Consider the following 52,294-nt stretch of genomic DNA (forward strand, 5'->3'; position numbering starts at 1 on the left):
AGACCGCCTCGGTCCGCGGGCTGCGCGAACTGCTCAAGGACCCGATGGTGCGCACGATCCGCCCGGCCGGTGTCGCGTTCGACCTGGACCGGCCCGCGCCGTAGGCGGCGTCGCCGCTACGCCGAGCGGGTGGCGTAGTAGCGGCGGGACTTGTCGCGGCTGCCGCAGGTCGTCATGCTGCACCAGCGGCGCCGCCGGTTCCTGCTCGTGTCCAGGAACAGCCACACGCACGACGGGCAGGCGCCGAGCCGGTCCAGCGGCCCGTGCGTGAGGAGCTCGACCGCCGACGCGGCCACCTCCCACATCAGCACGCGCACCGTACGAGGACCCTCCCAGCGCAGCCGGTACGCCCCGCCGCCCGCCTGCCCGCCCGCCTGCCCGCCCGCCTGCCCGTACGTCCCGCCGGCCGGTTCCAGGCGGGCTCGGGCGGCTCCTTCTGCGTGGACGGCCAGCACCGCGTCGAGGTCCGCCCGCGGCGGGGACCCGTCGCGGGCGAGCGCCTCGAAGATCCGGAACACCGCCTCCCGCAGCTCCCGCGCCTCGGCCAGCCCCGCCGCGTCCTCGACGGGCAGGCCGGCGGCGCGCGCCCAGGTCAGCGCCTGCTCGGGCGTCGCCAGCCAGTCGCGCGCCGCGACGGGGCGGGCGTTGACGGTGTTGGCGAAGTCCAGGCAGAGCGCGTTGCCGACCAGTTCCACCTCGGTCATGCCTCCACTATCTCACCAATCAACCGTTATTGACAGGTGAGACCACGCGGTCTTACCGTTCAACGGTCTTTGAAAGGTGTGACGGATGCGTCTGCTCCCCACGTCGCTGGGCCGGTCGTTCAACGGGCTGTGGTTCGGCACCGGGTCCTCCAATCTCGCCGACGGCATGGCCCTGTTCGTTCTCCCCCTGCTGGCGCTCGCCATCGGCGCCTCGCCCGGCCAGGTCGCCGCCGTGACGACCGCGCTCACCCTGGCCTGGCCGCTCTTCGGCCTGCACGCGGGCTGGATCGTCGACCGCGTCGAGCGGCGCGCCCTGCTCACCGGCGTCAGCCTGGCCCGCGCGGCGGTGCTGGCTGGCCTGACCGCCGCCCACCTGACGGGCACCCTGTCGATCCCGCTGATCCTGCTCGCCGCCGTCCTGCTGGGCGTCGCCGAGACCCTCGTCGACACGGCGCTGACCTCGACCATCCCCCGCGTCGTCGCCCCCGCGGCCCGCAACCGCGCCAACGCCCGCATCGAGGCCACGATCAACATCACCAACCAGCTCGCCGGCCCGCCCCTGGCCGGCCTCCTGGCCGGCACCACGCTCGCCCTGGCCACGGGCGCCGGCGCCGTCCTCTACGTCCTGGCGGTCGCGGGCATCCTCGTGATGGCCCTCTCCCCCGCCGAGCCGCGCGCGGCCGAACCCCGGCGGGGCGGCCTGGTCGCCGGGCTGCGCCACCTGTGGCGGCAGCCGGTGGTGCGCACCCTCACCCTCTACACCGCCGCGATGAACCTCGTCTGGGCCGCCGCCACGGCCCTGCTCGTCGTGTACGCGGTCGCCCCGGGACCGCTCGGCCTCAGCACCGCCCAGTACGGCCTGCTGCTCACCGCCATGGCGGTCGGCGGCCTGGTCGCGTCCATGGTCGTGGAGCCGCTGCGACGCCGGTTCGGCGTGACCACCCTGCTCGTCGCCGACGCCGCCGGCACCGTGCTGCTGGTCCTGCCGGTCGCCGTCGGCGCCCCCGCCTGGGCGGTCGCCGCGGGCGCGGTGGTGGCGGGCGCGGGGGCGAGCGTCTGGCGCATCCTCGTGGCCACCATCCGCCAGAACCTCTCCCCGCCCGAGCTGCTGGGCCGCGTGTACGCGGCCTCACGCGTCATCAGCTGGGGCGTGCTGCCCCCGGGGGCGGCCGTGGCCGGGGTGATCGCGGAGGTGTGGGGGGTGCGCGCGGCGTTCGCCGTCGCCACGGCGCTCGCCCTGGCGGTGATGGCGGCCTTCCTCCGGTACGCGTTCCGTACCGACCTGTCGTCCGCCGCCGAGAGCTCCACCACCGAGACCGGCGGCGCCCTCACCTCGTGACGGACCGCCGGCCTCCCGGCCGGGCGTAACCGTCGTAGAGTCAGGGCGATATGGGGATCGAAGGGTCGTTCTGGCGGGCGATCGCGGTCTACCGCGTCGCCTCCCTGGGCTACGCCGCGCTGCTGCTGGCGACCTCCGGCGGCTACGAGCGGCCCGTCGCGGGGTGGCTCGTCCTCGGCGTGATGGCGGTCTGGACGGCGGTCACCACCGTCGCGTACTCCGTGAGGAGGAGCCGCGCGCTCCTGGTCGTGGACGTTCTCGTCACCCTCGGCTGCCTGCTGGCCTCCGTCCACGTCCAGGGCTCCGAGGCCGGCCGGGCGGGTCTGATGCCGGTGACGGCCACCTGGGTCGGCGGGCCCGTGCTCGCCTGGGCCGTCCACGGCGGACGGCGGGCCGGGACGGTCACGGCCGTCCTCCTGTCGCTCGCCGACCTGTGGATCCGCGGCCTCGACGAGTCCCTGTCCCTTCCCGTCAACGGCGCCGTCCTGCTGATCCTCGCCGGCGCCGTCGTCGGCCATGTCGCCCGGCTGACCAAGCAGGCGGAGGAACGGCTGCAACGGGCCGTGGAGATCGAGGCGGCCAACCGGGAGCGCGAGCGGCTCGCGCGCGGCATCCACGACTCGGTCCTGCAGGTCCTGGCGCTGATGCAGCGCCGGGGGCAGGAGATCGGCGGGGAGGCCGCCGAACTGGGCCGGCTCGCCGGAGAGCAGGAGGCCGCGGTACGGGAGCTGATCCGCAGCGGTCCTGCCACGGCGGAGCAGGACGGTGCCGGCCTCGTCGATCTGGGGGCCCGGTTACGCCGGTTCACCACGCCGGCCGTCACCGTCTCGGCGCCCGCGACCCCGCTGCCGCTCCCCGCGGGCCAGGCCCGGGAGGTGGTCGCGGCCGTGGGCGCGGCGCTCGACAACGTCCGGCGGCACTGCGGCGAGGACGCGCGGGCCTGGGTCCTGGCCGAGCACGACGGCGACCTGATCACCATCACCGTGCGCGACGAGGGCCCCGGCATCCCCGCCGGACGCCTCCAGGAGGCCGAGGCGCAGGGCAGGCTCGGCATCGCCCAGTCCATCAAGGGCCGGATCGCCGGCCTGGGCGGCACCGTCACCCTCATCTCCGCGCCCGGCGAAGGGACCGAGATCGAACTCGTCGTCCCCGCCCACCCGTCTACAGTTGGCGCATGACCGGGGCGCTGCGGGTGATGGTGGTGGACGACCACCCGATGTGGCGCGACGCGGTCGCCCGCGACCTGGAGGACGCCGGGCACGAGGTGGTGGCGGCCACGGGCGAGGGCCGCCAGGCGCTCCGCGTCGCCGCCGCCGTACGCCCCGACATGGTCGTCCTCGACCTGAGGCTGCCCGACCTGCCGGGGGTGGAGGTGGCCAGAGGGCTCGCGGCGGCCGACCCTCCGCCCCGCGTCCTGGTGCTGTCGGCGAGCGGCGAGCACGAGGACGTGCTCGAAGCCGTGAAGGCCGGCGCCTCCGGCTACCTCGTCAAGTCGGCCGGCCGGGAGGAGTTCCTCGACGCCGTCAGGCGCACGGCCGAAGGCGAACCGGTCTTCACGCCGGGACTGGCGGGCCTGGTGCTGGGCGAGTACCGGCGTCTCGCCACCCAGCGGCCCGTCGACGACGGCCCGCGCCTCACCGACCGCGAGACCGAGGTGCTCCGCCTGGTCGCCAAGGGCCTGTCGTACCGGCAGATCGCCGAACGGCTCGTCCTCAGCCACCGCACCGTGCAGAACCACGTGCAGAACACCCTGAACAAGCTCCACCTCCACAACCGGGTGCAACTCGTCCGTTACGCGATCGAACGCGGACTCGACCAGGCGTAGACCGGCTCAGTTGCTGTCGACCTTGTACGGGTCGTGCTCGGCGAGCAGCTTGTCCAGCCGCGCCTGGTCGACCCGGCTCGACATGTTGGAGCTCTCCTGCCGGTCCCGCACGCACTTCGCCAGACCGAACGCGGACGTCACCGTGTAGAGCACCGCGACCGCCAGGAACGCGCGGACCCAGGGGTTGACCGGCAGGAAGATCAGGCCGATCGCCACGCTGCCGATCGCCACGGCGAACGAGATGACACATTGCGCGTAGTAGGCGGCCGTCATGGTGGGCTGGACTGGTTTGGTCATGCGCCAAGGGTCCGGCACGGGCAGGACGTCCGCCTGAGTACGCGTACCTAACTTCTCTGGGAGGTTCCCCCGTCGTGGACGTCAGGAGACGGTGATGGTCGCGCCGCCGCCGGACAGGCCGAAGATCTGGACGCAGTTGGCGGAGTGGTCGGCGATCAGCCAGGCGTGGTTGCCGAAGGAGTCCACCCGCCAGTTGTAGCCGGGCTGCAGCGTCGTGTACTGCTGCCGGTTTCCCGAGCCGTCCAGCCAATGGATCTGGACGGCATGCGGGCTCTCATTGATGACCAGCAACGACGAGGGCCACCCGCTCACGGAATGGAGACGGCCTTCCACGGAGCAGGCGTACGCGCTGGCGCCGACGTGGGTGAACGAATACCGGTAGGAACTCGGGTCGGGCGCCTCCGTTTCCTCCTCGGTCGGTTCGTCCGCGGCTTCTTCCGTCGGCTCTTCGGTCGGCTCCTCCGTGGGCTCTTCAGTCGTTTCTTCGGTGGGCTCGGGGGTGGCCTCCGGGGTGGGCTCCGGGGTGGGCTCCGGGCTGGGTTCGGTGGGGGACGCGCTGGTCGGGGCGGGCGACTCGACAGATATCAGGGTCCCCTTCCACAGCGGCACGACGGTGACAACAAGGGTTAAAACGCCGACAATTCCTGCTATTACCGTCCAAAAAGCTACAGAGCGGGGCCCCAGCCATCCGCGGGAATTCGGGGAGGAACTCGCCATGTCACCCTCCAGAACACAGAACACTCCGCTAATTCAAGGAATACATCCTCATAAGAGACGCGGTACATACGGTTCTGGCTGACACGGTGGACCATTCCGGCCACGGCCTTGCAGGGCGTGGCCGTCGCGTCAGGCGAGACTCCCGTCAGGCTTCGCGGCGGCGAGGCGTTCGCGTTCCTCCCGCACGATCTGCTCGGCCAACGCCTCACCGGAGACGTCGACGGCGTCGGGCGTCGACTCGGCGAGGTGGCTGCGCCTGGCGTAGGCGTCGAACAGCGCGGCCTTGGACTGCATGATCGCCAGCAGGCGCTCGTCCATGCTGTCGGGCGTCAGCAGGCGGTGCACCTGCACGCGCCGTACCTGCCCCATCCGGTAGGCGCGGGCCACGGCCTGGCTCTCCAGCGTCGGCTTCACCTGAGGCTCGCACAGGATCACGACGGAGGCCGCCTGGAGGTTGAGCCCGACCCCGCCCGCCTGGATCTGCGCGAGCAGCACCGCGTGGCCCCGGACCGCCGAGAACGCGTCGACCACTTCCTGACGGCGTCCCGGCGTCAGCCCGCCGTCGAGCGGCCCGTGAACCGGCGCGCCGAGCGCGCCGCCGACGGCGGCGAGCACCTCGCGGAAGTAGGAGTACACCACGACCTTGAGCCCGGCCCCGGCCGCCGCGTCGACCAGCTCGCGCAGCCGTTCCAGCTTGGCGGACTTCTCCGGCACCGCGTAGGCCGCGCGGCGCATCGCCATGAACGCCCCGGCCTCCACCGCTTCCCGGTAGGCGGCGGCGTCGGCGGCGCTGAACTCCTCCCACTCGTCCCTGTGGACCAGCTCGGGCAGCTCCGTGAGCACGTCCTGCTGGTTGCGGCGCAGGTAGACGGGCGCGACGGCCCGCCGGAACCCCTCCGCCCCGCCGGCCGGCTGGACCGGGCCGTCCAGCAACCCCGGCCGGAGACGGTCCACCAGGGCGCGGAACTCGTCGAGGCGGTTCTCCATCGGCGTGCCCGTCATGAACAGCACCGTCTCGACGTGCTCGCACCACCGGGCGACGGCCTTGGAGCGGCGGGCCCGAGGGTTCTTCACATAGTGCGCCTCGTCGACGACGAACGCCCCGACCTGCGGCACGGGGTCCAAGGCGTGCAGCCCGTCGTACGTGGTGACGGCGACCCCGCCCCGGGCGAGCCACGCTTCGCGGGCCAGCAGGCGGTCATCGCCGTGCAGCCTGTAGACCTGGAGCGAACTGCGGCCCTCGATCTCGCGCAGCCAGTTGACCAGCACGCTCGCCGGGCAGACCACCAGCGAATGCGTCGCGCCCCGCGCGTGCAGGTGCGCGAGCACGGCGATCGCCTGGATCGTCTTGCCCAGCCCCATGTCGTCACCGAGGATCACCCGGCGCTGGGCCAGCGCGAACCGCGCGCCGAACGCCTGATAGCCGCGGAGCGACACCCGCCGCAGGGTGTCGTCGAGCTCCTGCGCCCTGACCCGCCCGGCCAGGTCCTCCGGCAGGAAGCCCTCGGCCGCGGCCTGGTCCGACGGCGCCACGGCCGAGAGCTCCGCCAGCAGGTTGTAGTAGTCGGCGGCGCGGAGCTCGAAGTCGATCCACGCCAGGGCGCCGTCGGGCGGCGGGCGCAGCAGGTCCGTCGTGGCCTGGGCGATCAGCAACCTGGTCTCGGTCTCGTACCGGAGCAGACCGGCGAGCTGCGTGGCCGCCTCGGTCGCGCGGCCGAGGCGGCGGCTTCCGGACAGGAGCCTGCGCAGCCAGGAGCTGAGCGGGCGGGCCCGCGCGATCAGCACGCTCAGCCGCCGCACGACCTCCAGGGCCGTACGCCGGGCCCGGACCAGCTCGGGACCGACGGCGACCAGCCGGGACAGCGCGACGAGCAGCCGGGTGGTCTCCGCGTCCCGGTCGTCGACGTCGATGTGGACGGCGCCGGACTCCCGCACGGCTCGCGCGAGCCGCTCCGCCGCCTTCTGCGCCTGCCCCCGCGTCTGCTGCCCCACCCCGGGAACCTTCTGCAGCTCGTACGGGGTCGCCTCCAGCACGCTGAGCACCGTGGCGTAACCGGCGTCGCGCAGCGCCCCGAACCGCAGCCGGCCACTGGTGACGTCCTTCAGCCGGGAGACGGGCATGGCGCCGAGCTCCGCCCTGACCTGCCGCATGCGCAGCGGTTCGAGCGCGGCCCGGGCCTCGGCGACCGCCCGGTCGTACTCGGCGATCAGCTCCCGGGCGTCGCCCAGCAGCCGTCGCGCGCGTCGTAACAGGCCCCGGACATCCCCGGCGGACGGCGATCCCATGGAGTCGAAGGTATCCCCCGGACTCACGGACCGGGGAACGAGGCCGTCGATCCGCCCTGTCAGATCAAGAGGTGCCGCGACTCCTGCCGCTTGTACGGGTGCGGGCGGGGTAGCGAGACTAGATTTCGACGTATCGGATGGGGCCACGGAAGGGGATCCGATCATCGGCAACGACTCATTCTCTCCCTGGGAGGACCGGTCCAGGCCACCGCGCCGCCGCGTCACCGAGGCGGCGATCCTGAGCACGCGTGACCAGAGCCGGGCCGACCTCGCCCAGTGGACCTGCCCGCACGGTGAGCACGCCGGCAACGGCTGCGTCACCTGCTACTACGCCACCGCCGACGTCGACCAGGCCCTGCCGCTGTGGGATGTCGCGGCCTGGTTCACCACGGAGCGGCCGATCCCGATCAGGGCGTTGCAGGACGTCCACCGCCACGACCGGGCCCTGATGCTCACCCAGCCGTCGACGCCCCTCGTCTACCTTCTGAGCGCCCAGGTGAGAGCCGCCCTGGCCGTGGAGGCGGTGGCGGGCGTGGTCGGCTTCCTGGTGCAGAACCGGCACATCGTCGACGCGTTCACCGTGACGGAGATCCGCGCCGCCCACTCCTGATCGCCCGCGGCGGCTCCGGCGCGGAGCGGGTGGTCAGCCGGTGGTGACGATCGTGGCCATGAACGCCAGGTAGACCACCCCGGCGCCCATCCCCGCCACCTTCGCGGCCGTCGCCGTGAAAGGCGCCAGGAACGCCGCGAGACCGAGCAGCAGCCATGCCAGCGCGTGCCCCCAGCGCAGGATCAGGTAGGCCAGGCCGTCGACCTGACGCTGCGGCCACACCACCACCCACACCACGGCCAGAACCAGCGCGATCGCGCCCCACACCTGGACGGGGACACCGATGACCTTCATGGCGCGATCCTACGAGCCCGCGGTCCCGGCGCGTTCACCCACCTCCGTGAGCGGCGGATCGTCCTTCCGCGAACCTCCTCCGTCCCCGCGGCGTCGAACGCTCCGTGATGACCGCGACGCTCTCCTTACTCCTGGCCCTTTCCCCGGTGACCGTCACCGACATACCGAAGAACTTCCTGTTCACCGAAGCCGCCGCGCGCGAGAGGCTCGACCCCCATCTCGCGGAGGAGATGGGCTACACGATCAGCGACAGGCTCACCGAGCCGCTGACGGTGAACCCCTGTCTTCACCGCCGCGCCGCCGACCGCGGCAGGGTGGCGGCCCGCACGATCACCCACTGGTCCTCCGCCCCCAGCGCCTCCTCCGAACAGCTCGTCCTCTACAAGAGCCCTCGTGCCGCCCGCGCCGCGCTCACCCGGCTGCGGACCGAGGTCAAGCGGTGCGCGCGCAAGAGCTCCCCGTCCGAGCCCCGCCTCGTTGTCCGCTGGCGTACGAGCAAGGTCAAGGCGGGCGACGAGGCCGCGGGCATGGGCTACCGGACCTGGCAGGACGGCCATGCCAACGAGACGATCACCGGGGTCGTCGCGCGCCGGGGCAGCGCGCTGATGATCTACACGACCTCCGAGGGGGACTACGCTCCCGGCCGGCTCACCAAGCACGCCAGGAAGATGGCCGCCAAGGTGTGCGCGCTGCCCGGGGTCTGCTGACAGACCGGTCCATACGAGCCTGCCGACCATCGGCTGGGCCGCGCTCCGGAAGGGCTAGGTTGGCCCATGATGACCGGAGCCGAATTCCTCGAAACGACCCGCACTGCCTACGACGCGAGGGCGGCCGAGTACAGCGCGCTCTTCCGCGACTACCTGGCGGACAAGCCGCTGGACCGGGCCGTCATCGACACCTTCGCCGACCTGGTGAGGGCGGCGGACGCCGGGCCGATCGCCGACCTCGGCTGCGGGCCGGGACACTACACGGCGTACCTGCACGCGCGCGGACCGGCCTTCGGGATCGACCTGTCGCCGCGGATGATCGAACTGGCCCGCCTCGAACATCCGGGCATCGCCTTCGAGACCGGTTCCATGTCCGCTCTGGACCTCGCGGACGGCGGCGTCGGCGGCGTCTTCAGCCACCACTCGATCATCCACACCCCGCCGGAGCGGCTGCCCGAGGTGTTCGACGAGTTCGCCCGCGTGCTCGCGCCCGGCGGGCGGCTGCTGCTCTCCTTCTCCGCGACCGACGATCCCGCACAGCCGGCCGAGCCGTACGACCACGCCGTCACGCCGGCCTACCGATGGTCCACGGACCTGATCTCCGGCATGCTGCGCGAGCGCGGCGTCGTCGAGACGGCCCGGGTGGTGTTCCCCGGCGAGCAGGACGAGCGGCGCGGTTTTCCCCGGGTGTTCCTGCTGGCAGCCAAGGACGTGGCCGGTAAGGACGTGGCCGGCCAGGACGCCGGCCCGCCACGCCGCTGAGGCGCCGGGCGTCGCCTCAGGATGGGCTCCCACCGTGCTCGGCGGCCTCGTGCGTCTCGGTGATGAGCTCCATCAGGGCGGCGACGATCCCGGGGGCGGCGGCGATGGTGGCCTGGGAGTCCATGGTGTGGGAGCTCCCGTCGAGATCGACGACCACGGCTCCGGCCTCGCGGGCGATGACGACGCCGGCGGCGGTGTCCCAGGGGTTGTTGTTGAGCATGACCAGGGCGTCGGTCCTGCCGTCGGCGACCCAGGCCAGGTCGATGGCGGCGGAGCCGAACATGCGGACGCGCTGGACGCGGGCGGCCAGCGCCTGGGTGAGGGCGAGCCGGGGCCGGTTGCGTTCCCGCGCGCCCACGCCCACCGCGTAGTCGCCGACGGAGACGATGGCCTCGCCCAGGTCGGGGGTGTCACCGGCGTGGATCACCGTGCCGTCGGCGCGCGCGCCCGCGCCCTGCGCGGCGGTGTAGCGGGTGCCGAGGAACGGCAGGTCGATGACGCCGAGCGTGGGGACGTTCCCGTCGACGAGCCCGAGGGAGACGGCGCAGAGTGGAATGCGGTGCACGAAGTTCGCGGTGCCGTCGACGGGGTCGAGCACCCACGTGAGACCTCTGCCGGCGCCGGTGAGACCCTCCTCCTCCCCGAGAAAGGCGATCTCGGGTGTCTCACGGGCGAGGAAGTCGCGTACGGCCTGCTCGACCGCGTAGTCCACCTCGGTGACCATGTCGCGGTCACCCTTGGCGGTGACGACACCGGGCGCCTTCGTACGGATGAGGTCGGCGGCGACGCCGGCGGCGCGTTCGGCGATGGGCAGGAGGGCGCGGACGTCGGTGGTCATACGGGTTCGCTGAGCTCCCAGATCGAGGTGAACGCCTGGCCGAAGGCGGTCGGTGGCCTATTTAACAGGGTAGGCGAGCCCGTTCGGCGATCTGGAGCCAGGCTCCTCACTTGGCCTCGACCCCGACGAGTTTATCGTTTATCGTTGTAACGAGGATCGCCATCCCAGCGAGGAGGCCGGCCATGACCAAACCGCCAGGGAGCATCCGCGCCCTCGAATGGCTCGTATGGGCAGGGCTCGGTTTCGCGCTGGTCCTGCTTCTGATCAGCCTCTTCAGCGTATTCGGCGACTCCAGGGCCGACGCGCGCGCGGTCTTCGTCGACCCCTCTGCGACAGCGACCGCCGACGATCCGACACCCACGCGCACCGGCCCTCCGGGAACGGTCAGCCTCGCTGAGCCCGCTTTCGCCGCCACGCTCACCATCACGGAGCCCAGCCCGTGGCAGAGCTTCCTTCTGATCCTGCCCGAGTTGCTGCTCATGTCGCTGCTCTGTGCCGTCGCGGTGCCGCTTCTCCTGCTGATGCGCAGTTTCCGCCGGCATGATCCCTTCGCGCCGAAGAACGCCACCAGGCTCACCGTGATCGGCGTACTCCTGATGTGCGTCGCGGCGATCCCGGGGGTGGACGCCTGGGTCCTGCACACCCTGGTCGCCGGCACCCCGCTCCAGGGAGCGGGCTTGTCCGCCGCGGAAGACTACAGGTGGGCGCCGATCGTCAGTGTGGGCGTGCTGACCCTGGCCGAGTTCTTCCGCCAGGGCGGCAAGCTCCGCTCCGACGTCCAGGGCCTGGTCTGACCGAACCGCCGGTCTTCACAGGGAGTCACCGGATCAGATCGGTACTTATCCAGAAATAGCGCCATTTTTTTCCAGCGAATAGCGGACGATTTTGCTAGCGTGGCACGCTCCCAGAAAGATCAACTGGATGCGGGGGCATCGTGAGAAAGAGAGCCACCTGGTTCGCCGCCTTCCTGGCGATGATGACGGTCTTACCGGTCTCGGCGGCCGACGCGGACACCGAGGGGACGACGCCGCAGACCATCGCCTGGACGCCCTGCGAGGAGGAACCCGCCGCCGACTGCGGCACGCTGACCGTGCCCATCGACTGGTCGAAGCCGAACGGGGCCAAGGTCGACATCGCCGTCGCCCGGCGCAAGGCCACGGACCCGGCCGCGCGGATCGGCTCGCTGGTGATCAATCCCGGCGGTCCGGGCGGGTCCGGGGTGGAGGCCGTGTACGGCGCCCCCGGCTCCTACACCGAGGAACTGCGCCGGCACTTCGACATCGTCGGCTTCGACCCGCGAGGGGTGGGCCGCAGCAACCCGGTGATCTGCTCGGCGTCGGTGTACAACCGGATGCCGCACACCGTCATGAGAAGCCAGGCGGACTACGACGCCTGGAACACCTTCACCAAGCAACTGCACGCTGACTGCCGCGCCCGTACCGGCCCGCTGTACGACCACGTCGACTCCGCCGACGTCGCCCGCGACCTGGACGCGCTGCGCGCCGCCCTCGGTGAGGAGAAGCTCACCTACTACGGCATCTCGTACGGCACGCTGATCGGCCAGATGTACGCCGAACTGTTCCCCGGCCGTGTCCGGGCCCTGGGCCTCGACAGCAACATGGACCACAGCCTCGGCGTGGCGGGGTTCCTGTCCACCGAGGCGATCGCCATCGAGGACGCCTTCGACCAGTTCGTCGGCTGGTGCGAGCAGGAGCCCAGCTGCGTCCTGCACGGCCGCGACATCCGCGCGATCTGGAAGGACCTGCGGGAGAAGGCGCGGCGCGGCGAGCTGACATACCCCAGCACGGGCCAGCCGATGACCGAGGTGCAGGTCATCCACAACGCCGCCCTGGGCACCGAAGGACCCGCCTGGCACCTGCTCAGCGAGCTGATCAACTGGCTGGACGGCGGGCCGCCGCCGTCGTGGATCCCCCCGCTGCCCGGCCGGCAGCCCGTGCAGGGTGACGTCGCGCACCTGCCGACCACGGTGCTCTGCCAGGACTACGACCTCCGGGTGCGCAACTACGCGGAGTACGCCGCCCTCATGCGCGTCTCCAACACGCTCGCACCCGACACGCGGTATCACCCGTACCCGATCGAAGACCTGCCGATCTGCATGAACTACCCGACCACCAACCCGCCCCACGCGCTGCGGTACACGGGCGACGCCCCGCTACTGCTCGGCAACTCCCTGCACGACCCCGCCACCCCGTGGATCTGGTCCGCCAACGCGGCCCGCCAGCTCGGGCCCAAGGCGGTGCTGCTCACCTACGAGGGCTGGGGGCACCGCATCTACGGCAAGGACAAGTGCCAGACGGACATCTTCGACGAGTACCTGATCTCGCTGAAGGTGCCGCCGCACGGCACCCGATGCGCGGTGGGCACCCTCCAGGAGAGCGCGCCCAGGAAGCAGACGCCGTCGCAGAACTGGCCGGCCGACGCGAACCACTGGGCGACCTCACCCGTGTCCTGACCCGCCCGAACCCGCCCGAACCCGCCCGAACCCGCGCGGCCCCCGAGAAGCACCGGCCTCGGGGGCCGCTGGGGCCTGCCCGTGCACCGAAACGGGCGCCGCCGTACGTGACTCGGGAAAGGACACCCCGTTCGGTGCGACGGTCCGAGCCGTCCACGCGTCGGCGTCCGCCCGTGACGCCCAGACGACCCGGTCTCCCCCTGGACCTGCGGCCGCACTCACCAGGCCCGCACCGTGGAAGCCCACGGGAGGATGATCTGTTCTGTTCCGAGGCGGTCGTTCGATAATGAGGGCTGGGATGACCGCCCCTGATACGGAGTTGTCGTTATGGGCTATGTGGTGGTTTGGGGTCAACTGCTGGTGGTGGGGATCTTCCTGGTCTCCCTGGCCGGCAAGGTGCGCAGCCGTCAGGCGTTCCGGGAGTTCATCACGGCGACCGGCACGTTGCTGGCCGTGGACCCGGGGCGGGCACGATGGCTCGGTCTGCTCGCCGTGGTGGCGGAGGCGGCGATCGTGGTGCTGGTCGCCGTGCCGGTCACCGCGCCCGTGGGATTCGCCCTGGCGGCGGTCACGCTCGGTGGGTTCGGTTACGCGCTGGTGCGCGCCCTGAAGCGGGAGAAGGCGGCGCCCTGTCACTGTTTCGGCGCGTCGGAGACGCCCGTCGGGAGGCATCACGTCATCCGCAACCTGGTGCTGATCGTGGCGGCGCTGGCGGCGCTGGGAGCGACGTTCGCCGCGACGCCGGGCGGCGTCGAGGTCCCGGGGATGGTGATCGCCGCCGCGGCGGCGGCGGTCTGCGTGCTGGTCGTCGTACGCCTCGACGACATCGCCGAGCTCTTCCGCCCCGTCGCCGTCAAGCGTTGACGGGTCCGCCCGGCGACATGCCGCGGTGCACCACGCCGAGCAGGTGCTCCGCGGTGATGTACCCCCAGTGCCGGGAGTCGGCGCTCCGCGCCCGGTTGTCGCCCAGCACCACCAGACATCCATGAGGTACGCGGTCGTCGCCCGCGTCCACGACCGCCCGTACCTCCGCGGGCACCGGATCCCCTCCCACCGCGACCACCCGCTTGACCAGCCAGGGCCCCGAGCCTCCCGGCAGACCGGGTGGGGACGGTCTGCGTGCCACCATCACCTGCCCGGCGCGTACCTCCCGCAGCGGCACCCGGCGCACCAGCACCCTGTCCCCGTCCCGGAGGGCCGGCTCCATGCTGGGCCCCTCGACCGTGACCACGACCAGCCGCCGCCGTACCCAGAGCCAGAGCGCGACCAGCCCGCCGCCAACCGCCAGCACGACCGCGGTCATCCCGGTGCCGCCGCGGCCGACTCGTCGGCGTATCCCCGGGCCTGCAGGGAGAACAGCCGGGCGTAGCCACCCCGCCGTTCCATGAGCTCGGCGTGCGTCCCCGTCTCGGTCACCACGCCGCCCCCGAGCACGACGAGGCGATCGACGTCGCGCAGCGTCCCCAGGCGATGGGACACCAGCAGGCTGGTACGGTCCCCGCGGTACGCGCCGATGCTCGCGTGTATCCGCGCCTCGGCCTCGGCGTCCAGGCCCGAGCTCGGCTCGTCGAGGATGAGCAGGTCCCGGTTCTCCCGGAGGAACGCCCTGGCCAGAGCCAGCCGCTGCCACTGACCGCCCGAGAGGGTGACGCCGCTTCCCGAGCCGTCGTCGTCCGGATCCTGCGGGAACATCCTGCTGAGCAGCGTGTCGTACCCCCGGGGCAGCGACGCCACCAGGTGGTCGATCCCGGCGCGCCGGGCGGCGTCCTCGATCCTGGACTGGTCGTGCAGCGCGTCCAGGTCGCCGAGGCCGATGTTCTCCCGCACGGTGAGGTCGTAGGCCATGTAGTCCTGGAAGACCGCGCCGACCCGCTCCCGCAGGGTCGCAGGCGACACCTGGCGCAGGTCCACCCCGTCCCACAGGATGGCGCCCCGCGTCGGGTCGTACAGCCGGCACAGCAGCTTGACCAGCGTGCTCTTGCCCGCGCCGTTGATGCCCACCAGCCCGATCGACTGCCCGTAGGGGATCGTGAAACTGACGCCGCGCAGCACCCAGTCGTGCGCGTCGGAGTAGCGGAACCACACGTCTCGGAACTCGACGCCCCGGCGCAGGGCCGGGAGCCGGGCCGGCGGGTCGGCGATCGGCAGGTCCGGCGCCGCGCGCACCACCCGCAGGTAGTGGTCGAAGAGCAGGAGCTCCTGGTGTACGCGGGCCAGTTGCTGGATCAGGCCGGTCAGCGCCGCCTGTACGCCGGCCACCGCCGCCACGAACATCATGATGTCGCCCGCCGTCAGGGTGCCCCGGCCGGCCGCCAGCACAGCCCAGACCAGTCCGGCGCCGGCCACCACGGCGCCCAGCAGCCCCAGCCAGCTCTGGACCGCGGCCTCGCGGCGGTCCGTCCCGCGCTGCGCGGCGTGCGCGGTGCGCAGTTGCCCGAGCATCCGTTCACGGAGGAAGTCGCCCAGGCCGAACAGACGCACCTCCTTGGCCGCCCGGGGGTCGCACAGCAGGGCGGAGTAGAACAGCCGCCGGCGTTCGACGGGCCCGATCCGCCACATCATCGTGGCCCGGCGCCGCGACAGCGCGAGCTCCGCCAGCAGCGCGGGCACCGCGGCCGCGATCACCAGCAGTGCCATGACGGGACTGAGCACGTACAACGAGGCGAGGAAGCCGAGCCCGGTGACCAGTGCCTGGAGCAGCCCGGAGGCGCCCAGCACCAGCGCGGCAGGGGCGTCGTCGGCCGCCTGCTCGGCGAGCCTGAGCCGGTCCAGGAAGCGCGGCTCCTCGAACCGGCTCAGGCCGGGAAAGGTGTTGACCGCTTTATAGAGCCGGTCCTGCGTGAGCAGCCCCACCCGCCGCCGCAGCTCGCTACGGACGTACTGGGTGATCTGTGGCAGCGCAGCCGCGGCCGCGCCGACGAGGGCCAAGCCGAGGGCGAGGCCCCCCAGGGACGGGACCGGTCCGGCTGCCACCACCTGCTCCAGCACCAGCTTGGTGAGCCAGGCCGCCGTCACCGGCAGAGCGGCGCCGGCCACCGTCATCACGAGTTCGAGCGCGAGATGGCCTGGAGCCGCCCGCATCGCCAGCGCCACCGCCGCGGCCAGTCCCTCCAGGTGCGTCCGGCGAGCGGGGGCGGCCGTCATGCGGGCGTCTTGGCGGTCAGGTCCTCGAGCGTGGTCCCGCCGGCCACGATCATGCCCTCCTCCACCAGCGCGAGGGTGGGGAACGCCGTGACCCCGAAGGCGCCGGCGATCGGCCCGTCGAACCGCTCCACCACGACTCGCGCCACGGACCGCGCCCGGCCGACGAAGTCCTGCGCCTCCTCCGGCCGCGAGGTGACCACGACGACGAGCACCTGGTCGCGGCCGCCGGGGAAGGCACGGGCGTGGTCCACGAACTCGGGCAGGCGTTCCAGGCACGGAGCACAGGTCGTGGAGAAGAATCCCACCGCGGTCCGGCCCGTGAGATGAGCGCGGGTCAGCGGGTCGCCGTCCACGGTCACCGCGGTGAAACCCCTGACGGCGCCGCCGACGCGGACGCCCTGGTCCGGGGCCGAATGCCCGGCCAGCGCTCTGTCGTGCTCCCTCAGCCGCCGGATGACGCCGAACGTGAGGATCAGGTTGAGGGCTCCGATCAGCCCGACGAGAATCACGCCCGCGAGCAGATACGGCGTCATGCGATGTCTCTCATCCTTGTCGAAGTGACGGAAGGGCTGGTGCGGGACGGCGACCATGGTCCGGTCGCCGTCCCGGAATTCGGTCAGTGATATCTCTTCTCACACCTACGGACCCAGTGGCAGCCGTTGCAGCGCCACTTGTAGTACCACCCTCCGGTGTCGCAGGCCGCGCCCCAGTACCAGCCCGATCCGCTGCAGGAGCACGGGTCGGCCTTCGCTGTGACGGCCGGCGCGAATACGCCGAGGAGACGATCGGCCACCTTTTCGGCAATTCTGGTCATGCCTGTCGTGCCTTTCTCTGCTGTTGGTTCGACGAACCGCGACAGCATGGGCCGCGCGGCGTCAGACGGACAGATGCCACGGCCACGGAAAGACGAAATCCCCCGTAGTGCGTTGGCCACTGAGATCGTGGCATCGGCGGAGATAGTCCTCGTATATCTGCCGTATATGGGAGGACCGCATCCCCTACCGGGGAGCCTCACCAGGCAGGTGCGCACCGAGCCGGTCGAGGTGATCGCGGACCGCTCCGGCCTCGTCGTGCCCGAGCTCCTCGTAAACGGCCAGCGCGGCTTCGAGGTGGGCCGTCGCCTCCTCGGTGCGCTCCCGCGCGCCGTGGGCGAGACCGAGCGCCACGTGCGCTCCCGCGCGCAGCAGGGTGTCCCCTGTGCGGACCGCGAGCGCCAGAGCCCGCTCGCCACACGACACCGAACTCTCGTACGCGCCCATGTCGCGGTGGAGCGCGCTCATGCTGACCAGGATCTGGGCGATGTCCCGGTCGCCGCAGCCCGTCTCACTGATCTCCAGCGCCGTCCGATAGTGGCTCATCGCCGGGTCGAGCCGCCCGACGAGGTGGTGCGCCTCACCCAGGTTGCTGTACAGCAGGGCGTGGAAGTGATGGGCGTCCTCCAGGGACGCACCCAGGCCGGCCGCCTCCTCCAGCCACCGGATGGCCTCCTCCGGGCGGCGGGCGTTGATGTACACGGCGCCGAGGTTGAGCAGGGCCGTGGCCGCGCCCAAGGTGTCTCCGAGCCCGAGCCGGAGCCGGTGCGCTCGGCGGCAGGCCGCCACGGCGCGTTCGGTGTGGCCCATCAGGCTGTGGATGACGGCCAGCCGCCCCACGATCATCGCCTCTCCTGCGGGGTCCGCGGCCCTCACGGCCGCCTCCGCCGCGACGGTGTGCAGGTCGGCCCACTGCCTCGTGTGGTGGCGCCGCTGCAGCCAGCTGTACATGGCCGCCACGATCTGCCAGGCCAGCGCCGGATGTGAACGCGCCGCGCCCTGTACGGCGGCGTTCAGGTTCGCGGCGTCGGCGTCGAACCAGGCGAGGGCCGCGTTGTCGTCGGCGAAGTCCATGGGCCGGGTCGGGAAGCTGAAGTTGGGCCGCTCCTTCGGCCGGAGCACCCGATCGGCCGCGTTCGCGGCGTCGCGGTACCACGTCAGCATGGCGGTCATGGCCTGGTCCCGCTGGTCCGCGCTCTCCTCGGCCAGGCATCGCTCATGGGCGTAGATCCGTACCAGCTCGTGCATCACGTAGTGGTCGCCGGACACCGGCTGAAGCAGGTGGGCGGAGACGAGCCGTCCAAGGAGTACCCGGGTCTCGCCGGTCGTGCCGCCCACCAGGGCGGCGGCGACGGCCAGGGACGGCTTGGGGCCGGGGTGGAGCCCGAGGAGCCGGAACATCCTGCGGACGGGCTCGCTCAGCGGGCGGAGCGAGGCGCGCAGGACCGCGCGTACCGAGATCTCGTCCTCGTCGACGGCCAGCCTGTCCAGACGTACGCGCTCGTCGGCCATCTCCGCCACCAGCTCGGCGACGGCCGAATCGTAGGTCGACATCTCCAGGCGCGAGGCGGCGATCCGCAGGGCCAAAGGAATCCGGTCGCACAGCTCTGCCAGCTCCTCCGTGCCCGCGACGCTCCCGTGGTGAGGGAGCCGTTCCCGGATGAGGGCGACGGCGTCGGCCATCGGCAGCGGCCCGAGCGAGATCCGCGGCACGCCGTGCGTGGTGGCCAGACCGTCCAGGCGGAGCCGGCTGGTGACCAGGGTAAGGCTCCGCCCGGCCCCCGGGAGCAGCGCGCGCACCTGACCGGCCGAGGCGGCGTTGTCCAGCACGACCAGCATCCGCCGGTCGGCCATCAGCGACCGGAACAAGGCTGCCCGCTCCTCCGTCTCGGCGGGGATCCGCCCTGGCGGGACGTCCAGGGCCCGCAGGAAGCGCTCCAGCACCAGCCCCGGATGCAGCGGCGTCTCGGGCCCGAACCCCCTCAGGTCCACGAAAAGCTGCCCGTCGGCGAACAGGTGGCGGGAGAGCTGAGCCCACCGGACCGCCAAGGCCGTCTTCCCCACACCCCCGGGACCCACCACGGCGACCACTCCGGCGTCCGCCGTGATCTCGTCCAGACGCTGGATCTCGTCGTCGCGTCCCACGAATCCGAGCGGACCGCCCGGTAACTGGGCGGGCACCGGTGGCCGGGCCGGGAGCTCCGGGGTGTCCGTCCCTCGCGACCGATGGAGCTCCGGGCCGTCCGCCCGTCGCGACCGGTCGAGCTCCGGGTCGGAGATGAGGATGGCCCTTTCCAGGGAACGCAGCTCCTGGCCCGGCTCCAGGCCCAGCTCGTCGATGAGGACACGGCGTGCCCGTCGATAAGCCTGCAGAGCGTCCGCCCGCCGGCCGGACCGGTAGAGAGCGAGCATCAGCTGCGACCACAGCCGCTCACGGAAGGCATGCCGGCTCACCAGGGCGGAGAGCTCCGCCACCAGAGAGGCGTCCTCCCCCAGGCGCAGGTCCGCCTCTATCCGCTGTTCCAGGGCGACCAGGTGCCATTCCTCCAGACGGGACCGCTCCTCGCCGAGGGCGGACTCGGCCGAGAGGTCCGCGAACGGGGATCCCTGCCACAGCTCCAGCGCCGCACCGAGCACCCGCCGAGCCCTGACCGGATCCCCCGCCGTAAACGCCTCCTGGCCGTCCCGTACCAGAGCGACGAACCGGCAGGCGTCGACCTCGGCGCAGTCGACGTCGAGCCGGTAACCGGCACCACCTTCACGCAGGATCCGGTCCGCTCCCAGGATCATGCGCAGGCCACGCGTGTACAGCCGCAGATTGGCCGCCGCGGAAGGCGGAGGCGCGGGGCCCCACAGCGCGTCGATCAGGTAGTCGGCGGAGAAGCCGCCATGCGGGTGACCGAGCAGCACCGCGAGCAGGAGCCGCTGCTTGCGCGGCCCCAAGGCCGGAACGACGTCCCCGGACCGGACCCGTAACGGACCCAGCACCTTGAACTCCACGATCACGCCCCCTTCCGCGTGTCGCGTACGGCACTCGCGCGCACGACCGCGAAACGCCCGCCGAACAGAACCCCCGCTCGGTCGACGGTCACCCGTCACCCTAGCCCGCGTGATCCCGGGATGCCGTACGCGGCAAACGCCGGCTCCGCGCCGAGCACGCACCGCCTCGCACCCGCACCACAGGAGGAGGCGGTTTCGTGATCGAAGCCAGGACAGCGAACGCCCGGCTCAGCCAGTCACTGCAGAAGACCTGAAGTCGTCCTGGCGCGCGGCGAACAGGCCGGCCGCGAGCCAGACCCACAGCACCGGGCCCACCCATCGCCGCGCCCGCACGGGCGTCGGCGATCGTGGCGAGCCACTGCGCCCGGTCATCGGGCAGCTCGAACTGCAAGGCCAGGAAGCCGACGCTGAGCAGAGCGAACGCGAGGAGGGCTTTACGCCTAGTTAGATCTCCGTTCTCGCCTGCTCGATTTGCCGCACGATGGCATGGGCGCCATGCGCCTGTGCGATGTCCGCCGCCAGGTGGCCGTGCCCCGGCCGTCGTGGGCGAACCGGGCGATCGTTACCGCGCTCGCGCGAATCCTGCCCCGAGGCCGCCGAAGTCACCTGTGCTTGGCAGCCGAAAATCCGGGCTGAGGATACCGGCGTATCGCCGGGCAGATCGCTGGCCTGGGCCGGAAGGTGTCCCTTCACGCCGTCACCGTGAAGCGGGCGCCGCGGTCGCCGCGCGGGCCCGCCTCGTACGGCTCGATGAAGCCGTCGTGCGGCGCGCCGGGCTCGAGACCCAGCTCCTGCCCCGCGGCGAACCCGCTCTCCAGCACCTCGCCGGTCGGCAGCACGATCTGCGAAACGGTCGCGACGAGGTGGCCCTCGCCGGGACCGGCGCGCAGCTCGAAGCAGAAGCACGGCGGCACGAACGAGCGCAGACCGTTGTCGATGATCCGCACGCCCCGCACGCCGGTCGGATGTTCCGTCATTGCGGCGACCCCACCTTCTCGCCCCATCGGTTGACGTCCCCCCTGCCCGGCCGCGGGTCCGGGCACGTCTCTGACGGGATCCTCGCCTTGCTCGCCACCACGCACCCGCACAGGTCGCAGATCTTGCGGTCGTCTCCGCGGCGGGCGACCGTCGCGACGTCGTACAGCTTGCTCTGCGGCGGGTCCGTGAGGTGCGGGCACTGCCGGCAGGCGGCGAGCCGGCGCTCGTACTGCTCGTCCGGGACGAACTCGAAGCCCGATTTCGCCCACTTCCAGAACGAGCTCGCCGCCTGCCGGGACAGCTTCGCGGCCGACCGCGGCACCGGCGACGCGCCCGCGGTCTCCGGTGGCGAGTCCAGCAGCAGACGCAGGAATGCCGGTGTCTGCCGGGAGATCAGCAGGTGGTGCAGGTACAGCGGGTCGTCCACCACGGCCAGGACCACGTCGTCGGAGATCTCACCGGCACCGGGGCCGAGCAGCTCCGACAGGCGTTCACGGATCTGCTCGGTCCCGATGCTCGACTGATGGGTCAAGGGATCACCCCGCGCACCCAGGCTTGGCGGTCAGCGCCGCGGCCCGGTAGTACGTGGCGATCCGGCACTTGCCCGCCGGGTGGGCGCAGCCAGCGTTGCCGTTCGGGGCGGTGGGGTCGTTCTTAACCCCGAACAGGTCGGCCATCTGCGCGATCGCCGCTCTGACGGTGGCCGGGTACTGGCTGCCGAACCAGACCTGGCGCATGACCCAGGCCACGCCGGCGTAGTCGGCCTGCCCCTCGCAGGACAGCCCGTCGGGATGCCCGCCGGTGGGCTCGCCGCCCTTGTGGTGGCCGATCTCGTGAGCAATCACCAGGGCGATGCCCTCGAGCTCGAGCGCCACGTCGCGGACCAGCCCGCCCTTGATGTCGACCCGGCGCTGGCCGGTGCCGCGTTCCACCCAGGCGTACGCGTTGACATCGTTGCTGGCCCAGTCGAGTGTGAAGCTGATGTCGTCGTAGAAGTGCCCGTGGTGCCCGAGCAGCCACTCGGTCCAGCTCCGCGACTGCGGGTCGTTGAACGCCCGCTTCGGCGCCGCGGCGCGCGCCTCCGCCTCCTCCGGCGGCAGGAACGGCATCGCGTACGACGGAACCTCGATGCGGGTGGCGTCGGCCGGCACGAACACGCCGGTCTCGTCGATGTCGCGCAGGTTCGACCGTGATACCCGCAGGTGGGTGTCCCCGGTCGCAGCCCGGAACGACTCCGCCTGCTCGGGTGCCTTGAGGCAGGCGTCGCTGTGGCTGGCGATGTACTCCGGCGAGCCGATCACCGGCAGGTCCTCGTGCGACTCCACGAAGCTGAGCGAGGCGCCATTGCGGTTCTGCGGCCGGCGGTAGAACAGTTGCTGGGCGTAGTCGGCGCTGATCACTCCGTTGGTGTTGATCAGGTGGTCGTCCAGCGACGGACCCGGGTCGCCGACACTCGTGGCGATGTGGTGGAATCCGGCATGCATGTTGCCGATGTGCACCGACTTCACGGGCACCGGGCCACCCTGGATGTCGAGGAGTTCGTCGCCGGGGGCGAGCCGGTCCGCGCGCTTGAGCTTGCGGTCCGACATGAGGAACAGGTGATCGCTCGTGACGGCGATCGACGTGTCCTTGTAGACGACCAGGACGGTGTACCGCTGCACCGCCACGCCGGGGGTGCCGTTGCTGAACTCGACCCGGACCGGGCGCCACGACAGCGACGGCCCGCACGCGAGCACGGTGTCGCCGACGCGGAACTTCTCGATGGCCTGGAAGCTGCCGTCGCCGGTCTGCACCGGGGTCCCGAACGCCAGGCACGAGCACGTGCAGTAACAGCCGTCCGGGTGCTCCAGATCGAAAATCATGACGAGGTGGTTGACCTGCCACCCGTTCTTCTTGCAGATCTCGTTGACACGTTCTTGTATGCCGCTGCAATGTCCGCAATCATCACTCATGATGATCCTCTTCTTTCCGTTCCGTTGCTTTTATCTCCACCTTTTATCTACGATTCGCCGGATTTCCGGTGTACGGGGGAGACCGTGGGCGTTGCTCGCCTGCGCGCAACTGTGCTGAAATATGTGGAGATTCGCCCATGTCACTGACCGTAAGCCCGCTCCGGTGTCCGGTCAAGGGACCGGCCGGGGCGGCGTCCCCAGCTATTTAGGTCGAATCGAGGACGCATTTCCCCTCAATCCGGAATGGGTGGGAACCCGGGATTGAAGGGTCCGCTGACTTCCGGACACGTGATCGGCGAAAGCGGCCATCGGATAGAAGCCGTAGTTTTTCTTCCAGGTCGGTGCAGTGTGTTGTTTGTCGGAGTGGGAGATGACGATGGTGGCGTCGAGGTCGACGATCACGGGCTGGTCGTCGGCTCCGAGGGCTCGGTGGCCGGCCAGCTGCCAGGCGCATTGGCGGGCTGTGGCGCGGGCGGCGCGGATGACCTTCAATGCGCAGACGGGGTCGGCGGCGAGCCGGTCGATCAGGCGCGAGACCGTCGGGTCGGAGGCGACCGGGCCGAACAGCTCGGGCTGGGAGCGCAGCATCGCGATGTCGGCCAGGCAATCTCCGCCGAGCGCCAGCGTGAGGGCCAGATCAGTGACGATCTTTGCGGAGTCGTGGGTCGCGCGGCTGAGTCGCCACCGCTCCAGCTGCATCCGCGCGTGGCTATGCGCATCCTGCGTCACTCGCAGATCTCGATGACCATGGATATCTACACTCAGATCCCCAGCCCCGAAACCCTTAAGGCGCTTGACCGGCTCAATCAGAGCCTCGACCGTTCAAGCGAGACATAACTAATCTTTCGGTACCACTTATAGGCCCTCTGGGATATCCCAGGGGGCCTACGTGTTTGTCCACCCGATCCGTCATAACCGAAGGGATATGCCGGACTGGCTACGGTGGTCATTTCACTTCTCGCTGGTTGTGGTTCAAAAGAATGGGGCCTCCGGTGAGGCGCCAGTTCACTAGGCTGGACGAGGCGGAGAGCGAATGACGCACCCTGTGATCTGCGAGCGGGCCAAGGGGCATTACTGCGGATGCTCCGCCTGTGGAGGGGCACAGCACGGCTGGACCAACGGTCTCTCGTTGGCCCGAGACCCCTCTCCCGTTGCTCGTCAAAAGGCAAGAGACGACAGTGACCTTGCCTGGGCCAAAACCCGGCCCCCCGTAGGGCGGCGCAAGCCATCCAGGGACAGACAGGCGGCAGCCACCGATAGCGCCACGGTCGACCTCGTTGACTGGCTATCCGAAAACCCGGACACCATCGACCGCATCCAGGAAATCGGAGACATCCTCGCCGGCCCCGTGATCCAGGAGCTCGATAAGAAGTTCGGCGGGAGCAGGCCACGAGAGGCCAGGAGGCAACTCAACAGTGATTTATGGTGCGACCTTCTCGTCGCCGTGGCCGAGGCTATCGAAAAACTTTCGAAGGCCATGGACCGAATCCCGGGGTACGTGACGACGGTCATCCTGCAGTCCCGGAAGGCCGAGGGTCGCAGCGTTCTGCTCGATGCTTTGGTGGGTCTCGCCGTACGGACAGCATGGGGGCCCATCAAGAGCATGATCCACACGACGGGGATCGAGGAGATCCAACGAGGATGCCGGATCCTCGCCGTCCTGATCTGTCCCGCGCCCGAGAATCACAAGGCCGTTCAGGACGGCGCCCTCCTTCCCTTGGCGAAGGAGGGACTGTTGGAGACCAGCAGGGAGCGGCTTGAGCAGGTCTTCCCCGAGGATTGGGTGCGCCGCCTACGAGAGGGCCTCGACGGCGCCTGAGTAGAGCGGCCGGCGTCCCGTCGGCATGAGCTGTCCGCCGGGGATCGGCTGTGTCGGGCTGCGCTGCTGTACGACGCTGCTGTACGGCCACGAAAAAGGCCCTCCGGGATGATCCCGGAGGGCCTTTGACCTGAAGCGCGGCCGAGAGGACTCGAACCCCTAACCTTCTGATCCGTAGTCAGATGCTCTATCCATTGAGCTACGGCCGCTCGCTGCGTAAGCAAGCATAGCGGGTCTTGAGCCGTACCTCGAACCAGTTACGGCAATCATGACCGCATGGGCTCCTCCTTCCCCGGCCAGATCGTCTGGCTGACCGGCCAGATCAGGGCGATCAGCGGGACTTTGGCCGCCTGCCCGAGGAACTCGTACAGCGGCCCCATCCGCTCCGGCGCGCCGACGAGCAGCCCCAGGATCAGCACGATCCCCCAGGCGAGGCCGTACGCGAGGACGATCCGCAGCCAGAAGATCCACTCGTAGCGGGTCCTGGCGGGGCCGCGCTTGGGCGGGCGTGGGGGCGGGGGGCCGCCGCCGAAGCGGTGGTGGAATCTGGCGTCGGCCCATTTGAGGGTGCTATGGCCGAACACGATCGAGTAGGCGAGGTACGCGGCCGCGAGGCCGTGCTTGAAGTCCGCCGTCGCGCCGCCGCGGATGTCGACGACCGCCGCGGCGAGCAGGATCACGTCCAGCAGGGGGACGCTGACCAGGAGGGCGGTGCTGAGGGCGCGGCGGTTCCAGAGGTAGCGGCAGGCGAGTCCGAGGCCGAGCAGGACCCAGAACCCGATTTCGCAGGCGATGATGACGGCGACGATCACACTGTCCAGTCTGGCGTTCCGTGAGGCAGAAACATCCTCTTGGGGAACGGCCTGTGGATACATCGAAGTGTGTATCCACAGGCGGCCCCGCGAAGGATTCACCCGGTCGCGCGAGGTGGTGGGATGTGGGCATGAACCGCGTGCCGTTGTGGGCCGGCCTGGCCTTCCTCGTGGGGCTGGTCCTGATCGGGGCCGGGGCCCGCATCGAGCGCGACGTGCCCGAGTGGTTGCTGGTCATCCCGCTGGCGATCACCTGCCTGGCCGTGCTGCTGCGTTACCGGTCGCCGCTCGGCTCGCTGGGGCTGGGCACGGTGGGGTTCGTCATGGACGTGCTGGTGGGGCCGTCTCTGGGGACGATGCTGGTCTACACCGACAATCTGTACGCCGCCGCGCTCTACGGGCCGGCCCGGTTCTCCCGCTGGCTGCTCGCGATCACGGCGGTGACGGCGGTGGGGTTCGGGGCGGTGACGGGGTTCCTGTGGTCCGACTGGCGGGCGCTCGCGCTCAACATGGTCCAGGTGGGGCTGATCCTGGTCACTCCGGTGACCACGGCCCAGATCCTGCGCCAGCACCGCGACCAGGCGGCGGCCGAGCGGGCCAGGGCCGAGCAGGTGGCGCGGCTGGCGGAGCTCGACCGTCAGGCGGCCATCACGGCGGAGCGGACGCGGATGGCGCGCGAGCTGCACGACATGATCGCCAACCATTTCAGCGCCATCGCCATCCAGTCCACCGCCGCGCTGTCCCGCAAGGACCTCGATCCGGCGACCGTGCGGACGATCATGGAGTCCGTACGGGAGAACAGTGTGAAGGGCATGGCCGAGATGCGTTCCATGATCGGGCTGCTGCGGCAGGAAGGCGACGAGGGTGAGGCCATGCGTCATCGGCTGCGGGACGCCGAGGGCCTGGTGGAGCGGTCGAGACAGGCCGGCCTGACCACCGAGCTGCGCGTCGAGGGGCGGCCGCGCGACCTGTCCGTGCCGGTCGATCTGGCGGCCTTCCGGATCCTCCAGGAGGCACTGACCAACGCGCTCAAACACGGTGACCCGCCGGCCAGGGTTCGGCTGGCGTACGAGGACGACCAGGTGTCGATCACCGTGGACAACCCGTTGGGCGAGCGGGACCGGCGGCTGCCGGGGGCCGGTGCGGGGCTGGTGGGGATGAAGGAGCGGGCCAACCTCGTGGGCGGGACGTTCGAGGCGGGCCCGCACGAGAACGGCTGGCGGGTCGCGGCCACGTTCCCGGCGCCGGAAGGTCAGGCCACGTGATCCATACCCGGTGATGGAGGCACAGGCCGGCAGCGGTTCTTACGCGGGCGGGTGGCGAGGCGCGCCCCGGGCAAGCGGGTGAAGGGCGAGGTGGGTTGAGTGGGCATCAAGGTGCTGGTGGCTGACGATCACGCGGCGGTGCGGGCCGGGATCGTGCTGATCCTCGAAGGGGCCGGCGACATCCAGGTGGTCGGGGAGGCGGCCGACGGGGTGGAGGCGGTCGCCATGGCGCGCGAGCTGCGGCCCGACGTGGTGCTGATGGACATCCGGATGCCGCGGATGGACGGGATCTCGGCCACCGCCGAGCTGGTGGGGATCACCGACGTGCTGGTTCTGACGACGTTCGACGTGGACGAGTACGTGTTCGGCGCGCTGCGGGCCGGCGCCGCCGGGTTCCTGTTGAAGAACACCGACGCGGAGGCCCTGGTCGACGCGGTGCGGTTGGTGGCCGCGGGCGACGGGCTGATCTCGCCAGGGGTGACGCGCAAGCTGATCAGGGCGTTCGCGGAGCAGGCGCCGGCGCGGCGGGAGCCGGTCGACCCGAAGACGTTGACGCCCCGTGAGCGGGAGGTGCTGGCGTGCATCGGGCGGGGGCTGTCCAACGCGGAGATCGCCAAGGAGCTCGACATGGCGGAGGCCACGACGAAGACGCACGTCAGCCGGGTCCTCGGCAAGCTGGGCCTGAAGAGCCGGGTGCAGGCGGCCATCTATTACTCGGGGGACGCGGCACCGTAAGGTGGGCGCCGTGAGCATGCCACCGCCTCAGCAGCCCCGGTCCACCGGTGTGGTCGTGGGACTCGCGGCCCTCGGAGTCTTCGCCTATGTCGTGTTCAACGTCGTGGTGGGATTCATCGCCGTGTCGTTGGCCACCCCCGCGGTGCTGGGCGTGGCCGCGGGCTTCCTGTTCCTGGGCGCCATCGGCGGCGGGGTGGGTCTGCTGCTGGTGCGCACACCGTGGGCCAAAGGGCTGGGCCTGGGATTGATGATCGGCTGGGCGTTGGTGTCCATCGTGTCGGCCGGCTGGTGCACGGGGCTCAACCCGGGGCTGTACGCCTGAGCGTCAGGCGGGCGTCCACCGGCGGCTCCCCAGCCTGGCCGGCGGTCGAGAGGGAGAAGATGACGACACCACCGGGCAGCACTCCCCTGGGCATCGATTCGGTTATGGCGCGTGACATGCCGTTGCACGAGATCTTCGTCGGCCTCGGCGTCGCGGTCGCCTCGGTGGTGTTCTTCCTGGAGGCCCGCAGAAGGGGCGCGCTGCACGAGCAGTCGCTGATCGCCGTCACCGGCGCGCTGGTCGGCGGCGCCATCGGCATGCGCCTGGCCGGCTGGCTGGAGACGTTCGACCTGCGGCACCTGTGGCTGTATGGGTCGCGCAGCGTGCTGGGCGGGCTGACCGGCGCGTACCTCGGGGTCCTGGTCGCCAAGCGGATCATCGGTTACCGGGAGCGGACGGGTGACCTGTTCGCTCCGGCGGTGGCGCTCGGCATGGCGGTGGGCCGGATCGGCTGTCACCTGACGGAGGCGCCGGGCCGGCCGACGGGCCTGCCGTGGGGGATCCACGCCCCGGCGAGCACGCCCGACTGCCCCGGCTGCCTGGCGGGCCAGGCGATGCATCCGTCGTTCCTGTACGAGATCGTGTTCGACCTGGTCGCGTTCGCCGCGCTGGTGTGGGCGCGGGGACGGCTGACCCGGCCGGGTGAGCTGTTCACGCTGTACGTCGCGGCGTACGCGGGCTTCCGGTTCCTGGTGGAGTTCACCAGGGCGAACGACGTGCTGTGGCTGGGGCTGACAGGCCCGCAGTGCTTCCTCCTGCCGGGGATGCTGCTGCTCGGGCTGAGGCTCGGGTACGGGTGGCGGCGCGGTTACTACGATGCCCTCTTCAGGCGGAAGGTGATGACATGAGCGCGGGGATGGGGCTGAGAGGCGACCGGATCGTCCGTTACGTGAACGCGTTCTGCCCGCACTGCCACGGCCGCGACCTCGACCGGGTGGAGCGGCTGAGCGGCTATCTGGCGGTACGCGACGGCAGGGTGTGGCTGGAGCGCGGCTGCCGGGAGCACGGGCTGGTGCGCACCCTCTACGACGAGGACCCGGAGATCCTGGCCTATCTGGAGGAGTGGACCGCGCCGACCAAGCAGCACGTGCCGGATCTCGCGGGCAACTTCGACCCGGTGCCCGCCGCGTACCTGAAGGGGCTTCCCGAGCTGCAGACGCAGCACACGTGCATCCTGCTGGAGGACATCGCGGAGGCGTGCAACCTGCGCTGCCCGACCTGTTTCGCCGGCAGTTCGCCCGAGCTGAGCGGCGTGGTGCCGGTCGCCGAGGTGCTGGCGAACGTGGACCAGCGGCTGGCCAGGGAGAACGGCAGGCTCGACGTGCTCATGTTGAGCGGCGGCGAGCCGACCCTGCATCCCGAGCTGGAGACGCTGCTGCGCGAGCTGGCCGGACGCCCGGTCACGCGCATCCTGATCAACACCAACGGCGTGCTGATCGCCCGCGACGACGCCCTGCTCGACCTGCTCACCGAGCATCGCGAGCGGGTGGAGGTCTACCTGCAGTACGACGGCTCCTCGGCGGAGGCGTCCAGGCACCACCGCGGCGGTGATCTGCGCGGGCTCAAGCGGCAGGCGGTGGAGCGGCTCTCGGCACGGGAGATCTTCACCACGCTGGTGATGACGGCGGCGCTCGGCGTGAACGACGGCGAGATCGGCGACGTCGTCCGCCTTGCGCTCGACACGCCGTTCGTGGGCGGGGTGTCGTTGCAGCCCCAGTTCGGCTCCGGCAGGTCGGGGGCGATCGACCCGATGGACCGGCTGACCCACACGGGCGTGCTCAAGCGGCTCGGCCCGCAGACCGGCGGGCTGGTGACGTGGCGTGACCTGACCGCGCTGCCGTGCTCCCACCCGCACTGCTGCTCGGTCGGCTACCTCATCCGTGACGACTCCGGTGCGTGGCGTTCGCTGACGGCGCTGATCGGTCACGACCGGCTCAAGGAGAACCTGGGCCTGGTCTCCAATCGCATCGCCGACAGCGAGATCCCCCGCGAGTTGCGCCTGGCGGTGCAGGAGTCGCTGCTCGGCCTGCTGTCGGAACAGTCATCGCTGTCGCACCCGCAGATCGGCGACCTGTGGCGGAACATCTGCGAGAACTGCGACCTCGGCGTCTCCACCCTGCTCACCCTGGCCTCGTCGGCCCTGCCCGGCCGGCGCAAGAAGCTGCGCCGGATGATGGGCGAGCGGGTAGTCCGGATCACCATCAAGCCGTTCATGGACCTCTCGACCATGATCGAGGAGCGGCTCACGCAGTGCTGCGTGCACGTGGGCACGCGGGCGGGCCAGGACCAGTGCGCGCCGTTCTGCGCGGTGCAGGCGTGGCCGCAGCTCTCGGCGCAGCGGCTGTCGGCGGTGGCGTCCGAGCCTCGGCTGCGGCTCCCGCTGGAGGTGCTCCCGTGACGGCGCCGTACCGACCGGCCGAAAAAGATCCCGCGCCGTACGATCCGCTCCGGTTGTGTGTGTACGCGACGATCGCGCTGCTCGCCTGGCTGTTCGGGCCGTGGGCGCTGCTGGCCTTCGCCGGGCTGGGGTTCGCGGGTTACTGGAAGGCGCGGCGGGCCGGGCTGACCCGGAGCAAGTGCCTGCTCCGGGACACCCGGCTGGTGCTCGCCTACCTGGGCGTGCTCGCGCTGGCGGCGGTGACGGCGATCGTGCTGTCCTTCACCTGACGGCGAGCGTCACTCGTCGAGTTCCGCCGAATGGTCCACGAATCCAGGGACCGTTGGAGGGGCGGTTCTGTTGCACTACTCGGTAGGCACGTACAGGGAGAGGGTCTCGGCGACGCAGGCGGGGCGGCGCTCGCCCTCGACCTCGACGGTCATCTTGAGCGCGGACAGGTAGCCCGCCGGGGTGCCCTTGACGCTGGTCAGCTCGGCGGTGGCGCGGACGCGGGAGCCGACCGGGACGGGGCGGGGGAAGCGGACCTTGTTCAGGCCGAAGTTGACGCCCATCTGGATGCCCTCGACGCGGATCAGCTCGAACATGAACGACGGCAGCAGCGACAGGCTCAGGTAGCCGTGCGCGATCGTGCCGCCGAAGGGGCCCTCCTTGGCGCGTTCCACGTCGACGTGGATCCACTGGTGGTCGTCGGTGGCGTCGGCGAACAGGTTCACCCGGTCCTGGGTGATCGTGCGCCACTCGGTGGGGCCGAAGGTCTCGCCGACGCCGTCCTTGAGTTCCTGGATGTTCGCGAAGGTCCGCATGAGGCCGAACGTTATCAGCCGGGCCGTTGCGAAGATCTTTACCTGAAATCATCGCGCACCTGTTCGAGTCCGCGCTACAGTCGTAGGCACGCGAGTCGAACAGAGGTTCGGCCTGGTGGAAGGGGGGTGTGTCCAGTGGCGGTGCTCGCAGTGCCCTCTGCCCGGACACGCCGTCGCGCTTTCTTCCCGAATCTAAGACGGCCGCTATATGGCGCAATAAAGTCGGAGAGCGTGGATCCTGTGCGCAATCCCTACGCTCCCGGAGCCGGACAGCGTCCCCCGGAGCTCGCCGGGCGCGACCGTGAGCTGCAGCAGTTCGAGGTCGTGCTGGAGCGGGTGGCCCGCGGGCGGCCCGAGCGCAGCATGGTCGTCACCGGCCTGCGCGGCGTCGGCAAGACCGTGCTGCTCAACACGTTCCGTTCGATGGCCATCCAGCGACTGTGGGGCACCGGCAAGATCGAGGCCAGGCCCGACCAGTCGATCCGCAGGCCCGTCGCCGCCGCCCTCCACATGGCGATCCGCGAGCTGGCCCCGCGCCACCGCGCGCCGGAGCGCATCGAGGAGTTCCTCGGCGTGCTGAAGGCGTTCGCGATGCGCGACCCGTCCGCCGCCAAGGGCACCTCCCACTGGTCGCCCGGCATCGAGGTGCCGGCCACGCGCGGCCGGGCCGACTCCGGCGACCTGGAGATCGACCTCACCGAGCTGTTCGTCGACGCCTCCGGGGTGGCGACCGACCTGGGCGTGGGCATCGCGCTGTTCATCGACGAGATGCAGGACGTCCAGCCCGCCGACATCTCCGCGCTGTGCGCCGCCTGCCACGAGCTGTCCCAGAGCGGCGGCCCGCTGATCGTGGTCGGGGCCGGGCTGCCCCACCTGCCGAGCGTGCTGTCGGCGAGCAAGAGCTACTCCGAGCGGCTCTTCCGCTACGCCCGCATCGACAAGCTCGACCGCGAGGCCGCCGACCTGGCGCTCATGCTGCCCGCCCGCGAGGAGGACGTCGAGTTCACCCAGGAGGCGCTCGACGCCCTCTACGACGCGGCCGAGGGCTACCCCTACTTCGTGCAGGCCTACGGCAAGGTCGCCTGGGACCTCGCGCCGCGCAGCCCGATCACGCTCGACGACGTCCGCGTCTCGGCGCCGGAGGCCGAGGAGGAGCTGGCGGTGGGCTTCTTCGGCAGCCGCTATGAGCGCGCGACCCCGGCCGAGCGCGACTACATGCGGGCCATGGCCGAGATCGGCGACGAGCCGGTGGCGACCGCCGAGGTGGCGGAGGCGCTGGGCCGCAAGCCGTCGAGCCTGTCCCCCGCCCGCGACAGTCTGATCAAGAAGGGTCTGATCTACAGCGCCGAGCGCGGGCTGATCGCGTTCACCGTGCCGCACTTCGGGAGGTTCCTGCGTGCCCAACCGATCTAGACGGCACCCCTAGTCCTCTATTGGGTTGTCTAGAGGGGAAGCTAGATAGCCCAATAGAGTTAAATCGTCATGCCTGTCGAGGGAAATCTAGCCCTCTCTAGCGCCAAACCGATACGGGCGCATACGAGGGCAGAGACTCGTTGTCCGCAGCGACCACCGCCACCCTCACGGCGGGTCGGCGGCCGGCCATGAACACGGCGAACACCACGTCGTCATGCTCGTGGTTCTTGAAGACGAAGAACCGCCAGCACAGCTCGCGCCAGCTGTCGTACGGCTCGGGCGAGGCGAGCCGCTCCCGCTCGGCGCGCCACGTGCCGCTCGCCCGCAGCCGCGCCAGCATGACCCCCTCGGCGGGTCCCGGGCGCTGCTCGCACGGGGCCCGGTGCCTCACTCGCTCGACCAGCTCCTCGATCTCGGGCGAGAGCACGGCCAGCACCACCAGCCCGGCCAGCAGGAACCCCCACGACGGCTGGGCGAACGCCACCCACCCGGGCACCGGCGCCCACACCGACAGCGCGGCCAGCCCGGCCAGCGTCATCGTCCTGGCGATCGACCGTACGTCGACCGGCGCCGAGCTGACCTCGCCGAAGCATCCGCATCCCGCGTCCGGCCGGCGCCGGCGCAGCTCCAGGAGCACGTACGTGGACATGGAGAAGAACGCGACCGACGCCCAGCGGATGGCCGGGTGCGTGGAGAGCAGCAGCCCGGCCGCCAGCGCCAACTCGCCCGCCGCGCAGACCAACAGCGCCGGGGCCTGGAAGCGGGCGGGCACCAGCACGGCCGGCCCGAGCCTGGCCAGCGCGGTCGGCTCCCTGCCGGACCGGCTGACCGCGACCTTCGCCGCCGCGCCGAGACACAGCAGCACGATCAGGACCGGCAGCTGCGATGCCAGCACGTCCCTCACCCCAATCCGATCTGCGCGTTGAAACAGCCCTTGACCAGGTCTCCGCCAAGTTCCACGTACGTGAGCGGCGACAGCTCGGCGATCCGCCCGCGCGGAGAGGTGTCGCACTCGACGCAGCGGTCGCAGAAGCGGCCGGCGACGCATCCGCACGCGACGATCGGCACGTTCGCCGAGCGGCCGGTGCAGACGTTGTGCACCTGCAGCAGCGAGCCGAGCGCGAGGTACGGCAGGCCCGCGCACGACACCCCGGCGTCCGGGCAGCCGGCGTCCGAGCGCTCCACCATGGGGTAGGAGGCTCCCCACTCGTCCTCGTCGAAGGCGTCGGACCAGGTGACGGTGCCGGAGATCCGGGCGGTCGTGCCGCCGTAGGCGGGCGGCGGCGGCGGGACCGAGCGCGCCGGGTAGGCGGGCTGGGAGGTGGCGGGCAGCACGGCCAGCGCCGTCCCGTCCTTCCTGACCCCGATCGCGTCGAACAGGTAGCCCGGCTCGAACTGGGGGTGGCGCACCCGCAGCCTGCCGGTCGCGCGGTACGGGATGACGATGGTCCGGCGGCCCCGGTGCGGCCCGCAGTCGAGCTCGACCCGCACGTCCTTGCGGCCTTCCCAGGACCTGATCGTGCCGGTGATGCGGAGCGTCTCGGCCCAGATGTGCTCGACCACGCGGCCCTCGCGCGTACGCATGACGACCCTGGCCCCGAGGGGCAGGTCGGCGGGCGCGACGTCGCCGCCGTGCCAGGCCTTCGCCCACGGCGCGATCACCAGGCGCTCGTCCGCGCCATCGGGGGTCTCGACGAGGACGAGGTGCGGGCTGATGTCGCGGATCTGGCCGGTGACCGCGCGGAGCGGCGCTCCCCCGGCCGTCTGCCCCGGGAAGCCCTGCTCGCGGCCCAGCACCGCCGCGGCCAGCGTCCGCCTGCGGTCAACGCTCGGATACGCCATGACTCATAGGGTCACACGGTTGACGGAGAGGTCGTGTCACTTGCCGCAGAGGAGAGCAAAATACGCATCCCCCAGTGAAGGAGATGACATCCGGCGTCGCACATTCCGCCACCGACCTTGACGGACCTTTATCGTCGGCGGGCCGAAACCTGATTTGCGGTTCAGCCTGATCAGGCCGCGGGCCTGCGATTCTGGCCACGATGCAGACGGCCAGGTGGGAAGAGGAGTTCCGCGAGTACGTGCGAGCGCGCGGGCCGGCGCTGCTCCGTGCCGCCAGGCAGCTCACCGGACACCCGCTGGACGCGGAGGATCTGCTGCAGAACGCGCTCACCAAGACATATCTGGCCTGGGATCGCATCCAGGACAGAGCCGCCCTGGACGGGTACGTGCGGCGAGCCATGGTGAACATCAACATCTCGCAGTGGCGGCGGCGGAAGCTGGAAGAGTACCCCTCGGACGACCTGCCCGACATGGCCACCGGGGCGGAAGCCGCCTCCGGCGAGTTGCACGAGCGGCTGGAGCAGGCGTTGCAGGGGCTGCCCGACCGCATGCGGGCCGCGATCGTGCTGCGGTACTACGAGGACATGACCGAACCGGAGATCGCCAACAGGCTCGGCATCAGCGTCGGCACGGTGAAGAGCACGGTGTCGCGGGCGATGGCCAAGCTCAGGACCGAGCTGTCACCTCTCCGGCCGCCCCTGTAGCCCCGGCCGGCGTCGTGTCTTCGGCTCCGGCCGTCGCGCAGGGTCGTACGACGCTCCTGATCTTGCGGAGCGTGGCCAGGAACGCCGTCAGCTCCTCCTCGGGAAGCGGGCCGGTGAAAAGCTCGTCGACGTCGGCCAGATGCTGGGGCAGCACCTCGTCCAGCTTCGCCAGCCCGGCCGGGGTGAGGGTGGCGTACGAGGCGCGACGATCCGTGGCGCACGCTTCGCGGATGACCAAGCCGTCACGTTCCAAACGGTCGACCACCCGGGTCACGCCGCTCGTGGACAGGCCGGTCTGAGCCGCCAGGTCGGTCATGCGCAGCGCGTGCCGGGGCGAGCGACCGAGCCTGATCAGCGTCTCGAAGTCGATCTCCGACAGCCCGGCGGCGTTGAACACCGCCTGCATCCGGGCCGTCAGCCCCGCGTACACCTCGGACAGCAGCCCGATGGCCGTCAGCCGAGGGTCGTTCATGTTGGTCACCGTCATACTGTAGATGACGATAGTTGACGGAGGGAATATTCCTCCTGTAGATGTTTGTTGTCGCAACTGTCCGCACAACAAGCTCGTCTGTCCGAAGGAACCCTCATGAGCACTCGCACCTGGAACGGCCTGACCATCCCCGCCCCGGGCACCTACGCCCTCGACGTCGCCCACACCACCATCGGCTTCGTCGTCAAGCACATGATGGTCAGCAAGGTCCGCGGCAACTTCTCGGACTTCTCCGGCACCGTCACGATCGCCGAGGACCTCCTGCAGTCGACCGCCGAGCTCACGATCAAGACCGAGAGCATCAGCACCGGCGTCGCCGACCGCGACGGCCACCTGCGCAGCGACGACTTCCTCTCCGTCGAGAAGTTCCCCCAGATCACCTTCAAGAGCAAGCGCGTCGTCGCGGCCGGCGGCGACGAGTTCACGGTCGTCGGCGACCTGACGATCCGTGACGTCACCAAGGAAGTCGAGCTCGCGGTCGAGTACGGCGGCGCCGGCACCAACCCGTGGGGCCAGCCGGTGTGGGGCTTCTCGATCACCACGGAGGTCGACCGCGAGGCGTTCGGCCTGACCTGGAACCAGGCCCTGGAGACGGGCGGCGTCCTGGTCGGCAAGACCGTCAAGATCGAGATCGAGGGCGAGGCCAACCCGGCCGCCTGACCTTTGCCCACAGTTATCCACAGCCCGAAGCCCGCCTCCGACCAGGGGCGGGCCCTTTTCCACAGCCGGTTACCCACAGGGTGTGGAAGACTCGCGGTAGGTGCACAGGACAACCGCTTTGCCGCCTGGGCCGAAGGCCGGTACGCTAACCCTGGCCACACGGCTACCAGGAGGATTCGCCTAGTCAGGTCTATGGCGCCGCACTGCTAATGCGGTTTGGGTTTACCGCCCATCCGGGGTTCAAATCCCCGATCCTCCGCAGGTGAAAGGCCCTTTTCCCGTAGATGGGGAGAGGGCCTTTTTGATCTCTGTGGGCGTCAGAGTTGCAGTCCCAGTTGCACGGCTATGGCTTCCCCCAGAGAGCGGAGGCGAGTCGTGCCCCCGCATCGCGCATCAGCGGTGTAGCGCTCGGTGGTCGTCACGCGGGTGTGACCGAGAACCTGCTGTACGACACGGATGTTCACACCCTGCTCGATGAGGAGCGTCGCGGCGGTGTGCCGGGCGTCGTGGACCCGGACGTCCCGGACGCCGGCCTGCTTGAGGATGGCCTTCCAGCGGCTATCGATCAGGTGCGAGAACCGGCATGGGCCAGGCGGGTGATCAGGGAAGCGAGAGCGTGACCACGGTGGCGTCGTCGAAGGTCTTGCCTCGCGGCCATCGGGATCCTGTGGGGTCGCTGTACTCGGCCGCGCGTACGCGGCTGATCAACGCCTCCGGACCCTCCTGGTCGAGCAGGTCGAGGGCTTGTCGCCAGGTGGCGAGGTGGAAGCGATCGACGAGGCGGGATGCGCCGTCGCTCAGGAGGACGGCCGTGCGGACCGACTCCCTTGGAGCCGTCCCCGTAAGGGCCTGGTCGGCGGCGAGGGGGTCGGTGACCGCGACCCAGAAGCCGCCGTCGCGGTTGCGGTGCGCACGCAACGCCTCTACGTAGTCGCGATGGGCGGCCTGGTGCTCGGGGCTGCCCGAGTCGAGGGCGTCCATAGCGCTGCGGTAGCGAGCACCGACCTGCGCTTCGCGATCATCGCAGATGACCATCGGCTCTGCGGTGCCGCCCGTGCCGAGGACCAGGCTGGAGTCCGCCAGGACGAGCCATTCGAGAGCGTCGTCCGTACGCCGGAGCATCACCACGGTCGCCGAGGGCGAACCGGGGTGGCCGAGGTCGCAGGTGTCCTCGTGCAGGCCGGCCACAGCTTTGATCTCGCCTGCCAGCAGCTCGGGCAAGGGTTCGCGCTTCTGCGTCATGGCGGCCAGCAATGAGGAGCCCAGCGTGCGAGCGAACCAAGCGACCCCATGTGAGCAGCCGGACTCGGAGCCCCCGGGCGTGCCGGCCCCGTCGAGGAGGACCGCCGCGTCTGCGCTCACTGCGGCGAAGTCCTCGTTGGGACGTCCCGGAGCCGCTTCGGTGGCCAGCGCGACGCGCATGCTCACCCCTCCTGGTGCCGGTAGAGCGGACTGGCAAGTTCGACCTTCACGGGTTCCCCGCTCTCCGGCTCGTACTCCGTGGACACGACCGTCGAGAACGGCTTGTCCGCCACTCGGCCCCATAGGGCCGCCAACTCGGTTTGCAGGAGCCGGACCACGCCGAGCGTCCCTTGAGGGTGGATGCCGGTGAAGACCAGGACGTGGCCTGCCCCATCGGGGCGGGGAAGGCGTCCGAGATAGGCGTAGTCGATCGGCCGCGCGGGCTCGTCATCGGAGCCCGACCGGTAGCGTTCATCGGTCCGGGTGTCGTGAAGCGTCCACACGTCCTCCTTCACCCACTCCAGCACCGGGTCCCGCTCGTACAGCTCCCCCATGACCGTAGAGAGCCGTGGCCCGCAGATCACCACGAGGTTGGGTCGATTCAGGTTGACGTCGCCACCGAGGGGGACGTGCTCCAGCTCCACGGCCAGGTCGAACCCACGCGCGAGATCTTCCAGTCGCTTCGCCGCCGCGACGTCTTCCACAGCGACGACAGGGCGTGCTTGCCGGGCTTCCCGCTTCAGAGGCGTGATCAGCGTGATCGTCCCCTGGCCGAAGAAGGCTCCTTCGGGGGCCGGACCGGTGTGGCGGATCTGGTGGATCCGACCGCGGGTGAGGCCGGCTTCCTTGGCGATCTGGGCGTACGACATGCCCTGCGCGTGCAGCTCTTGGATGACCCGCCGGCGAAGACGTGACAGCTCGGTCACCTCCTGCTGCGCGGCGTTCAGGCGCTCGGTGGCAACCCGGAGCAGTTGGTACGGATCTTCGATCGCGGCGATCCGCTCCGCGTCGTTCGATGGCAATGGTCCCCCTCGGATCATTGCCGAGAGTCTAGGCCCCTAGACAGAATGCCGTCTATCTCCCTTGACGGTATGCATTCGAGTGGTTCGCCGGGTTTGGATCTACTGCCGCGTCGTCCAACGAAGCCCAGACGGTCCGGCCTCTGTGGTCGCCCAGCACGCCCCACTCTGACGCCGCCTCGGACACGATCCGCAGCCCGCGCCCGCCTTCAAGGTCGGGATACTCGGGGAAGATTTGCGGCCTACCCGGCCCCCCTTCGTCCAGGACGGCGATCCACAACCGCCCGGCATCGCCGCGAATGGTCACGAGAAAGCGACCCCCGAACCGTCCACTCGCCGAGTGCCGTATCGCGTTCGTAGCCAGTTCGCTCACGATCAGTTCGGCCGTCGCGACGTTAGGCCAGCCCTTGAGGAACGTGGTGACGAAGCGCCGGGCTTCGGTGATCGAGACGGTGGACCCGAGGAAGTAGCGAGAAATGCACCAAGCCGACACGGGAAACTCCTGGTGTCTAGGGGACTATACGCCTCCAAGCACCAAGCGTATGAGCAGCATTACAGCAAGCTCAAGGTATTCCACGTATAAATACGTGTCCTAGCGAGTGTGGGCTGCCAGGTTCCTCATGTCCTGGGCGATCTGCCAGAGAAGATCCCGCATCTCATCCCCGTACACCGCAGCGTTGCCGAACAGCTCGAAGGTCTCCTCGTGAGCCGCGATCTCATGCGCCTGAGTCATCGTGAGATCACCGGTCAAGCTCTCGACGACGCTCGCGCCCCCGTCGTAGATCGTGAACCCATGCAGCGGAAAGGCCGGCGCCTCTACCGCCCAGGGCACAACTCCGAGCCGGACATGCGGCATTGTGGACACCTGAGCCAGCCGATCAATCTGCGCCACCATCAGCGCCGGTGACCCCGGCCAGGTCCGGACCGCTCCCTCAGTCAACAGGAACGCGAACTCTCGATCCGCCTCGAACAACACCGCTTGGGCATTCAATCGAACGGCCGCCGCCTTGGCCGCGTCCTCCTCATCAACATCGCGGCCGATCGCCAGCGCGAGCCTGGCGTATTCGGGGGTCTGCAAGAGTGCCGGGATCATCGCTGACTGAAACGACACCACCCGCCGCGCCGCACGCAATCGAGCAGCGTTGGCCGCCTCCCGACCGGCAAGCCCACCCTTGAGCCGAGACACCTCATCACGCAGCCGAGCGAGCAGGGCATCCAGCTCTGCCCGCTCATCCCCATCCAGCCCAAGAGCGTCGACCAGACGCTCAACGGTCTCAGGCGTTGGAAGCAGCCGACCGGTCTCTATCCGGGAAACGGTGGGCTGAGCGACCTGAGCACGCTGCGCCAGTTCCTTACCAGTCAGCCCAACCCGCTTGCGCAGCCTTCGCAACAGTTCACCCAATGCCCGCAAGCGATCCCGTCGATCCTCCACACCGAGCGTTCTACCACTCCCGCTGTGCCGGTCATTGCCGAATTGTTCTCTTGAGGATCAAGGGCTGCCGCGCGCATCCCCAATCTCATGCGGATAGTGCCCATAGTGGCGCTGACGCCAGCGCTCGAAGTAGCCGATGCCCATCATGCTCACCCCAGCGAAGGCGGCAACGCAGAGACCAAAGAGCAGGGTGGACTGCGCGAAGGCGTATTCCCATCCCGTTGCGGCACCGATCAGCAGGAAGAGGACGAGGAAGCCGCCGACAGCAGCGCCGGTGACCAACCCGAGGCGGACAGGATGGGCCGCAGAGAACCGTTGACCGCGATGGGGCTTGGCACCGCCACCCAATGCCACATCGGCTCGCCAGAACCAGCCCGTCAGTTGCCTCATCAAGCGCACAGCGAACCCCCTTCATGCCTCCGGCGGGGCGCTCTGGCTTCCGGGATGATCGCCGCGCCTCGCTTCAGGACCGTAAGTGGCTCAGATGGGAGGCGTGTGCGTCCGCACGAGAATGTGACCGGGTATGTTGTCGCAGCAGACAGAGAAACCGCTGTGGCGAGGGCACTCGACCTCGACGGACGCTGGGCAGAAGTAGATGTCCGGGCAGCCGCAGTCGTAGAAGTGTGGCAACGGGTCGGGGAGTTGCGGCATGGTCACACGTTCCAGGATGCATGATCGGGAAGGCCACCGCCTGAAGGCCGCCTTTACTGGTCGCCGAGGTTCAGCAGGCCAGTTTCCGTATATCGACGTGTCCGATCCTGATTTGCAAAGGCCCTCTTCCCGAGTACGGGGAGAGGGCCTTTTTGATCAAGGTTGCCGTTCTCCTCACTGCCGGTGCGTGGCCGGTCGCTGGGTCAGCGGGGTCGCCGGTAGCGCAGATAGACGATCCCGTTGCTGGAGGCGGTGCTGGAGACCAGTTCGAGCTGGTAGGACTTGGGGACGCCGTCGAACAGCCGGGTGCCCTCGCCCGCGACGTAGGGAAACATGCTCACCTGGAGCTCGTCGATCAGATCGAGCCGCATGAGCGATCGCCAGAGGCCGACGCCGCCCCAGACCACGATGTGGCCGTCGCCGCCCAGTCTGAGCTTGTCGATCTCTTCTGTCGTGTCACCGGTGGCGATAGTGGTGTTGGCCCAGTCGGCCGTCTTCAGGGTCCGGGAAAAGACGATCTTACGTCCGGCGTTCAGGATGTCGGCGAACGGGTGGTCGGTGGACGTTGTCATGGCCCCGGCGATGCTCTCGTAGGCGGTACGGCCCATGAGGTGCGCGTACGCGCTCCGGAGGAAGTCGAGGTGCGCCGGGTCGTCGGGGTCGCGGTTCTCCGGCAGGGCGAAGCAGAACCTCGAAAACTCGGTGCCCTCGTCGGCGAGCAGGCCGTCGAGGGAGTAGTTGAATACCGTCGCTATCAGCTTCCGCATGATCAGGACTCCGTGGTCTCGAGTCGTCGGGGAACGTGTGTCCCGGGCCGCAGCGTCTGTGGGCTGTACCTGATGCCTTAGACGACACCGCCGCCCGGAAATCATCGGCGCCGGGTCCACTGGCTGGGTGCGTGATCAAGTAATGGGGTCGAGGCCCTTCAAGGGGCGGAGATCAAACGACATGCGGCTGTGATCATCTTCGGGCAGGATCGCCCCTCATGCTCGTGAGCACTCTCGTGGCCGACGCGGGCCTGCCGCTCGCGCCGTTACCCGCACAGGTCGCCGAGAGCCTGTTCACCTGCTCTGCGAGGTAGGGCGGCGTGTGGTGACGCGCGGTGAACCGGTCTTCGTGGTGACGACTACCCAGTGACCCCAGGTTGGGCTGAGTCGGCCAGGATGGCCGCCAGCTTGAGGCCTTCGTCGGCGAAAAGTCGTCCTGCCTGCTCTCCCTTGCCACGTGTTTCCAAAAGGACGAGCCGGGAGGAGCCGTCGCGTTGGGGTACGACGCGGATCTGCCGCACCTCGCTGAAGCCGCTCTCCTCCAGTTCGGGGTGGACCGCCGTCGGTGACCAGCGCACCTTCCAGGCGCGGTCGAAATCGATGATCTCCAGTTCTCCGTTATAGGTGTAGGGGACCGGTCCGTCGAGGGTGACGGCGAACGAGGCGTAGTAGGTGGCGGTCTCCCCGAAATTCAAGTGGGCCTTGGGGCGGACGCGGATGTCCTGGATGGTTATCCGCTTGGCCTGGGAGCCCTTGGTGAAGGCGTTGTAGATGCCGTCGAAGTCTCGGGGCGGCTCCAGCACCTGGGCTTTCATGGCGTGCAGGTCGCCGCGCTGCCAGGCCGTCAGGAACGCGGTCGCCGTCCCCTTGGGCGAGCCTTTGGTGCGTACCGTCAGGTAGACGGCAATGCCCAAACCGAGGACGGCGGTCAGAGCTACGGCGATGGTGATCGCTGTCCGTCGCCGGCGGCGAGAAAATGCGGGCATATCGGGCGATCCTATTGGCTGGGCCACAACACTCAGCACCCGAGCCCGATCGCCCCTGGGCCATCGAGCGGGAACGTCCGCCACAAACAGCGCCCTGCGCAAACGAACCTCGGCGGACGTCCGCGGACGCCACCACCGCAGGTCAAGGCCTTGGTCGCCGATTGAATCGGCTTCTGCGATCCGTGGTTCGTGTGGTGTCTTGGGCGCCGATCTCCTCGCAGAGGTCAGGCCCAGGAGCCTGGCGGGTCCACGATGAGGTGTTCGGGATGAGGCAGCGGGGCGGGTTCGTCTTCGGCGGCGTAGACCTCCAGGCATGAGAGGTAGCCGTCTTCGACGAAGAGCAGTACGCCGTCGCCACGTGCTCGTGTGAAGGCGGAGATGAGCACGCCGTCCTGCACGGGGCACGCCAGAGCCGGAGGCCCCATTCCTGAACGAAGATCCAGAGTTGCGCATCCGCACCCGCAACGACTGGCGACGACTGCGGAGGACACCTGAGCCCGCAGTTCCTCCACACCGGGGAAGTCCTGTGCGAGCAGCGCCAGAATGACGGCCTGCTCCTCGGCGGATAAACGACGTTCGCCGTCTTGCACATCACCAACGTACCGGATTAAATGCGGGATGAATTCTAAGAGGGGCGTTTAGTTATGTTCTGTGCCAATTCGCCCTGTCATGGCTGTCGAGCGATTCGCTTACTTCGGGAATTTTCTATGCAGATACGATCCGGTTCCGGGAGCCACCTTGAGAGCCACCCGAATGGACGATCTTGAACTGAGCCGGACGGACATGGACAGCCGGAGTCTTGACGAGCAGCACGGCGAAAGGTTCTGAACGGTCCTGGAGATCGTTTGGGATCTTGTCAACAGAAGGCGTCAACGGCCGAGTGCGTGTTGCATGGCCACGGACACCCCTCAGCCTCCAGGCGCCGGCTGACGATCGAGCAACCTGTTGCCGATCTCGCGTGAAGTCTCGGTAGGGGCAACCTGCCGAGAGCCGGCTTGATGCGGTGCGTCAGCGTTCATTCGTGAGCGCAGCGTTCACCGCGGAGAGCCAGGCGTCCGCGTGAGGACAGGCACTCCTGATGGTGTTGATCCCGATCTCGGCTATGACGAGCGGGCCGTCGGAGGTCTTGCGATACCGCGGATATAGACGAAGTAGACGCTTGGAGGGCGCTGTGCTGGCCCCGTCGTTGACCAGTTCTGCACCTTGCGCCTGCGCCACAATGGCTTGGACGGCCTGGGCGAGCGCGTCGTCGCCGGTGAGTTCGCCGAGTGCCTCATGACCCAGCAGAACCCATGCCTCCAGTTTGTGAAGTACCAGGTGTGGTAGGAAACGAGGGCGGTCAATGGTGTCAGCGATGGCACGCTCGACGTGAGTCACACGGTTGTACGGCGAACCTGAGGGACGTGTCGCCATGCCGGGCACGTCGCTTGGGAGTCCGTAGTAGTCCAACATGGTCGTCAAAACAGTGATGGAGGAATCAGCGAGCAGCAGGCGGATCTCTGTAGCGAGCTTGGCCCACGTGGACACGCCTCCTCTGAAGGAAGGGCCACCTGCGGGACGTTTGGTGGTGAAGATAGACCAAGTAAGGTAGACATCGGAGCTGCATAGGTAGGGCTCAATGACTTCGCGGACTACGGTCTCCTCAGACTGGCCCTCGCACAGGATGTGCACTCGGCGCATTTCCGTCACCGCGACTCGGTCTGCGGCCTGCCGCCGAGCAAGTTCTTCTCCCACAACTCGCCCAAGGAGTACTCCGCCAGCCAGTCGGCCAACCCTGCGGGGGCGAGTCGTTTGAAGACCGACGTTCCCCTGTCTCGCTCAACCACAATGAGATCGTCTACCTCGAACTGGTTGATGAGCGTCACCGACTGGGTCGCGATCAGGATCTGACTGGTGGTGCTGGCGGCGCGCAGCATGTCGGCCAACTGCACGATGGCATAGGGGTGCAGACCGAGCTCCGGCTCGTCGAGCACGACGAGGTCAGGAAGATCGGGAAGGCTGAGCAAGGTTGTCAGGCAGATGAAACGGAGCGTTCCGTCCGACAGCGCGTCTGCAGGGAAGACGACGTCCGAGCCCTCTTGCTGCCACCGCAGCCGCAGTCGGTCGTTCTCCTCGATGAGTACGAAGTCCCTGAAGAACGGCGCGACCTGCTGGATCGTCTGAACGATCCTCCTGTATGCGGCGTGGTCCTCCTGCTGGAGGCGAAGCAGGATGGCGGCCAGATTTCGGGCATCCGGGTGCAGCGCGACGTTGTCGGAAGCGAACCCTGTCTGCTTGACGGGAGCGTTCGCGCTGGTGTCGTGGAAGTGGAAGACGCGGCAACCGCGCAGCGTGTCAGCCACATGGCCGGCAATCGATGACAAATCCTGCTCATCGATCTCATCCGTGAGGCGGCTCTCCCGATGCCCCCGTCCCAGGACATGTTCTTCGCCACGCACCTCGATGCTTTCAAGACCGAAGATCAGCTCATCGCGAGCAGCCGGGATGAGTTTGGCCCAGTACACGTTGGACCCGAATCTCAGGCGCAGGTCGACTTCCGGGATACTCTTGCCCCCGCGATAGAGCAGGGCAGAGGCCCCACCCGCCTGGCCAACGAACAGGTTCAGCTGATGGTCGACGATCCGGCCGAGCAGGGCGAGGACAGAGATGAGATTGCTCTTGCCCGCGCCGTTGGCACCGATCAAAACATTGAGATCTCGCAACTCCACCTCAGTGGAGCGGATCGAGGTGTATCCCCTGATCGCGATCGACTGCAATCTACCCGGCACCATGTGCCCAGCTTAGAGTGATCCTCTGATGCGGCGCGTCCACCCTCCGCAGTCGGAGGTTGAAATGGCAATGACCTGAATGTTGCGGCCGTGATGCTTGCGCTTTCCGGACCCACACAGCTCGGTGCCATTGGACCGGGGGTAGCGACGCCTATGCCACAGCAGCCCTCAGCAGGGCTGATGACGCTTGCCTTTCTATGTTAACCGGCTCGGGGAGATCGACGGTCCAGGGCTTCGACGTCTCAGTCCCCTGCCCACTCGACGTACGCACCGCGGATACGCCGACGCACCAGGACGATCAGCCCCATCTGGATGACAAGCAGTGCCGGCGCGACCAGTCCCGATACGGCGATCACCTCTTCCTCTGAGAGTCCGCCAACACATTCCGTTATGTTGCCGCCCTCGTACAGAAGGGTGCAGTCACGTCCGAGAATCTCGGCGACGATGAACCAATGGGCAAGCAGAAGGGGGACCGCGCCCAGGGCGAGGAGCGGTGTGATGGGGTTCGCCCTCCCCTTTGCCGGGACAGGTTCGAGACGCGCGCCTACAACGGGATCACGGCTCACCCTGGACACGGAAGCACAGGCAGGCGATCATGACAAGGCCGGTACGGCACCCCCGGCTGGTCCGGAGCGGGGATCGAACGACATGCGGCTGTGATCATCTTCGGGCAGGATTGCCCCTCATGAAACTCGTGATCACACTTGTGGCCGGCGCGGGTCTGCTGCTCGCGCCGTTACCCGCACAGGCCGCCGAAAACGCCGCCAAGAACCCCGTATCCGCGCTCAAGGCCCAGCTGAAGGCCGGGAAGGGGGTCCGGTTCACCGACGCGAGCGCGTTCGTCGGCAGCATCAACAACGACCCGCTGGTACGCCGTACCGGGGTCGTCAAGTTCGGCAAGAAGGGCATCGTCGCCTCCGACATCCGAGGCGCGTTCGCCTCGCCGCTGTTCGACGGGCACACCACCAAGCCCGAGCGGACGATCATCATAGGCAAGGACGCCTGGCGCTCGGGCGGGGTCCTGGCCGAGAGCCTCCCCAAGGGCAAGACCTGGTACAAGACCACCAGCCTGTTCAACACGGGGACCGTCAGCAGCTGGTTCGGCCAGCTGGTGAGCCCGCTGGAGCCGGTCACGCTGGCGGAGCTGGTGAAGCGCGGCAAGCGTAGCGGCTCCACCTACCAGGGCACGATCGCCTTGGAGCGGGTGTACAAGATCTCTCCGTGGTTCCGCCAGACGCTGGGACTGATCCGTGCGACCGATGCCACCATCACCTACACCCTCACGGTCGACCGCAGGGGTCTGCCCAGCAAGCTGAAGACCACGTGGCTGGCGAAGAACCTCGGGAACCTTCCCTCGTGGGAGGAGAAGACGATCGTGACGGAGACCCGCTACACCGGCTGGGGCACCCAGGTCTCGATCAAGCCGCCGCCCAGGAGCCAGGTCACCGGCAAGCTCCAGGACTGACGCCGGAGGGACCGGGGCGGTACGGTGCGGTGAAGGAGGCGGTTCATGGAGGAGATCCCCACGATCGGCCGGTGTCACCTGTGCAAGCAGACCTTCGGCTTCACCCCCGCGCAGGTCATGACGGTCATGATGGACCCGGAGACCAATCTGCCGCTGGGCATGACGATCTCCGGGACCTTCCGTGAGCCGACGCCGGAGGCCACCGCCAGGGCGGTGGAGGTGCACGTGTGCCCCGGCTGCGTCGGCAGGGTCGAGCAGCTCAAGGAGTTCATGGACCGGCCCGCCCCGCCGTTCGGCACGTGGAGCCGGGGCCATCCGCGACCGTGACCGGGGGCGCCGCGAGGCGGGGAGAGACAGACGGCCGGCGAGCGAGGAACGGTGATGTCCTGATGGTCCAGCCCATGGAGCGGGTGCCCGGCGTGATCCGGACGGTCTCCTCCCAGGAGGTGTACCGCAACCCGTGGCTGTCGCTGCGCGAGGACGTGGTGGAGCGCCCGGACGGCAGCCGCGGCATCTACTCCGTGGTGGACCGGCCCGACTACGCCGTGGTGATCGCCGCCGAGGACGGCGGGTTCCACCTCGTCGAGCAGTACCGGTATCCGATCCAGGGGCGCTACTGGGAGTTCCCGCAGGGCAGCTTCCCGCAGGGCCGCGCCGGCACGCCCGAGGAGCTCGCCCGCGCCGAACTGGCCGAGGAGACCGGTGTGACCGCGGCCTCGTGGACCCCGCTCGGCAGCCTGTTCGGCTGGCACGGCGCGAGCGGGCAGGCGTTCACCGCGTTCCTGGCCACCGGCCTGAGCCGTGGCGTGCCGCGGCGGGAGCACGAGGAGCAGGACATGCGCCAGCGGTGGGTCTCGCGGGCGGAGTTCGAGGAGATGATCCGGGACGGGAGCATCCGGGACGACTCCACCGTTGCCGCCTATTTCCTGCTGCTCATGCACGAGCGGGGTTGAGGTCAGACCGACGAGATGACGGGGAGCGGGAAGACGAGCTTGCCGCCTTCCGCCAGGAACTGCTGCTCCCGCTCGACGAACCCCTTCCGGTGCACCCAGGGCAGCACCAGCAGTTGGTCGGGGCGTCGGGCCTTGGCGTCCTCCTCGGACACGATCGGGATGCCGGTGCCGGGGGTGAAGCAGCCGTGTTTCTCCGGGCTGACCTCGCCGATGCAGGGCAGGTCGCGGGTGTCGATGCCGCAGTACTGCAGGACCACGTTGCCCTTGGTGGACGCGCCGTACCCGAGCGTGAGCCTGCCGGCGGCCCGGGAGTCGTCGAGGAAGGCGCGCAGCTCGTCCCGGTGGTGCTGGACGCGGCGGGCGAAGGTCTCGTACGTGGCCCAGGTGTCCAGTTTGAGGTCGGCTTCCCGGCGGCGGACCTGGGCGATGGCGGCGTCGTCGATCCGGTGCCTGGCCGGGTTCCTGACGAGGGTGAGGCAGAGGCTGCCGCCGTTGACTTCGGTGATCTCGGCGCTGGTCACGGTGAGGCCGACGCGCTCGGCCATCCACTCGATCTGGGCCAGCGAGTAGTACTCCAGGTGTTCCTGGCAGATGGCGTCGTAGGCGAGTGACTTGACCATGGAGCCGAGGTCGCTCATCTCGACCATCCAGACGCCGTCGTCGCTGAGGAGGTCGCGCATGTCGGCCATGAACCCCATCGGGTCGGACAGGTCGTAGAACATCGCGATCGAGGTGATGATCTTCGCCTTGCGCTCGCCGTACCGTTCCGCCAGTCCTTGCCTGGAGAAGAAGTCGGGGATCAGGTCGATGTGGTCGGGGTAGTAGCGGCGCCACTTCTCGCCTGTGGGGTCGATGCCGACGAGGGTGGGGCCGTCAGCGGGGAAGCCCTGCAGCAGGGTCGAGTCGTTGCTGCCGATGTCGACGACCAGGTCGCCGGGGCCGAGGTCGACCATGCCGGTGAGCCTGGCGGCCTTGCCCTGTAAATAGTTGATCATGAAGGGCCGGATGCCGGAGCGGTACCCGTACCGGTCGCCGTACATGAGCGACGGGTCGACCGTGTGCCGGATCTGGACCAGCCCGCAGCCGTCCGGGGAGCACTTGACCAGTTCCAGCGGGGCCGATGGCACGACCTCCTCGCGTGACCTGGGGAAGATCCCGGTCAGCGCCTGCGTGCCGAGGTCGAGCACGGGCAGCAGGGTGCGGTTCGCGCAGATGCGGCACTCGGTGCACTCAGTGATGTTCATGATGTCTTCCGCTCGTCGGATGGAGAGGGCCGGGGACGGCGGGCGTCCTGCTGTGCGCGTGGTGGGGGCCACCCTTCCGTTCGCCGGCCTGTCAGCCATGAAGATCAGAATTCGCCTCGATGCCGAGATAGTAACGGTGCGATCCCAGGACGAACATCGGTTGAGCGACCCGCCGCCCCCACCGACCGGCTGTGCGCGGCGCGGTGGAGGAGGCGGGTCATCGGGTGATCAGCCTGCCCCCGCGCGTCGGCCATCAACACCGCGAGCGACTCGTCCGGCTGGAGGATGTTGAGGAAGGCCATGAACCGCTCGTCGGTGACGTCGGCCATGGTCGCGGCCTGGAGAGCGGCGAGCAGTTCCGGGTCGGCGGTGCGGTAGTCGGCCCGGCCTGCGCCGACGACGGCGGGGTCGACGTTGCCCCGCAGGGTGACTCCGGCCAGCGTCGACGGTTCGGCCGCCCACGCATCCAGGTCCTGCGGGGCCTGGTAGGCGACGGGGTACTGGGCGTCGAGGCCGTGTCCGGGCAGGTCGACGGCGAGGCTGCGGTGGCCGAGCAGGGCGAGTTCGCGCTGGACGGAGGTCCACATGAACGAGCTGGCGTGAACTTCTGGATCATGTGGCGAAACGTTTCAGACGAGCGGCGGGGGCCCCGTCGTTGGTGGCCGGCGGGGCCTCCGCGACGGTCATTCGGTGCGCAACGTCGTCCAGTGAGGCGGAGTGCCCTCGTACATCACGTCGTTGCAGTCACAGCTTCCGCAGCCGGGGATCATGGTGCCGCCTCCTCGCCTAAGAGATGGCGCGTTCGTACCCGGCGTGGCGATCCCGAACGCTTACGTGACGGTGACGGTCCCCTGGTCGGTCCCCCAGCATGCTGGAGGCATGGACGCGGAGACGGCGCGGCTGATGTTCGCGGGCGCGCGGGTCGCCCGGCTGGCCACGGTGGGCGCGCGGGGGAAGCCGGGGCTCGTGCCCGTCACGTTCGCGGTCGAAGGCGCGGCAGAGGGCGACCGGATAGTGACCGCCGTGGACCACAAGCCGAAACGGACCGGTGATCTGCGGCGGCTGCGCGACATCCGCGACAACCCGGAGGTCGCGCTGCTCGCCGACCATTACGAGGACGACTGGACCCGGCTGTGGTGGGTGCGGGCGGACGGGCGCGCTGCGGTGGTGGCGGACGGCCCGGACAGGGCCGCCGCGCTGGACGCGCTCGCGCGCAAGTACGAGCAGTACCGCGAGCGCCGCCCGGCGGGACCGGTGATCGTCGTCCGGGTCACCCGCTGGTCGGGGTGGCGGTACGCGGGCTGACGGCCGGCGGACTCAGATGGCCAGCGGTACGGGGTGGACCTCGTCGGGCGGGTGGCCGGCGCGTTCGTGGATGCGCCGGACGGCGTCCGCCGAGGGCGCCTCCGACAGGCAGTAGACGATCCCGTCGTCCGGGTCCGCCCACGCGTGCTCGAAGGTCACTCCCTCCTCGTCCTGGATCGCGATGTCGGCGATGTGCGCGTCCTCGAGCTGTTCGTCGGTGATGCCCATCATGTCGCGATGGACGTCCATGAACTTCGCCATCACTGCCTCCCCCAGGCAGGGCCGTTTCGTTCAGCGTAAGGTCGCCTCCGACGCGGGCGCACCCAAGCGGACCCAAAATAGCCGGACGGCCCGCCCCCAGGGTGGGCGAGCCGCCGGGCGTCAGGAGACCTCGGCGGCGACCGCGCCGAAGGCGGCCAGCACCTCCTCCTGGTCGTGCGCGCCGGTCGAGGTGGTCGACTTGACGATCACCACGTCGTGCTCGGGCGAGACGTAGATGTACTGCCCGCCGAAGCCCGCCGCCATGAAGGCCCGGCCTTCGCCCAGCCACCAGTGCGCCCCGTACCGCGGGTTGACCTTGGACGGGGTGGTGGACGACTTCACCCAGGAGGCCGGGACCACCTGCTTGCCGTGGGCCTTGCCCTGACGCAGGTAGAGCAGGCCGAAGCGGGCGTAGTCGCGGTCGGTGGCCTGGAAGCAGCAGTAGCCGAGGCTCTCGCCCTTGCCGTCGCGGGCGATCCGGGCCGTGCCCGCCATGCCCGCGGGCTGCCAGATCTTCTTCTCGACGTAGCGGTGGTACGGGGTGCCGGTCGCCTCGGTGATCACCCGGGCCAGGACGTAGGAGTTCATGCTGTTGTACTCGAACTGGGTCCCGGGGGTCCAGTCGGGCTGCTGGCGGGCGGCCATCCGGGTGAGCGACTGGCCCTGGTTCGCGGCGATCTGCATCCGGGGGACGTCCTCGCGCTCGTCCCAGTCGGTGCCGGACGACATCTGCAGCAGGTTGCGGATGGACACGCCGTTGTAGCCGGACCTGCGCAGTTCGGGCAGGTACTTGGTGACGGGCTCGTCGAGCGACCGGATGTGCCCTTCCCGCAGCGCGACGCCGAGCGCCGCAGAGGTGAAGGACTTGGCCATCGACCACGACTGGAAAGGGGTGTTCCGGTTCGCGTCGGTGTAGCGCTCGTGGACGATCTTCTGGCCGCGCAGCACGAGGAAGCCGTTGGTCTTCGTACGGGTGAGGAAGTCGTCGAGGGTGCGCCGCTCGCCCTTGTAGGTGTACGTGACCGAGAGCGGCCGTTGGGCGTCGACCAGCTTGACCGGGTCCGCGGACGGCCGGATGACGTCGGCGGACGGGGCCGCGGGAGCGGCCAGGGTGAGCGCGATGAGGATGCCGCGCACGTCGCCTCCTGAAGTGGGTGGACGGGACAGGACGCGATGGTGGCGGGTGTTCTTGGCAAATCTCTGGCAGTCACTCCAGCCACGAGCGGGCCCGGCCGGTCCCGCCGGCCGTGGGCAGCCGGATCTCGAAGCGGGAGCCGGTCACGTGGGCGGCGCCGCCGTGCAGCTCGGCCTGCTGACGGACCAGCGTCAGGCCGAGGCCGGAGCCCGGACTGTCCGGGCGGCGGCGGAACCGGTCGAACACCGCCTCACGATCCCCGTCGGGGACTCCGGCCCCCTCGTCGGCGACGGTGAGGACGGCGGCGGCCCCCTCTCGGGAGAGCCGCACGGTGATCGGGGGCGCGCCGTGCCTGACGGCGTTGTCCAGCAGGTTGTCGGCGATCAGCCGGAGCCCTTCGGCCCAGCCGCGCACGGTCACGCCGTCCGCCACGGACTCCTCGATCGTCGTGCCCGGGTGGCGGCGGCGGGCCGCGGCGGCGGCCTCGCGCACGATGCCGCTGAGGTCGGCCGGGGCGGAGGTCGCGGGGTCGAGCAGCTCTCCGGCGGCGAGCTGGCGAAGCACGGTGATGAGCCGCTGCACCCGGGCGTGCTCGCCGGTCAGGTCGGCGACGAGCTCGTCGCGGTCGGCGGGGGTGAGGCCGGGGTGGTCGAGCAGGGCGAGGTTGGCGCCCATGCTGGTGAGCGGGGTGCGCAGCTCGTGCGCGGCGGAGGCGGCGAAGGCGCGGGCGGTGTCGAGCGCCTCGCCGGTGCGGGCCACCGCCGCGTCGCGCCGGTCCAGCAGGTCGTTGAGCACCCCGGCCAGGTGGTCGATCTCACGGACCCGGGACCCGGCGTCCAGCCGGATCCTGGCGGACGGCTCCGGCCGGGTGTCGAGGGCCGCGGCCTGCCGGCTGAGCCGGACCAGCGGCCGTACCGCGTACCGCCCGAGCGCCAGTCCTGCCGCCGCGCCCGCCACCGCGCCGATCAGGGTGACGGTACCCACCCGCCGGCGGAGCAGCGCGAGCTGGGTGTCGAGCCGTTCGCTCGGCTCGAACAGCCATAACCGGCTGCCCCGCCGCCCCAG

61 protein-coding genes and 2 tRNA genes (1 of these 63 cut by a window edge) are annotated in these 52,294 nt (G+C 69.6%); 26 read left to right on the forward strand and 37 right to left on the reverse strand.

Translation table 11 applies throughout. From position 1 onward, the window contains the following. Positions 1 to 104: the final stretch of a hypothetical protein gene (locus OUY22_RS00280; protein WP_270152527.1), read on the forward strand. It extends 826 nt beyond the left edge of the window; the window shows 104 of its 930 coding nt (coding positions 827-930); its start codon lies beyond the left edge, outside the window; it ends in the stop codon at positions 102 to 104. 12 nt (positions 105 to 116) lie between these two features. Here OUY22_RS00280 and OUY22_RS00285 read toward each other — a convergent pair whose 3' ends face one another. Next, on the reverse strand, positions 117 to 704 hold the full coding sequence (locus OUY22_RS00285) for a CGNR zinc finger domain-containing protein (RefSeq protein ID WP_270152528.1): 588 nt from the start codon (positions 702 to 704) through the stop codon (positions 117 to 119). Between the two features lie 85 nt (positions 705 to 789). Between OUY22_RS00285 and OUY22_RS00290 the strand changes: the two genes are divergently transcribed. The 3 genes from OUY22_RS00290 to OUY22_RS00300 are packed head-to-tail and all read left to right on the forward strand — an operon-like array spanning position 790 to position 3,868. Continuing rightward, entirely contained in the window at positions 790 to 2,043 is a 1,254-nt protein-coding gene (locus OUY22_RS00290) for an MFS transporter (protein ID WP_270152529.1), read from the forward strand. 50 nt (positions 2,044 to 2,093) lie between these two features. Next, positions 2,094 to 3,221 (forward strand): MacS family sensor histidine kinase, encoded by a 1,128-nt coding sequence (gene macS, locus OUY22_RS00295; RefSeq protein ID WP_270152530.1) that lies wholly within the window; start codon positions 2,094 to 2,096, stop codon positions 3,219 to 3,221. Then, positions 3,218 to 3,868: a response regulator gene (locus tag OUY22_RS00300; protein ID WP_270152532.1), complete on the forward strand. Its 651-nt coding sequence runs from the start codon at positions 3,218 to 3,220 to the stop codon at positions 3,866 to 3,868. The genes macS and OUY22_RS00300 overlap by 4 nt, the downstream gene beginning before the upstream one ends. A 6-nt stretch (positions 3,869 to 3,874) precedes the next feature. Here the strand turns inward: OUY22_RS00300 and OUY22_RS00305 are convergent, their stop codons facing one another. The 3 genes from OUY22_RS00305 to OUY22_RS00315 all read right to left on the reverse strand — a co-directional run bounded on the left by OUY22_RS00305 (position 3,875) and on the right by OUY22_RS00315 (position 7,168). Next, complete coding sequence (locus OUY22_RS00305; RefSeq protein ID WP_270152534.1) at positions 3,875 to 4,165, reverse strand: YiaA/YiaB family inner membrane protein; 291 nt, start codon at positions 4,163 to 4,165, stop codon at positions 3,875 to 3,877. Positions 4,166 to 4,246: 81 nt separating this feature from the next. Then, positions 4,247 to 4,774, reverse strand: a complete 528-nt coding sequence (locus OUY22_RS00310) for a VHL beta domain-containing protein (RefSeq protein WP_270152536.1) — start codon at positions 4,772 to 4,774, stop codon at positions 4,247 to 4,249. Between the two features lie 237 nt (positions 4,775 to 5,011). Further along, positions 5,012 to 7,168 carry a DEAD/DEAH box helicase gene (locus OUY22_RS00315; protein ID WP_270152537.1) on the reverse strand — a complete coding sequence of 719 codons (2,157 nt, stop codon included), beginning with the start codon at positions 7,166 to 7,168 and terminating at the stop codon, positions 5,012 to 5,014. Here OUY22_RS00315 and OUY22_RS00320 point away from each other — a divergent pair. Then, positions 7,167 to 7,778: a hypothetical protein gene (locus OUY22_RS00320; protein ID WP_270152538.1), complete on the forward strand. Its 612-nt coding sequence runs from the start codon at positions 7,167 to 7,169 to the stop codon at positions 7,776 to 7,778. The genes OUY22_RS00315 and OUY22_RS00320 overlap by 2 nt on opposite strands. Before the next feature lie 33 nt (positions 7,779 to 7,811). Here the strand turns inward: OUY22_RS00320 and OUY22_RS00325 are convergent, their stop codons facing one another. Next, positions 7,812 to 8,072, reverse strand: coding sequence for a hypothetical protein (locus OUY22_RS00325; RefSeq protein WP_270152540.1), 261 nt, complete (start codon positions 8,070 to 8,072; stop codon positions 7,812 to 7,814). Positions 8,073 to 8,179: 107 nt separating this feature from the next. Between OUY22_RS00325 and OUY22_RS00330 the strand changes: the two genes are divergently transcribed. Both OUY22_RS00330 and OUY22_RS00335 read left to right on the forward strand, forming a co-directional pair. Further along, positions 8,180 to 8,779, forward strand: a complete 600-nt coding sequence (locus OUY22_RS00330) for a hypothetical protein (protein WP_270152542.1) — start codon at positions 8,180 to 8,182, stop codon at positions 8,777 to 8,779. A 69-nt stretch (positions 8,780 to 8,848) separates the two neighbouring features. Beyond that, entirely contained in the window at positions 8,849 to 9,541 is a 693-nt protein-coding gene (locus tag OUY22_RS00335; protein ID WP_270152543.1) for a class I SAM-dependent methyltransferase, read from the forward strand. A gap of 16 nt (positions 9,542 to 9,557) precedes the next feature. Here OUY22_RS00335 and OUY22_RS00340 read toward each other — a convergent pair whose 3' ends face one another. Further along, entirely contained in the window at positions 9,558 to 10,379 is an 822-nt protein-coding gene (locus tag OUY22_RS00340; RefSeq protein WP_270152545.1) for an inositol monophosphatase family protein, read from the reverse strand. Between the two features lie 182 nt (positions 10,380 to 10,561). On the opposite strand from OUY22_RS00340, the gene OUY22_RS00345 reads away from it, so the two are divergent. The 3 genes from OUY22_RS00345 to OUY22_RS00355 all read left to right on the forward strand — a co-directional run bounded on the left by OUY22_RS00345 (position 10,562) and on the right by OUY22_RS00355 (position 13,716). Next, positions 10,562 to 11,173, forward strand: a complete 612-nt coding sequence (locus OUY22_RS00345) for a DUF2975 domain-containing protein (RefSeq protein WP_270152547.1) — start codon at positions 10,562 to 10,564, stop codon at positions 11,171 to 11,173. Positions 11,174 to 11,313: 140 nt separating this feature from the next. Next, complete coding sequence (locus tag OUY22_RS00350) at positions 11,314 to 12,852, forward strand: alpha/beta fold hydrolase (protein WP_270152549.1); 1,539 nt, start codon at positions 11,314 to 11,316, stop codon at positions 12,850 to 12,852. 336 nt (positions 12,853 to 13,188) lie between these two features. Then, the gene (locus OUY22_RS00355) at positions 13,189 to 13,716 is read left to right on the forward strand and encodes a MauE/DoxX family redox-associated membrane protein (RefSeq protein WP_270152551.1); all 528 of its coding nucleotides are present in this window, start codon (positions 13,189 to 13,191) and stop codon (positions 13,714 to 13,716) included. Here OUY22_RS00355 and OUY22_RS00360 read toward each other — a convergent pair. From OUY22_RS00360 to OUY22_RS00390, 7 genes are all read right to left on the reverse strand, one after another. Then, positions 13,706 to 14,143, reverse strand: coding sequence for a S26 family signal peptidase (locus tag OUY22_RS00360; protein WP_270152553.1), 438 nt, complete (start codon positions 14,141 to 14,143; stop codon positions 13,706 to 13,708). The genes OUY22_RS00355 and OUY22_RS00360 overlap by 11 nt on opposite strands. A gap of 8 nt (positions 14,144 to 14,151) precedes the next feature. Next, positions 14,152 to 15,996 carry an ABC transporter ATP-binding protein gene (locus OUY22_RS00365; protein WP_270152555.1) on the reverse strand — a complete coding sequence of 615 codons (1,845 nt, stop codon included), beginning with the start codon at positions 15,994 to 15,996 and terminating at the stop codon, positions 14,152 to 14,154. Then, positions 15,993 to 16,529, reverse strand: coding sequence for a TlpA family protein disulfide reductase (locus OUY22_RS00370; RefSeq protein WP_270152557.1), 537 nt, complete (start codon positions 16,527 to 16,529; stop codon positions 15,993 to 15,995). The genes OUY22_RS00365 and OUY22_RS00370 overlap by 4 nt, the downstream gene beginning before the upstream one ends. Positions 16,530 to 16,994: 465 nt before the next feature. After that, complete coding sequence (locus OUY22_RS00375; protein WP_270152558.1) at positions 16,995 to 19,814, reverse strand: AfsR/SARP family transcriptional regulator; 2,820 nt, start codon at positions 19,812 to 19,814, stop codon at positions 16,995 to 16,997. Positions 19,815 to 20,497: 683 nt separating this feature from the next. Then, positions 20,498 to 20,785 carry a hypothetical protein gene (locus tag OUY22_RS00380; RefSeq protein ID WP_270152559.1) on the reverse strand — a complete coding sequence of 96 codons (288 nt, stop codon included), beginning with the start codon at positions 20,783 to 20,785 and terminating at the stop codon, positions 20,498 to 20,500. After that, the gene (locus OUY22_RS00385; protein WP_270152560.1) at positions 20,782 to 21,318 is read right to left on the reverse strand and encodes a hypothetical protein; all 537 of its coding nucleotides are present in this window, start codon (positions 21,316 to 21,318) and stop codon (positions 20,782 to 20,784) included. The genes OUY22_RS00380 and OUY22_RS00385 overlap by 4 nt, the downstream gene beginning before the upstream one ends. A 4-nt stretch (positions 21,319 to 21,322) precedes the next feature. Continuing rightward, positions 21,323 to 22,648, reverse strand: coding sequence for a hypothetical protein (locus OUY22_RS00390; RefSeq protein ID WP_270152562.1), 1,326 nt, complete (start codon positions 22,646 to 22,648; stop codon positions 21,323 to 21,325). Between OUY22_RS00390 and OUY22_RS00395 the strand changes: the two genes are divergently transcribed. Beyond that, on the forward strand, positions 22,628 to 22,885 hold the full coding sequence (locus tag OUY22_RS00395) for a hypothetical protein (protein ID WP_270152564.1): 258 nt from the start codon (positions 22,628 to 22,630) through the stop codon (positions 22,883 to 22,885). The two genes, OUY22_RS00390 and OUY22_RS00395, sit on opposite strands and share 21 nt — an antisense overlap. Positions 22,886 to 22,939: 54 nt before the next feature. Here the strand turns inward: OUY22_RS00395 and OUY22_RS00400 are convergent, their stop codons facing one another. Further along, positions 22,940 to 23,437: a transposase gene (locus OUY22_RS00400; protein WP_408638082.1), complete on the reverse strand. Its 498-nt coding sequence runs from the start codon at positions 23,435 to 23,437 to the stop codon at positions 22,940 to 22,942. A 334-nt stretch (positions 23,438 to 23,771) separates the two neighbouring features. Here OUY22_RS00400 and OUY22_RS00405 point away from each other — a divergent pair, with 334 nt between their 5' ends. Then, entirely contained in the window at positions 23,772 to 24,557 is a 786-nt protein-coding gene (locus tag OUY22_RS00405) for a hypothetical protein (RefSeq protein WP_270152566.1), read from the forward strand. 136 nt (positions 24,558 to 24,693) lie between these two features. Here OUY22_RS00405 and OUY22_RS00410 read toward each other — a convergent pair. Together OUY22_RS00410 and OUY22_RS00415 are read right to left on the reverse strand one after the other, a co-directional pair. After that, positions 24,694 to 24,766 (reverse strand) — tRNA-Arg (locus tag OUY22_RS00410). A 57-nt stretch (positions 24,767 to 24,823) separates the two neighbouring features. Continuing rightward, positions 24,824 to 25,369, reverse strand: coding sequence for a hypothetical protein (locus OUY22_RS00415; protein WP_270152568.1), 546 nt, complete (start codon positions 25,367 to 25,369; stop codon positions 24,824 to 24,826). 131 nt (positions 25,370 to 25,500) lie between these two features. Between OUY22_RS00415 and OUY22_RS00420 the strand changes: the two genes are divergently transcribed. From OUY22_RS00420 to OUY22_RS00445, 6 genes are all read left to right on the forward strand, one after another. Further along, complete coding sequence (locus OUY22_RS00420; RefSeq protein ID WP_270152569.1) at positions 25,501 to 26,634, forward strand: sensor histidine kinase; 1,134 nt, start codon at positions 25,501 to 25,503, stop codon at positions 26,632 to 26,634. 99 nt (positions 26,635 to 26,733) lie between these two features. Beyond that, positions 26,734 to 27,369 (forward strand): response regulator, encoded by a 636-nt coding sequence (locus tag OUY22_RS00425; RefSeq protein WP_270152571.1) that lies wholly within the window; start codon positions 26,734 to 26,736, stop codon positions 27,367 to 27,369. A 10-nt stretch (positions 27,370 to 27,379) separates the two neighbouring features. Next, positions 27,380 to 27,691 carry a hypothetical protein gene (locus tag OUY22_RS00430; RefSeq protein ID WP_270152573.1) on the forward strand — a complete coding sequence of 104 codons (312 nt, stop codon included), beginning with the start codon at positions 27,380 to 27,382 and terminating at the stop codon, positions 27,689 to 27,691. Between the two features lie 116 nt (positions 27,692 to 27,807). Continuing rightward, positions 27,808 to 28,539 (forward strand): prolipoprotein diacylglyceryl transferase, encoded by a 732-nt coding sequence (locus OUY22_RS00435; RefSeq protein WP_270152574.1) that lies wholly within the window; start codon positions 27,808 to 27,810, stop codon positions 28,537 to 28,539. Next, positions 28,536 to 30,089: a radical SAM protein gene (locus OUY22_RS00440; protein WP_270152575.1), complete on the forward strand. Its 1,554-nt coding sequence runs from the start codon at positions 28,536 to 28,538 to the stop codon at positions 30,087 to 30,089. The genes OUY22_RS00435 and OUY22_RS00440 overlap by 4 nt, the downstream gene beginning before the upstream one ends. After that, entirely contained in the window at positions 30,086 to 30,358 is a 273-nt protein-coding gene (locus OUY22_RS00445) for a hypothetical protein (protein ID WP_270152577.1), read from the forward strand. Before OUY22_RS00440 ends, OUY22_RS00445 begins: the two co-directional genes overlap by 4 nt. A 75-nt stretch (positions 30,359 to 30,433) precedes the next feature. Here OUY22_RS00445 and OUY22_RS00450 read toward each other — a convergent pair whose 3' ends face one another. Continuing rightward, positions 30,434 to 30,892, reverse strand: coding sequence for a MaoC family dehydratase (locus OUY22_RS00450; RefSeq protein ID WP_270152579.1), 459 nt, complete (start codon positions 30,890 to 30,892; stop codon positions 30,434 to 30,436). A 231-nt stretch (positions 30,893 to 31,123) separates the two neighbouring features. On the opposite strand from OUY22_RS00450, the gene OUY22_RS00455 reads away from it, so the two are divergent. Continuing rightward, positions 31,124 to 32,305: an ATP-binding protein gene (locus OUY22_RS00455; RefSeq protein ID WP_270152581.1), complete on the forward strand. Its 1,182-nt coding sequence runs from the start codon at positions 31,124 to 31,126 to the stop codon at positions 32,303 to 32,305. A gap of 97 nt (positions 32,306 to 32,402) precedes the next feature. Here the strand turns inward: OUY22_RS00455 and OUY22_RS00460 are convergent, their stop codons facing one another. Next, positions 32,403 to 33,200, reverse strand: a complete 798-nt coding sequence (locus OUY22_RS00460) for a MauE/DoxX family redox-associated membrane protein (RefSeq protein ID WP_270152582.1) — start codon at positions 33,198 to 33,200, stop codon at positions 32,403 to 32,405. A 5-nt stretch (positions 33,201 to 33,205) separates the two neighbouring features. Beyond that, positions 33,206 to 34,147, reverse strand: coding sequence for a hypothetical protein (locus OUY22_RS00465; protein WP_270152583.1), 942 nt, complete (start codon positions 34,145 to 34,147; stop codon positions 33,206 to 33,208). A gap of 200 nt (positions 34,148 to 34,347) precedes the next feature. Here OUY22_RS00465 and OUY22_RS00470 point away from each other — a divergent pair, with 200 nt between their 5' ends. Further along, positions 34,348 to 34,851, forward strand: a complete 504-nt coding sequence (locus tag OUY22_RS00470; protein ID WP_270152584.1) for a SigE family RNA polymerase sigma factor — start codon at positions 34,348 to 34,350, stop codon at positions 34,849 to 34,851. Here OUY22_RS00470 and OUY22_RS00475 read toward each other — a convergent pair. Then, a complete protein-coding gene (locus OUY22_RS00475; protein WP_270152585.1) occupies positions 34,814 to 35,338 on the reverse strand; it encodes a MarR family winged helix-turn-helix transcriptional regulator in 525 nt (174 codons plus the stop codon). The genes OUY22_RS00470 and OUY22_RS00475 overlap by 38 nt on opposite strands. A 99-nt stretch (positions 35,339 to 35,437) precedes the next feature. On the opposite strand from OUY22_RS00475, the gene OUY22_RS00480 reads away from it, so the two are divergent. Both OUY22_RS00480 and OUY22_RS00485 read left to right on the forward strand, forming a co-directional pair. Continuing rightward, positions 35,438 to 36,001, forward strand: coding sequence for a YceI family protein (locus tag OUY22_RS00480; protein ID WP_270152586.1), 564 nt, complete (start codon positions 35,438 to 35,440; stop codon positions 35,999 to 36,001). A gap of 169 nt (positions 36,002 to 36,170) precedes the next feature. Next, positions 36,171 to 36,260: transfer RNA gene (locus tag OUY22_RS00485), tRNA-Ser, on the forward strand. A gap of 58 nt (positions 36,261 to 36,318) precedes the next feature. On the opposite strand, the gene OUY22_RS36825 is transcribed toward OUY22_RS00485, so the two are convergent. From OUY22_RS36825 to OUY22_RS00545, 12 genes are all read right to left on the reverse strand, one after another. Further along, positions 36,319 to 36,570 (reverse strand): tyrosine-type recombinase/integrase, encoded by a 252-nt coding sequence (locus OUY22_RS36825; protein ID WP_408638083.1) that lies wholly within the window; start codon positions 36,568 to 36,570, stop codon positions 36,319 to 36,321. 31 nt (positions 36,571 to 36,601) lie between these two features. Then, a complete protein-coding gene (locus OUY22_RS00495) occupies positions 36,602 to 37,423 on the reverse strand; it encodes a protein phosphatase 2C domain-containing protein (RefSeq protein WP_270152615.1) in 822 nt (273 codons plus the stop codon). Positions 37,424 to 37,425: 2 nt separating this feature from the next. Then, positions 37,426 to 38,265, reverse strand: a complete 840-nt coding sequence (locus OUY22_RS00500; protein WP_270152588.1) for a sigma factor-like helix-turn-helix DNA-binding protein — start codon at positions 38,263 to 38,265, stop codon at positions 37,426 to 37,428. A 52-nt stretch (positions 38,266 to 38,317) separates the two neighbouring features. After that, complete coding sequence (locus OUY22_RS00505) at positions 38,318 to 38,755, reverse strand: ATP-binding protein (RefSeq protein WP_270152589.1); 438 nt, start codon at positions 38,753 to 38,755, stop codon at positions 38,318 to 38,320. Positions 38,756 to 38,854: 99 nt separating this feature from the next. Then, positions 38,855 to 39,694 carry a helix-turn-helix domain-containing protein gene (locus OUY22_RS00510; RefSeq protein ID WP_270152590.1) on the reverse strand — a complete coding sequence of 280 codons (840 nt, stop codon included), beginning with the start codon at positions 39,692 to 39,694 and terminating at the stop codon, positions 38,855 to 38,857. A gap of 57 nt (positions 39,695 to 39,751) precedes the next feature. After that, positions 39,752 to 40,084, reverse strand: a complete 333-nt coding sequence (locus OUY22_RS00515; protein WP_270152591.1) for a hypothetical protein — start codon at positions 40,082 to 40,084, stop codon at positions 39,752 to 39,754. A gap of 464 nt (positions 40,085 to 40,548) precedes the next feature. After that, positions 40,549 to 41,112, reverse strand: coding sequence for a dihydrofolate reductase family protein (locus tag OUY22_RS00520; RefSeq protein WP_270152592.1), 564 nt, complete (start codon positions 41,110 to 41,112; stop codon positions 40,549 to 40,551). A gap of 359 nt (positions 41,113 to 41,471) precedes the next feature. Beyond that, the gene (locus OUY22_RS00525; protein ID WP_270152593.1) at positions 41,472 to 42,098 is read right to left on the reverse strand and encodes an NTF2-like N-terminal transpeptidase domain-containing protein; all 627 of its coding nucleotides are present in this window, start codon (positions 42,096 to 42,098) and stop codon (positions 41,472 to 41,474) included. Positions 42,099 to 42,322: 224 nt separating this feature from the next. Further along, positions 42,323 to 42,688, reverse strand: coding sequence for a hypothetical protein (locus OUY22_RS00530; RefSeq protein WP_270152594.1), 366 nt, complete (start codon positions 42,686 to 42,688; stop codon positions 42,323 to 42,325). A 418-nt stretch (positions 42,689 to 43,106) separates the two neighbouring features. Further along, a complete protein-coding gene (locus tag OUY22_RS00535; protein ID WP_270152616.1) occupies positions 43,107 to 43,778 on the reverse strand; it encodes a DUF4276 family protein in 672 nt (223 codons plus the stop codon). Positions 43,779 to 43,783: 5 nt separating this feature from the next. Further along, positions 43,784 to 44,869, reverse strand: a complete 1,086-nt coding sequence (locus OUY22_RS00540) for an AAA family ATPase (protein ID WP_270152595.1) — start codon at positions 44,867 to 44,869, stop codon at positions 43,784 to 43,786. Positions 44,870 to 45,108: 239 nt separating this feature from the next. Continuing rightward, entirely contained in the window at positions 45,109 to 45,432 is a 324-nt protein-coding gene (locus OUY22_RS00545; protein ID WP_270152596.1) for a hypothetical protein, read from the reverse strand. A 119-nt stretch (positions 45,433 to 45,551) separates the two neighbouring features. Here OUY22_RS00545 and OUY22_RS00550 point away from each other — a divergent pair, with 119 nt between their 5' ends. From OUY22_RS00550 to OUY22_RS00560, 3 genes are all read left to right on the forward strand, one after another. Continuing rightward, complete coding sequence (locus OUY22_RS00550) at positions 45,552 to 46,331, forward strand: hypothetical protein (RefSeq protein ID WP_270152597.1); 780 nt, start codon at positions 45,552 to 45,554, stop codon at positions 46,329 to 46,331. Between the two features lie 45 nt (positions 46,332 to 46,376). After that, positions 46,377 to 46,658 (forward strand): hypothetical protein, encoded by a 282-nt coding sequence (locus OUY22_RS00555; protein ID WP_270152598.1) that lies wholly within the window; start codon positions 46,377 to 46,379, stop codon positions 46,656 to 46,658. A 62-nt stretch (positions 46,659 to 46,720) separates the two neighbouring features. Next, positions 46,721 to 47,284, forward strand: a complete 564-nt coding sequence (locus tag OUY22_RS00560; protein WP_270152600.1) for an NUDIX domain-containing protein — start codon at positions 46,721 to 46,723, stop codon at positions 47,282 to 47,284. A 2-nt stretch (positions 47,285 to 47,286) separates the two neighbouring features. On the opposite strand, the gene OUY22_RS00565 is transcribed toward OUY22_RS00560, so the two are convergent. Together OUY22_RS00565 and OUY22_RS00570 are read right to left on the reverse strand one after the other, a co-directional pair. Next, positions 47,287 to 48,528, reverse strand: coding sequence for a class I SAM-dependent methyltransferase (locus tag OUY22_RS00565; protein ID WP_270152602.1), 1,242 nt, complete (start codon positions 48,526 to 48,528; stop codon positions 47,287 to 47,289). 104 nt (positions 48,529 to 48,632) lie between these two features. After that, positions 48,633 to 49,115, reverse strand: a complete 483-nt coding sequence (locus OUY22_RS00570; protein WP_270152603.1) for a hypothetical protein — start codon at positions 49,113 to 49,115, stop codon at positions 48,633 to 48,635. Between the two features lie 292 nt (positions 49,116 to 49,407). Between OUY22_RS00570 and OUY22_RS00575 the strand changes: the two genes are divergently transcribed. Next, a complete protein-coding gene (locus OUY22_RS00575; protein WP_270152605.1) occupies positions 49,408 to 49,833 on the forward strand; it encodes a TIGR03668 family PPOX class F420-dependent oxidoreductase in 426 nt (141 codons plus the stop codon). A 12-nt stretch (positions 49,834 to 49,845) separates the two neighbouring features. On the opposite strand, the gene OUY22_RS00580 is transcribed toward OUY22_RS00575, so the two are convergent. The 3 genes from OUY22_RS00580 to OUY22_RS00590 form a co-directional block, all read right to left on the reverse strand. Further along, positions 49,846 to 50,094, reverse strand: a complete 249-nt coding sequence (locus OUY22_RS00580) for an SCO4226 family nickel-binding protein (protein WP_270152607.1) — start codon at positions 50,092 to 50,094, stop codon at positions 49,846 to 49,848. Positions 50,095 to 50,214: 120 nt separating this feature from the next. Beyond that, positions 50,215 to 51,231 (reverse strand): serine hydrolase domain-containing protein, encoded by a 1,017-nt coding sequence (locus OUY22_RS00585; protein WP_270152609.1) that lies wholly within the window; start codon positions 51,229 to 51,231, stop codon positions 50,215 to 50,217. A 70-nt stretch (positions 51,232 to 51,301) separates the two neighbouring features. Continuing rightward, positions 51,302 to 52,294: sensor histidine kinase (locus tag OUY22_RS00590; protein ID WP_270152611.1), on the reverse strand; the 993-nt coding region annotated here is incomplete at its 5' end.

This window comes from Nonomuraea corallina, assembly GCF_027620315.1.
GTDB lineage: Bacteria > Actinomycetota > Actinomycetes > Streptosporangiales > Streptosporangiaceae > Nonomuraea > Nonomuraea corallina.

Bases quoted from the DNA above. Each gene is read 5' to 3' on its own strand.
- macS (WP_270152530.1), top strand. From the start codon at position 2,094: ATGGGGATCGAAGGGTCGTTCTGGCGGGCGATCGCGGTCTACCGCGTC.
- OUY22_RS00345 (WP_270152547.1), top strand. From the start codon at position 10,562: ATGACCAAACCGCCAGGGAGCATCCGCGCCCTCGAATGGCTCGTATGG.
- OUY22_RS00330 (WP_270152542.1), top strand. From the start codon at position 8,180: ATGACCGCGACGCTCTCCTTACTCCTGGCCCTTTCCCCGGTGACCGTC.
- OUY22_RS00405 (WP_270152566.1), top strand. From the start codon at position 23,772: ATGACGCACCCTGTGATCTGCGAGCGGGCCAAGGGGCATTACTGCGGA.
- OUY22_RS00560 (WP_270152600.1), top strand. From the start codon at position 46,721: ATGGTCCAGCCCATGGAGCGGGTGCCCGGCGTGATCCGGACGGTCTCC.
- OUY22_RS00340 (WP_270152545.1), bottom strand. From the start codon at position 10,379: ATGACCACCGACGTCCGCGCCCTCCTGCCCATCGCCGAACGCGCCGCC.
- OUY22_RS00400 (WP_408638082.1), bottom strand. From the start codon at position 23,437: ATGCAGCTGGAGCGGTGGCGACTCAGCCGCGCGACCCACGACTCCGCA.
- OUY22_RS00515 (WP_270152591.1), bottom strand. From the start codon at position 40,084: ATGAGGCAACTGACGGGCTGGTTCTGGCGAGCCGATGTGGCATTGGGT.
- OUY22_RS00285 (WP_270152528.1), bottom strand. From the start codon at position 704: ATGACCGAGGTGGAACTGGTCGGCAACGCGCTCTGCCTGGACTTCGCC.
- OUY22_RS00540 (WP_270152595.1), bottom strand. From the start codon at position 44,869: ATGGTGCCGGGTAGATTGCAGTCGATCGCGATCAGGGGATACACCTCG.
- OUY22_RS00465 (WP_270152583.1), bottom strand. From the start codon at position 34,147: ATGGCGTATCCGAGCGTTGACCGCAGGCGGACGCTGGCCGCGGCGGTG.
- OUY22_RS00325 (WP_270152540.1), bottom strand. From the start codon at position 8,072: ATGAAGGTCATCGGTGTCCCCGTCCAGGTGTGGGGCGCGATCGCGCTG.
- OUY22_RS00555 (WP_270152598.1), top strand. From the start codon at position 46,377: ATGGAGGAGATCCCCACGATCGGCCGGTGTCACCTGTGCAAGCAGACC.
- OUY22_RS00495 (WP_270152615.1), bottom strand. From the start codon at position 37,423: ATGCGCGTCGCGCTGGCCACCGAAGCGGCTCCGGGACGTCCCAACGAG.
- OUY22_RS00420 (WP_270152569.1), top strand. From the start codon at position 25,501: ATGAACCGCGTGCCGTTGTGGGCCGGCCTGGCCTTCCTCGTGGGGCTG.
- OUY22_RS00435 (WP_270152574.1), top strand. From the start codon at position 27,808: ATGCCGTTGCACGAGATCTTCGTCGGCCTCGGCGTCGCGGTCGCCTCG.
- OUY22_RS00470 (WP_270152584.1), top strand. From the start codon at position 34,348: ATGCAGACGGCCAGGTGGGAAGAGGAGTTCCGCGAGTACGTGCGAGCG.
- OUY22_RS00300 (WP_270152532.1), top strand. From the start codon at position 3,218: ATGACCGGGGCGCTGCGGGTGATGGTGGTGGACGACCACCCGATGTGG.
- OUY22_RS00380 (WP_270152559.1), bottom strand. From the start codon at position 20,785: ATGACGGAACATCCGACCGGCGTGCGGGGCGTGCGGATCATCGACAAC.
- OUY22_RS00365 (WP_270152555.1), bottom strand. From the start codon at position 15,996: ATGACGGCCGCCCCCGCTCGCCGGACGCACCTGGAGGGACTGGCCGCG.
- OUY22_RS00550 (WP_270152597.1), top strand. From the start codon at position 45,552: ATGAAACTCGTGATCACACTTGTGGCCGGCGCGGGTCTGCTGCTCGCG.
- OUY22_RS00450 (WP_270152579.1), bottom strand. From the start codon at position 30,892: ATGCGGACCTTCGCGAACATCCAGGAACTCAAGGACGGCGTCGGCGAG.
- OUY22_RS00315 (WP_270152537.1), bottom strand. From the start codon at position 7,168: ATGGGATCGCCGTCCGCCGGGGATGTCCGGGGCCTGTTACGACGCGCG.
- OUY22_RS00440 (WP_270152575.1), top strand. From the start codon at position 28,536: ATGAGCGCGGGGATGGGGCTGAGAGGCGACCGGATCGTCCGTTACGTG.
- OUY22_RS00475 (WP_270152585.1), bottom strand. From the start codon at position 35,338: ATGACGGTGACCAACATGAACGACCCTCGGCTGACGGCCATCGGGCTG.
- OUY22_RS00305 (WP_270152534.1), bottom strand. From the start codon at position 4,165: ATGACCAAACCAGTCCAGCCCACCATGACGGCCGCCTACTACGCGCAA.
- OUY22_RS00480 (WP_270152586.1), top strand. From the start codon at position 35,438: ATGAGCACTCGCACCTGGAACGGCCTGACCATCCCCGCCCCGGGCACC.
- OUY22_RS00390 (WP_270152562.1), bottom strand. From the start codon at position 22,648: ATGATTTTCGATCTGGAGCACCCGGACGGCTGTTACTGCACGTGCTCG.
- OUY22_RS00335 (WP_270152543.1), top strand. From the start codon at position 8,849: ATGACCGGAGCCGAATTCCTCGAAACGACCCGCACTGCCTACGACGCG.
- OUY22_RS00535 (WP_270152616.1), bottom strand. From the start codon at position 43,778: ATGCGCCGAGTGCACATCCTGTGCGAGGGCCAGTCTGAGGAGACCGTA.
- OUY22_RS00520 (WP_270152592.1), bottom strand. From the start codon at position 41,112: ATGCGGAAGCTGATAGCGACGGTATTCAACTACTCCCTCGACGGCCTG.
- OUY22_RS00565 (WP_270152602.1), bottom strand. From the start codon at position 48,528: ATGAACATCACTGAGTGCACCGAGTGCCGCATCTGCGCGAACCGCACC.
- OUY22_RS00575 (WP_270152605.1), top strand. From the start codon at position 49,408: ATGGACGCGGAGACGGCGCGGCTGATGTTCGCGGGCGCGCGGGTCGCC.
- OUY22_RS00290 (WP_270152529.1), top strand. From the start codon at position 790: ATGCGTCTGCTCCCCACGTCGCTGGGCCGGTCGTTCAACGGGCTGTGG.
- OUY22_RS00525 (WP_270152593.1), bottom strand. From the start codon at position 42,098: ATGCCCGCATTTTCTCGCCGCCGGCGACGGACAGCGATCACCATCGCC.
- OUY22_RS00320 (WP_270152538.1), top strand. From the start codon at position 7,167: ATGGAGTCGAAGGTATCCCCCGGACTCACGGACCGGGGAACGAGGCCG.
- OUY22_RS00570 (WP_270152603.1), bottom strand. From the start codon at position 49,115: ATGTGGACCTCCGTCCAGCGCGAACTCGCCCTGCTCGGCCACCGCAGC.
- OUY22_RS00580 (WP_270152607.1), bottom strand. From the start codon at position 50,094: ATGGCGAAGTTCATGGACGTCCATCGCGACATGATGGGCATCACCGAC.
- OUY22_RS00370 (WP_270152557.1), bottom strand. From the start codon at position 16,529: ATGACGCCGTATCTGCTCGCGGGCGTGATTCTCGTCGGGCTGATCGGA.